The 57671-nt window shown below is 42.8% G+C and carries 50 protein-coding genes (2 of these 50 only partly in view); 19 read left to right on the forward strand and 31 right to left on the reverse strand.

The window, feature by feature from the left end; all coding sequences use genetic code 11:
- The 8 genes from NH399_RS12750 to gpmI all read right to left on the reverse strand — a co-directional run.
- Window positions 1-516, reverse strand: partial view of an Ig-like domain-containing protein gene (locus NH399_RS12750; protein WP_253040617.1) — the 5' end (the start) only. The gene continues 2202 nt to the left of window position 1, outside the view; 516 of the gene's 2718 nt are visible here — the first part of the coding sequence; the start codon lies at window positions 514-516; its stop codon lies off the left edge, out of view.
- 33 nt (window positions 517-549) lie between these two features.
- On the reverse strand, window positions 550-915 hold the full coding sequence (locus tag NH399_RS12755) for a hypothetical protein (RefSeq protein ID WP_253040618.1): 366 nt from the start codon (window positions 913-915) through the stop codon (window positions 550-552).
- A 267-nt stretch (window positions 916-1182) separates the two neighbouring features.
- Window positions 1183-1698, reverse strand: coding sequence for a hypothetical protein (locus tag NH399_RS12760; protein ID WP_253040619.1), 516 nt, complete (start codon window positions 1696-1698; stop codon window positions 1183-1185).
- 14 nt (window positions 1699-1712) lie between these two features.
- Window positions 1713-3350, reverse strand: a complete 1638-nt coding sequence (locus NH399_RS12765) for a hypothetical protein (RefSeq protein WP_253040620.1) — start codon at window positions 3348-3350, stop codon at window positions 1713-1715.
- 219 nt (window positions 3351-3569) lie between these two features.
- The gene (locus NH399_RS12770; RefSeq protein ID WP_253040621.1) at window positions 3570-4322 is read right to left on the reverse strand and encodes a divergent polysaccharide deacetylase family protein; all 753 of its coding nucleotides are present in this window, start codon (window positions 4320-4322) and stop codon (window positions 3570-3572) included.
- Between the two features lie 69 nt (window positions 4323-4391).
- Window positions 4392-5540: a S41 family peptidase gene (locus NH399_RS12775; RefSeq protein ID WP_253040622.1), complete on the reverse strand. Its 1149-nt coding sequence runs from the start codon at window positions 5538-5540 to the stop codon at window positions 4392-4394.
- Between the two features lie 94 nt (window positions 5541-5634).
- Entirely contained in the window at window positions 5635-6735 is a 1101-nt protein-coding gene (locus NH399_RS12780) for a murein hydrolase activator EnvC (protein ID WP_253040623.1), read from the reverse strand.
- A gap of 61 nt (window positions 6736-6796) precedes the next feature.
- A complete protein-coding gene (gene gpmI / locus NH399_RS12785; RefSeq protein ID WP_253040624.1) occupies window positions 6797-8332 on the reverse strand; it encodes a 2,3-bisphosphoglycerate-independent phosphoglycerate mutase in 1536 nt (511 codons plus the stop codon).
- 481 nt (window positions 8333-8813) lie between these two features.
- On the opposite strand from gpmI, the gene NH399_RS12790 reads away from it, so the two are divergent.
- The 3 genes from NH399_RS12790 to NH399_RS12800 all read left to right on the forward strand — a co-directional run bounded on the left by NH399_RS12790 (window position 8814) and on the right by NH399_RS12800 (window position 12358).
- Entirely contained in the window at window positions 8814-11015 is a 2202-nt protein-coding gene (locus NH399_RS12790) for a serine/threonine-protein kinase (RefSeq protein WP_253040625.1), read from the forward strand.
- Between the two features lie 2 nt (window positions 11016-11017).
- On the forward strand, window positions 11018-11791 hold the full coding sequence (locus tag NH399_RS12795) for a PP2C family serine/threonine-protein phosphatase (RefSeq protein ID WP_253040626.1): 774 nt from the start codon (window positions 11018-11020) through the stop codon (window positions 11789-11791).
- Between the two features lie 216 nt (window positions 11792-12007).
- Window positions 12008-12358 carry an FHA domain-containing protein gene (locus tag NH399_RS12800; protein ID WP_253040627.1) on the forward strand — a complete coding sequence of 117 codons (351 nt, stop codon included), beginning with the start codon at window positions 12008-12010 and terminating at the stop codon, window positions 12356-12358.
- Window positions 12359-12392: 34 nt separating this feature from the next.
- Here the strand turns inward: NH399_RS12800 and NH399_RS12805 are convergent, their stop codons facing one another.
- Complete coding sequence (locus NH399_RS12805) at window positions 12393-12926, reverse strand: PH domain-containing protein (RefSeq protein ID WP_253040628.1); 534 nt, start codon at window positions 12924-12926, stop codon at window positions 12393-12395.
- Window positions 12927-13110: 184 nt separating this feature from the next.
- On the opposite strand from NH399_RS12805, the gene NH399_RS12810 reads away from it, so the two are divergent.
- The 6 genes from NH399_RS12810 (at window position 13111) to NH399_RS25935 (ending at window position 23797) form a co-directional block, all read left to right on the forward strand.
- Window positions 13111-13716, forward strand: a complete 606-nt coding sequence (locus NH399_RS12810) for a hypothetical protein (protein ID WP_253040629.1) — start codon at window positions 13111-13113, stop codon at window positions 13714-13716.
- Between the two features lie 160 nt (window positions 13717-13876).
- A complete protein-coding gene (locus NH399_RS12815; RefSeq protein WP_253040630.1) occupies window positions 13877-14974 on the forward strand; it encodes an acyltransferase in 1098 nt (365 codons plus the stop codon).
- 216 nt (window positions 14975-15190) lie between these two features.
- Complete coding sequence (locus tag NH399_RS12820; RefSeq protein ID WP_253040631.1) at window positions 15191-15739, forward strand: rhomboid family intramembrane serine protease; 549 nt, start codon at window positions 15191-15193, stop codon at window positions 15737-15739.
- Between the two features lie 66 nt (window positions 15740-15805).
- Window positions 15806-16453, forward strand: coding sequence for an OB-fold-containig protein (locus NH399_RS12825; RefSeq protein WP_253040632.1), 648 nt, complete (start codon window positions 15806-15808; stop codon window positions 16451-16453).
- A 30-nt stretch (window positions 16454-16483) separates the two neighbouring features.
- Complete coding sequence (locus tag NH399_RS12830; RefSeq protein ID WP_253040633.1) at window positions 16484-18466, forward strand: flotillin family protein; 1983 nt, start codon at window positions 16484-16486, stop codon at window positions 18464-18466.
- 102 nt (window positions 18467-18568) lie between these two features.
- Complete coding sequence (locus NH399_RS25935; RefSeq protein WP_253040634.1) at window positions 18569-23797, forward strand: DNA repair ATPase; 5229 nt, start codon at window positions 18569-18571, stop codon at window positions 23795-23797.
- A gap of 41 nt (window positions 23798-23838) precedes the next feature.
- Here NH399_RS25935 and NH399_RS25545 read toward each other — a convergent pair whose 3' ends face one another.
- The 17 genes from NH399_RS25545 to gspC form a co-directional block, all read right to left on the reverse strand.
- Window positions 23839-23973: a hypothetical protein gene (locus NH399_RS25545; RefSeq protein WP_256489520.1), complete on the reverse strand. Its 135-nt coding sequence runs from the start codon at window positions 23971-23973 to the stop codon at window positions 23839-23841.
- Between the two features lie 264 nt (window positions 23974-24237).
- Window positions 24238-24795, reverse strand: a complete 558-nt coding sequence (locus tag NH399_RS12840; RefSeq protein WP_253040635.1) for an NADAR family protein — start codon at window positions 24793-24795, stop codon at window positions 24238-24240.
- Between the two features lie 111 nt (window positions 24796-24906).
- Window positions 24907-25716, reverse strand: a complete 810-nt coding sequence (gene cysQ, locus NH399_RS12845; protein WP_253040636.1) for a 3'(2'),5'-bisphosphate nucleotidase CysQ — start codon at window positions 25714-25716, stop codon at window positions 24907-24909.
- Between the two features lie 18 nt (window positions 25717-25734).
- Window positions 25735-26277, reverse strand: coding sequence for an ADP compounds hydrolase NudE (gene nudE / locus NH399_RS12850; RefSeq protein ID WP_253040637.1), 543 nt, complete (start codon window positions 26275-26277; stop codon window positions 25735-25737).
- 2 nt (window positions 26278-26279) lie between these two features.
- A complete protein-coding gene (gene yrfG / locus NH399_RS12855) occupies window positions 26280-26933 on the reverse strand; it encodes a GMP/IMP nucleotidase (RefSeq protein WP_253040638.1) in 654 nt (217 codons plus the stop codon).
- 4 nt (window positions 26934-26937) lie between these two features.
- Window positions 26938-27693 carry a type II secretion system protein N gene (locus NH399_RS12860; protein ID WP_253040640.1) on the reverse strand — a complete coding sequence of 252 codons (756 nt, stop codon included), beginning with the start codon at window positions 27691-27693 and terminating at the stop codon, window positions 26938-26940.
- 12 nt (window positions 27694-27705) lie between these two features.
- Window positions 27706-28176, reverse strand: a complete 471-nt coding sequence (gene gspM / locus NH399_RS12865) for a type II secretion system protein GspM (protein ID WP_253040642.1) — start codon at window positions 28174-28176, stop codon at window positions 27706-27708.
- Entirely contained in the window at window positions 28173-29444 is a 1272-nt protein-coding gene (gene gspL, locus NH399_RS12870) for a type II secretion system protein GspL (protein ID WP_253040644.1), read from the reverse strand. Before gspL ends, gspM begins: the two co-directional genes overlap by 4 nt.
- Window positions 29445-30494 (reverse strand): type II secretion system minor pseudopilin GspK, encoded by a 1050-nt coding sequence (gspK, locus tag NH399_RS12875; protein WP_253040646.1) that lies wholly within the window; start codon window positions 30492-30494, stop codon window positions 29445-29447. It lies immediately after the preceding gene.
- Entirely contained in the window at window positions 30491-31201 is a 711-nt protein-coding gene (gspJ, locus tag NH399_RS12880) for a type II secretion system minor pseudopilin GspJ (RefSeq protein WP_253040648.1), read from the reverse strand. Before gspJ ends, gspK begins: the two co-directional genes overlap by 4 nt.
- A complete protein-coding gene (gene gspI / locus NH399_RS12885) occupies window positions 31191-31574 on the reverse strand; it encodes a type II secretion system minor pseudopilin GspI (RefSeq protein WP_253040650.1) in 384 nt (127 codons plus the stop codon). The genes gspJ and gspI overlap by 11 nt, the downstream gene beginning before the upstream one ends.
- A complete protein-coding gene (locus tag NH399_RS12890) occupies window positions 31555-32160 on the reverse strand; it encodes a Tfp pilus assembly protein FimT/FimU (RefSeq protein WP_253040652.1) in 606 nt (201 codons plus the stop codon). The genes gspI and NH399_RS12890 overlap by 20 nt, the downstream gene beginning before the upstream one ends.
- Window positions 32157-32621: a type II secretion system major pseudopilin GspG gene (gspG, locus tag NH399_RS12895; RefSeq protein WP_253040654.1), complete on the reverse strand. Its 465-nt coding sequence runs from the start codon at window positions 32619-32621 to the stop codon at window positions 32157-32159. Before gspG ends, NH399_RS12890 begins: the two co-directional genes overlap by 4 nt.
- A 19-nt stretch (window positions 32622-32640) precedes the next feature.
- A complete protein-coding gene (gene gspF, locus NH399_RS12900; RefSeq protein WP_253040656.1) occupies window positions 32641-33873 on the reverse strand; it encodes a type II secretion system inner membrane protein GspF in 1233 nt (410 codons plus the stop codon).
- A complete protein-coding gene (gspE, locus tag NH399_RS12905; protein WP_305885096.1) occupies window positions 33873-35387 on the reverse strand; it encodes a type II secretion system ATPase GspE in 1515 nt (504 codons plus the stop codon). The genes gspF and gspE overlap by 1 nt, the downstream gene beginning before the upstream one ends.
- Window positions 35388-35481: 94 nt before the next feature.
- On the reverse strand, window positions 35482-37560 hold the full coding sequence (gene gspD / locus NH399_RS12910) for a type II secretion system secretin GspD (RefSeq protein WP_253040658.1): 2079 nt from the start codon (window positions 37558-37560) through the stop codon (window positions 35482-35484).
- Window positions 37561-37576: 16 nt separating this feature from the next.
- On the reverse strand, window positions 37577-38521 hold the full coding sequence (gspC, locus tag NH399_RS12915) for a type II secretion system protein GspC (protein WP_253040660.1): 945 nt from the start codon (window positions 38519-38521) through the stop codon (window positions 37577-37579).
- Between the two features lie 208 nt (window positions 38522-38729).
- Between gspC and NH399_RS12920 the strand changes: the two genes are divergently transcribed.
- From NH399_RS12920 to gcvP, 6 genes are all read left to right on the forward strand, one after another.
- Complete coding sequence (locus NH399_RS12920) at window positions 38730-39119, forward strand: RNA-binding S4 domain-containing protein (RefSeq protein WP_253040662.1); 390 nt, start codon at window positions 38730-38732, stop codon at window positions 39117-39119.
- Window positions 39119-39991, forward strand: coding sequence for an Hsp33 family molecular chaperone HslO (gene hslO, locus NH399_RS12925; protein ID WP_253040664.1), 873 nt, complete (start codon window positions 39119-39121; stop codon window positions 39989-39991). Before NH399_RS12920 ends, hslO begins: the two co-directional genes overlap by 1 nt.
- A gap of 177 nt (window positions 39992-40168) precedes the next feature.
- Complete coding sequence (gcvT, locus tag NH399_RS12930) at window positions 40169-41254, forward strand: glycine cleavage system aminomethyltransferase GcvT (RefSeq protein ID WP_253040666.1); 1086 nt, start codon at window positions 40169-40171, stop codon at window positions 41252-41254.
- Window positions 41255-41295: 41 nt separating this feature from the next.
- On the forward strand, window positions 41296-41685 hold the full coding sequence (gene gcvH / locus NH399_RS12935) for a glycine cleavage system protein GcvH (RefSeq protein ID WP_253040668.1): 390 nt from the start codon (window positions 41296-41298) through the stop codon (window positions 41683-41685).
- Window positions 41686-41895 carry a hypothetical protein gene (locus tag NH399_RS12940; RefSeq protein WP_253040670.1) on the forward strand — a complete coding sequence of 70 codons (210 nt, stop codon included), beginning with the start codon at window positions 41686-41688 and terminating at the stop codon, window positions 41893-41895.
- Between the two features lie 40 nt (window positions 41896-41935).
- A complete protein-coding gene (gene gcvP, locus NH399_RS12945) occupies window positions 41936-44830 on the forward strand; it encodes an aminomethyl-transferring glycine dehydrogenase (RefSeq protein ID WP_253040672.1) in 2895 nt (964 codons plus the stop codon).
- A gap of 57 nt (window positions 44831-44887) precedes the next feature.
- Here gcvP and tuf read toward each other — a convergent pair whose 3' ends face one another.
- From tuf to NH399_RS12960, 3 genes are all read right to left on the reverse strand, one after another.
- Window positions 44888-46081, reverse strand: coding sequence for an elongation factor Tu (gene tuf, locus NH399_RS12950; RefSeq protein WP_253040674.1), 1194 nt, complete (start codon window positions 46079-46081; stop codon window positions 44888-44890).
- Window positions 46082-47776: 1695 nt separating this feature from the next.
- A complete protein-coding gene (rtcA, locus tag NH399_RS12955; protein ID WP_253040676.1) occupies window positions 47777-48799 on the reverse strand; it encodes an RNA 3'-terminal phosphate cyclase in 1023 nt (340 codons plus the stop codon).
- A 9-nt stretch (window positions 48800-48808) separates the two neighbouring features.
- Entirely contained in the window at window positions 48809-50029 is a 1221-nt protein-coding gene (locus NH399_RS12960) for an RtcB family protein (RefSeq protein ID WP_253040678.1), read from the reverse strand.
- A 254-nt stretch (window positions 50030-50283) separates the two neighbouring features.
- Here NH399_RS12960 and rtcR point away from each other — a divergent pair, with 254 nt between their 5' ends.
- Window positions 50284-51870, forward strand: coding sequence for an RNA repair transcriptional activator RtcR (gene rtcR / locus NH399_RS12965; protein WP_253040680.1), 1587 nt, complete (start codon window positions 50284-50286; stop codon window positions 51868-51870).
- Window positions 51871-51900: 30 nt separating this feature from the next.
- Here rtcR and NH399_RS12970 read toward each other — a convergent pair whose 3' ends face one another.
- A complete protein-coding gene (locus tag NH399_RS12970) occupies window positions 51901-52299 on the reverse strand; it encodes a hypothetical protein (protein ID WP_253040682.1) in 399 nt (132 codons plus the stop codon).
- 137 nt (window positions 52300-52436) lie between these two features.
- On the opposite strand from NH399_RS12970, the gene NH399_RS12975 reads away from it, so the two are divergent.
- Complete coding sequence (locus NH399_RS12975) at window positions 52437-54476, forward strand: M14 family zinc carboxypeptidase (RefSeq protein ID WP_253040684.1); 2040 nt, start codon at window positions 52437-52439, stop codon at window positions 54474-54476.
- A gap of 52 nt (window positions 54477-54528) precedes the next feature.
- Here NH399_RS12975 and NH399_RS12980 read toward each other — a convergent pair whose 3' ends face one another.
- Window positions 54529-55968 carry an aminotransferase class I/II-fold pyridoxal phosphate-dependent enzyme gene (locus NH399_RS12980; protein ID WP_253040686.1) on the reverse strand — a complete coding sequence of 480 codons (1440 nt, stop codon included), beginning with the start codon at window positions 55966-55968 and terminating at the stop codon, window positions 54529-54531.
- 249 nt (window positions 55969-56217) lie between these two features.
- Between NH399_RS12980 and NH399_RS12985 the strand changes: the two genes are divergently transcribed.
- On the forward strand, window positions 56218-57132 hold the full coding sequence (locus NH399_RS12985) for a DMT family transporter (protein ID WP_253040688.1): 915 nt from the start codon (window positions 56218-56220) through the stop codon (window positions 57130-57132).
- A 173-nt stretch (window positions 57133-57305) separates the two neighbouring features.
- Window positions 57306-57671: the 5' portion of an FAD-binding oxidoreductase gene (locus NH399_RS12990; RefSeq protein WP_253040690.1), read on the forward strand. 108 nt of this gene lie beyond the right edge of the window; only the first 366 of its 474 coding nucleotides appear in the window; the start codon lies at window positions 57306-57308; its stop codon lies beyond the right edge, outside the window.

Raw genomic sequence — 57671 nt, forward strand, 5'->3', positions numbered from 1 at the left:
ATTCTGATTAACATAAACCAACTCACCAGTCGGTTGAGACTGAAGCTGTCCACTACCTTGAATGTGCTTCCACGCATTCTCCATTGCCTGCATGTCGGTGATGACTGATTTAGTTGCAGCAACAGGCTCTGTCACAGGGTGGATATTGTTATAGGCTTTATCGATTTGTCCGGTATTAAGATTAACCGAAACAATCATCTCAGCTTTATCAACGTTAATGCCGTTCAATGTTTGCTGATAGTGGTAGTGTTTTGCTGTTAAACTTTCTTTAACGGTGCGTAGTGTCAGGTTAGACAAATCAGCAGCAAAGTGAAAACGCTCGCTGTTTGCTTTGAGGTACTGCTCGACAGTGTCTTGAGCATTTTTTGAAGCGACAGGAGAGAACTTCTCGTTCAGCATCAATTTAGGTGAGTTTCGATGATCACTATGGTAACTCACTGTCTCAGCAAAACTTGCAATGGGGGCTAGCGCAGAGGCAACAATGACCGCAATCGCGCTTTTCTTAAATGTATTCATTATCGACAACTCACTTCTGTGTTTTGATAGATACTACTTGGATAAATTCATCAACTGATTCAGTTGTTTAACTTGCTCTAAGCGGTAAATGGTTGAATAAGTGTCTCCTGCCAAAGTAGCAAAGCCGCTGGCGGAATAAAGCCACTTTTCTACCTTATCACCGTCTTTAATTTCTACCTGATAATCAAAGTCAGGACGCTTTTTTGTGACAACGGATTGCTTTTCTGTCCAGATTTTATTGAGAAGAGCCAAAGACTCAGGCTTAGAAATAGTCACCAACTCTTGGTTATTTTTATCTAGAACAACAATAGCTTTGTTCGCAGCATCCTCTTTACATCCTGCTAAAAGCAAAAGACTGGCGGCGAAGAAAGCCAAGATAAAAACACGCAACTGCTGCATTATAAAATACCTTTAACTGGTTAATTTGTATGGTTAATAAGAATTAATACTAGAACAATATTCAACATATTCGCTATGAACTATTCACTGATTTTGACTAAATACCTGTAATCAGATCACACTACTGACTATCTCAGGCATCAATTGTCTAGCTAAGGCTTACCAGTGTAGACAATTAAACTGAATATCACATTAACTAAGAGGTTGAATTTTTGGGTACTTGAGGCCTTGGCTAGCCGATATCAGCTAGCCAGGGGGATATGGGAGCTACTTGCCGGAGTTCGACTTAAAAATAATGACTTTTCTCCCTTCCGGGGTCGTCGTTAGCTTACCTTCAGGCTGCAACTGCTGCTTTAGGTTAGCGTTACTTGTCGAAACGGGTACTGCAAATACCTTTGCCAGCTTTTCACCATTGAGCCATAGAGAAGCTTCTACCGTTAAATAGTGAACCCCTTCTGCTAATACGTTAGCCTGAACGGTTAACTCTTGGCTCAAGGTTGAGGTTTGCTTCTGCAATGAGTACTCAGCAGACTCTTGCAGTAAGAGCTTACCTACATCTTTAGACTTTACCGAAACCTTTAAGTTTTCAGCAGCTTGTGGAACCTTAAAACTCAAAGCCACTTGCGCAACCTCACCAATCTTGTGAGAGCGAGTCACTTCTTTGATGTTTATTTCGATAGGCGCCGATGGCTTACCGGGTGACGTAAACGTCTCAGTGCCCTTGGCGATAGCAGAGATGGAGAACATCAGCCCTAAAGCACTTAAATAAGAAATCAATTTCATGGTCATCTCCGAAATCAGTTAGTCGCCGTTGCGATAGTAAAATCAATGCAATTGTCTCGACCGCTTGCACCGCTATCCACGTTGTTAAAGTCCAGAACCTCTGCCAGATAATCACCACTGGTTAACGTCAGCGTCAGACGCTCCTCTCCTCGATTAACCAGACACCCTCTATCGTCTGTTGCTGAACAAGGATTAATTGCCTCGCCTGCACGAGAAATCAAGATATCGGGATCACCATCATTGGTCTGTGATATCGCTGTAAACTGATAATCGCCATCCGCAGCAACATTAAAGTAGGCAAAACGACGGGCACCAATCTTATTGAATTTTGACGAAGAAGCAGCGCCAATCTGATCGGTACTGCAAAGCACCTTGGTAGCACCACCCACTGTCATCTCAGTATAAATGGGCAATACAAAGGTCGTACCGCCACCGTCATTCGATTCGGTAGAACCATAAATATCCATGGAACTGCTCACAATGCTCTGCGCACCAACTAACGTATCAATAGCGGCAGAATCATTCGCATTGGCCTGTTTTAGATAAGTTATGAACGAGAAAATAGTGGTGAATGCATTGGTCGTTCGTTGATTACCAACCAGCACGTTATAGATAGGAGCAAAGCCCATACTCAGGCTGTCATCGCCTTCGTTGGTTGTGTCGTATAAATCGTACAAAATCGACTGAACACTGCCTTCACTAAACCAGCCAGGATTCGTGTTGTTGTTATTTTCTACGTCAAAACCAAATCCATTACCCTGAGCGACCCCAAATGAATCCTGATACAAAGAATCATCGGTGGCCATTCCTGCCCAGGCATTACCCCAGCCTTCGCCAAAAGCGACACGAGGATCTAAGCGATCGCCTCCACTATGAGCACCGCCAATAGAATCAGCGCGGGCAAACTTATCTTCAAAGTAATGGCCCCACTCATGAACAATCACATGACCATCATACTCATCAGTATCAGCATCCGATGCGCCTAACACATAGATGTTGCCATCGGAATAAAAAGAAGTACCAATTTGCCCAGCAGCCAGATCGCCAGAAAAAGGCACATTATCAACACTCCAGTTGATAAGCAGTGCTGGGAATGCGGCATCGGCATCCACTTCTAGAATCTTGTTGTAAGCAATGTAGATGCTATCCAATATAGCAAAGGGTGCCGCCGCTCTAGGTGCTGTGTAATCAGTACCGCCCCAACCCGACGCAGCATGGAGGTTCTGGGTCAGTGAATCCTGAGTGGTAAACTGCTCACCATCTAAGGCATAAGTGGCATTGCTATTGGTATTGTCGACAACAGAAAAGTCCCAGGAAGGCGTTCCGGTTTGGAGCATTTGCGACAACACACGTATTTTGCCAGTGGTAGACTGATTATCGAGCAACACTACCTGAAAACTGTAATTTCCAGAACCATCGGATGCTGTCGTTTCTACAACACTGTCTGATGCATCAAGTAATTGTACAACAGCGCCACGAATAGGACTTGCTGCTGTATTGTCATAATCCAACTGGAAACTCGCACCATGAGGCACATGGTCATAGGTCAAAGTCCCAGAGATAGTAATAACCTTAGCAATGTTATCGTCGCCACAACCGGCAATGAGTAACGCAACACTAAGCGCTAAAATCTTTTTTAATTTCATTATCATGTACTTATGCTCTTGAAAATAGAAACCAGCAATCCCCAAAAACCTTACCCATCTGATTTTTATCATGTAGACGCCCTTTGCCCAAGGACAATAAGGTAACAGTAAGGCCATCGCCTACTCTATTCGAATGAACAATCAGAACCAAGTAAATATTTTTTTAAATGTCGAAAACTCGATAAAAAATAATGTCAGCAAAGACTCAAATTACGTGAAGAGACACTAACCGCCGAAGAAGTCTGACAGCTTAACAACATCAAAATGCCGTAAAACATTGGGGAGCTCCTGCTCCAGTACTTCCAATGTTTCTGGGTATGGATGCCCAATAATGACGGCCACACCTTTATTTTGCGCAATATTCATGGCTTTCTTTAGCTGCGCTCGAATGGTGCTCTTTTTGGCAGAAACCGGATCCAGAAACACATCTCGAGCGATCGCAGGCACGCCATTGTGCAAAGCAATAGAAAAAGCCACAGACCCTGCGACGGTTCGACTATCAACAAAGTACAAATCACGCTGCCTGGCTTCTTCCATTAACCACTTCATGGGTTCTGACTGCTTTGTTAAGTGGCTGCCCATGTGATTATTAAAGCCCCTAACATGAGGCACACTGGCCAAATTCTCTTCGAAGATAGTCATGGCCTCCTGATAAGAATGACTCGATTTAAGCGCATCCTGACCAAGCAGGTCGTGTCTTGTTGTCGCTTCCATGGGTAGGTGCAACATCACATCATGTCCGCGTTCGTTAGCCATATTAGCCAACTTCCGGGCAAAAGGCGTATTAGGCAAAAAAGCAATATTAAGAGGAACAGGGAGATTAATAATTCGACGCCCTAAGCGATAGTTATCCCCCAGATCATCCATGATGATAATTAGGCGTGACTTCTTTAACGGAACAGGCTCACCCAACTCAAAAGCAAAGCCAGGAGATACCAATAGCAACAGCGATAGGGCAAGCGTATTTAATAGATTCATTTAATTAGATTTTGCGGACTTATTCTGCACTCAATACGCACTAGACTCCGCGACACACAAAGCCAAAACTCAAAGGTTACGCTGGCTATGCTTTACAAGCAACTCCAAGGCTTCATTTAATATGGAATCGTGATCGGCTTCACTTTGCTCAGCCATGGCCACATCAGGCAATATGCCTTTACCATGAATAGAACGACCTTTCGGAGTAAAGTAACGAGAGGTAGTCAATTTAATCGCCGCGTCATGACGAATCGGCAAAACCGATTGCACCACACCCTTACCATAAGACTCGCTACCTGCAATGATAGCTCTTCCATGATCCTGAAGTGCCCCTGCAACAATTTCGGAAGCCGATGCTGAGTTTTTGTTAATCAAAACAACCAGTGGGATGGACTCCAGCTCATCACCAGGATTCGCGTAAAAACGTTGCTTGCTATCGGGGTCACGACCATCGGTTACAACAATTAATCCTTGTTCCAACATCAGGTCCACTACATCCACTGCCGCCTTTAAAACGCCGCCGGGATTATCCCGTAAATCCAGTACTAAGCCTTTAAACCCAGGACGAATAGCATTGAGACGCAACTGTCTTGATAGTTCATAGCCAGTGTCACGCTGGAAAACAGATATTCTGGCGTGCCAATAACCAGGGCGAACCTCGTCCAGGGCGACACTTTTTACTTCGAGCTTTTCTCGCACCAGCGTAAAGTCGATAGGTTTTCCGGCGCGGCTAATGCGCAAATGAATGCTTTCTCCTGCTTTACCTCGCATTTGCTCGATGGCCCGATCGGCACCAACCAGTTTGACCTTAGCATGATTCACTTCGGTGATGACATCATTCACCATAATGCCTGCGCGTTGTGCAGGAGAGTCGTTTAATGTATTAACGATCTTAACTTGCTGATTTTCGTTAACAACTTCGACACCAAGCCCGTCATAAAATCCATCAGAAGATGACTGCAAATCCATTAATGCATTTTTATCAAGATAGTTCGAATAAGGGTCCAGTGATTGCAACATGCCACTGATAGCACCTTCGATAAGCGTTCTGTCGTCAATTTCGTCGACATAAGATTGCTTAATCTGCCAATAAGTTTCGGCAAATGCTCGAAGCTCTTTCAGCGGAATCTGCTCTTTTTCGGTTTTACCCGAGGCAAACAAAAAACCACTATAAACACAGCCCAATAACAGTAGGGTGAGCAGGCGAGAGCGAACCATCTTTAGCGCTCCTTTATAAGTGACCTATTTAAAACTATAGTCCACAGATCCTGACTACACCACATACTTATCCGTTACAGCGATACAGGAAATATTATCGACGAACCCAACGCAGTGGATTTTTTGCCTGTCCTTGATGGCGAATTTCAAAATACAATCCAGAAACGTTGTGTCCACCGCTTTGACCGACGGTCGCGATCAACTCTCCCGCTTCTACCCAGTCTCCAACTTCCTTAAACAATGATTGATTGTTTCCATACAAACTCATGTAGCCATCGCCATGATCGACAATGGTCATCAGCCCAAATCCTCGCAACCAGTCGGCAAAAACAACCTGGCCATGATAAACCGCAGCCACCTCTCGACCTTCTGGCGCAGTAATTTGAATACCATTACTTTTTAAGCCCTGGCTAGATTTTTGTCCGAAGCGTGTTGTCACCTTGCCTTTCACAGGCCAGCTTAAACGACCTTTAACAGACTTAAGGCCGGATAAACTTTGTTGCTGCAATATTTCTTCTAATGCTTTGCGCATTTGATTCAATAAAGACTCAAGCTCTACTTCGTTTTCACGCAATCTAGCTAAGCGTTTGCCTTGCGAAGAAATTGACGATGAAAGTTTTTTTACCGCAACCTGACGTTTCTTTTTTAATCCTAGTAAACGGCTTTTTTCTTCTTTTTGAGAAGCTTCCAATACGTTCAGTTCGGCCAGTCTTTTTTGAATATCTTGCTCAACAACAAGCAACTCACTGATCGTGTTGCCAAGTTGCATAATAGTTTTTGTACGAGCTTTATTTAAGTAATCATAATAAACCAACACACGCCCTAGCTTTTCTGGCTGCTGTTGATTCAATAACAGTTTGACATATTCTTGATGGCCATTAAGGTAAGCTGCACGCAACTGACGCATCAACAAAACTTGATGCTCATCTCGTTGCTTTCTTAATCGACGCTGTTTACTTTTTTGTTCAGTCAGCAGCTTGCGTTCTTTTTTTATCTGTCGCTGGGTAGAGCGTAGAATTTTTGCTGCTGAACTGATTTGTTGTTCACTCTTTTTTACAGACACCACAGCGGCATCATATTGCTTGCGCTTTTTCCCTAAACGCTTTTGCACAGACTGGATCTGTTTTTTTACTTGCTCTAACTCTTCACGTGTTTGCTTTTCTTCTGCGGCAAAAACAAAAGCAGGGCTTATCATTAAGATAAGCCCTAGCAAACTGAGTATTAGACGACGCCAATACAGCATAAATAACTTAAAGCTATTGCACAGACATAATGGGACGTCCGGTCATTTCTGCCGGAATTTCAAGTCCCATTAAGGAAAGAAGCGTTGGTGCAACATCAGCTAACACACCATCGTCCACTAACACTTCAGCATCCCGTCCAACAAAAACAAAAGGTACCGGATTGGAGCTGTGTGCCGTATGCGCCTGACCCGTTGATGGATCTGCCATTTTTTCGGCATTACCATGATCAGCCGTGATCAATGCTTCGCCACCAGCTTCTTGCAACGCCGAAACGATTTGTCCTAAACACTGATCAATCGCTTCAATGGCCTTAACCGTTGCATCAAAGTTACCCGTATGTCCGACCATATCGGGGTTAGCAAAATTTCCAATGATCACATCAAAAGATTGAGCCTTAATAGCTTCAACTAATTTCTCCGCCATTAAAGGGGCGTTCATTTCGGGTTGCAGATCATAAGTTGCCACTTGCGGCGAAGGAATCAGCTCTCTCTCTTCGCCAACAAAAGGTTGCTCTACTCCGCCGTTAAAGAAAAAGGTGACGTGGGCATATTTTTCTGTCTCAGCAATACGGAGTTGTTTTTTCCCCAGAGACTGCAAGTATTCGCCCAATACATTTTTATGCTTAAGAGGAGGAAACGCTGCTGGAGCAGGAATATCGGCAGCGTACTGAGTGAGCATCACAAACCCGCTAAGCTCAGGCGTTGCTTCGCGCGCAAAACCTGAAAAGTCAGACTCAACAAAGGAACGACTCAACTGGCGTGCACGATCCGCTCGGTAATTCATAAAAATAACCGCATCGCCTGACTCAATCGCTGGATGCTCACCGATAATGGTAGTCTTAACAAACTCGTCATTTTCATCCCGCTGATAGGCGGCTTCTAACGCGGTTAAAGTGTCATCATATTGATATTCGGCCTTACGCAGGGTCAACATATCGTAAGCAGCTTGAACACGTTCCCAGCGTTGATCTCTATCCATCGCATAGTAACGTCCAACCATAGAAATGATACCAGGAACGCCTAACTCTTCTGCTTTGTCCTGAAAACGAATCAAAGACGCTTTAGCACTTCGAGGAGGCATGTCTCGCCCATCGAGAAAAGCATGAACATAAACTTTTTTGGTGCCACGTTTTGCAGCCAATTCCATCATCGATAGAATATGTTCTTCGTGACTGTGCACACCGCCGGGAGACAACAACCCCATGATATGCACAGCCTTATCACTGCCTACCGCTTTATCAACAGCCCCTAAAATAGTTTCATTATCAAAAAAGTCGCCGTCTTCAATAGACTTGGTAATGCGTGTGTAGTCCTGATAAACCACTCGGCCTGCACCAAGGTTAAGGTGACCGACTTCAGAGTTGCCCATTTGTCCGTGAGGCAGTCCAACATCCAACCCAGAACCAGAAATTAATGTCTTAGGATAACTTGACCAAATTTTATCCCAATTAGGTGTATTCGCTGCCATAATCGCATTATGCGCCTCAGACTCACTGTAGCCCCAGCCATCCAATACCAGCAATACCATCGGTTTTGGTTGAAAACTCATTGAACTCCCACTTCTCTGTTGTCAAAATTACATCTGGTTGCCGATTATACATGAGAATAAGAAGAAATTGAGGGTTGCAAATGATTAAACCCTAACTTCCTCTACTTTACGATAAGCGGCAATGGTATATACCCAAAGTATTTCAAGGTGCAGGTAGGCGGCCAGCAAGCGAATCCCCTGAGCTTAGACACACTCAGTGATTGGTGTGAGTGCGCGCAGCGCTGCAACTTGAACATCAGCGCTGCACCTTGAAAGGCGACGGGCATAAAACGCCATGCACCAGCCCAATCCGAGACGTGTTACACTGAACTGATAGTGGTGAATATAACAACAAAATGCTGAATTTTCTTAATGCTCAAGCCCATTTTCGTTTACCAAAAAGGCAGCCAGCCTCTGGTAACGATGCGACTAATCAACTTGCTTACCGAATAGCTTTGTTCGTCACGGCTCGGTGCTTCGCCTTGTTAAAAGTTAGTGCTCAATGACCTCGACCCCATCTTCCAAGTTATCTCTATGGAGTAGTGGCTGGCTGATATTACTTATCAGTGGGTTTGCCCTGCTCACCTTCGCGCGCTTCACTCCTTGGTTACAGCCCTTACTCACAGACTGGAAAAACCTGACCTATAACCTTGTTAATTGGCCAACAACCATTCGCGCACCAATTACTTTAGTGACACTGGACGCATCACAGCTCAGCACAACGACAGAACAAGAGCTTGCCAATGTCCTCAAGCAACATCGACCTCATACGATAGTGTGGCCAAATAAGCACTACCACACTCTATTAGAAGAAACTCCATCATGGCCTCTTAAGCAATTTAATTTGACGGCACAGCCATCAGTAGAGCTGGAGGTAGACCCAACCTACAAGACTCATTGGTATCAAGAACTAACTTATCAATTGCCAGCCCCTACAACACAAAACGATGTGCAAAATCTTGAACTAATTCATCATAGTTCATCAAAACCTTTAGCAAGCCTCGAACTATTAGTCTGGGCTCAGCTCAAACAGCATTCAAACCTGCGCACTAATGACAATGCATCGACATTATTTCTAGACACTGGATATTTAGCTTTAAACGCTAATGGCAGCGTCTGGTTACCGGAGACACCCGTAGAGATAAAGCAGCAGTCTTTAGCGGACTACTTGCTTAATCCAACTAAACACAATGTTATTTTATTTGCTACAGCTCCTGCACAAGCAACCGATTTTGTGAGTAACATCACTCGCCTTTATCATCAACAACAGGTCACAGAATCTAACTATACCTGGGTAATACTGGCTTTGGGTTTAATAGTTGCATTATTGCTTTTTAATATGACCATCAGCAAAAAGCTCTGGGTTGCTTTAGGGTTTCTCATCACTCTCCTGGTCGCTCTCGGTGGGTGGCAATGGTTTGAGTTAGTACATTATAAACAATGGCTACCATTACCAGAATTACTGATAGCTTATTTGGGCGCTTTCTTTTTTGCCTTGATGGAAAAACGGCACCAGCGACCTTTCTTTTTACAAAAACAAGAACTTCAGGTTCTGCTCTTAGAAACTGCAGAAATGAAACTGCACTCCGGCCAGCTGGAACAAAGTTGGGAGCTACTTACTCGACTTCCCGACTCTGAAGCTAAACGTTCAAAAAGCTATGACTTAGCCCAACAATGTGAACGTAAGAGAGATTTTCATCAAGCGTTACTGATCTATCAAGATATCGAGAAATCACAAAAGAATTACAAAGATTGTCAGCAAAAAATAGAAAGTATCGAAGCTTTGCAGAAACAGGCACTTTCTATGTCGGCCTCGGCTTCGATGGATAAAACTCTGATTATGTCTAATGACGACCTGTTACCTCCTTCACTAGGTCGTTATCAAATCGAGCGAGTGCTGGGCAGTGGCGCGATGGGTGTTGTCTATGAAGGCATCGATCCTGCGATAAATCGTCAGGTAGCGATTAAAACTCTGGCCCTGAGTAATGAATTCAGTGGTGATGCCGAAGCCGAAGCAAGAGCGCGTTTTTTTAGAGAAGCAGAGACTGCTGGCAAACTCAAACACCCTAACATCGTTACCATTTATGATGTAGGTGAAGATCATGAGCTGTCTTATATTGCGATGGATTTTCTGACCGGGGCTCCACTGGATCAATACATTCAGTTCAATCGATTACTTCCGATCCCGTTAATTTATCAATTAATGATTCAAATTACCTCGGCTTTAGCTTATGCTCACCAAGAAGGCGTTGTTCATCGAGATATTAAACCCGCTAATATTGTTTATGATGATGAACAGCAAAAAGTCATAGTGACGGATTTTGGCATTGCCTGTCTTACTGATAACAGCAAAACCAAAACCGGAGCAATACTAGGTAGTCCTTATTACATGTCACCAGAGCAGGTGCGTGGAGAGAAAGTTGATGGCCGCAGCGATCAATTTAGCCTGGCCATTACTTTCTATCAGCTTTTAACGGGTGAGTTACCTTTTAACGGAGAATCGATTGCTACGGTAGCATTGCAGATCAGCAGTAAAAAACATGAACCGATAAGAAAACTCAGACCAGAATTACCAGCCAGCGCCAGTCGAATTATCAACAAGGCTCTGCAAAAAGACAAAACAAAACGTTATCAATCAATGGAAGAAATGCGCCAAACACTGATCAGCGCATTGAAACGAGACTTTAAAATGGATGCGACCTAATAATGAGCTATCAATGGACTATTGCAGGTGTTTCGGATACAGGAAAAAAAAGAAAAAATAACGAAGATTCGATTGGTTGGATAACATCACAAGATGATCAATATTTATGTGCTGTCGTCGCCGACGGAATGGGAGGCCATGCCGCTGGCGAAGTCGCAAGTTCCATTGCTCGAACTTTGTTCATAGATTTTTTTGACACCTTTTTGCAACACACTTTAAAAGAAACAGAAGACGAAGATTTTATTGGTAATGCACTACTAGAGTGCATTGAACGAATACACCAATCGATTCTCGAAAGAGGTGCTCGTAATCCGGCAGAGCAAGGCATGGGTACTACTCTGACCGGAATTATTGCTCGCCAACAAACGCTTTGGGTCATCAATATCGGAGATTCTCGCTGCTACACCATCAATAACAAAAATATTCAGCAACTCACAAAAGATCACAGCGTTTTACAAGAGTGGCTAGATAAACAGCAAAGCGAAGAAGGCCTTGATGCGCGATACCGAAACGTTCTAACACAAGCATTAGGAGCCAAGAAAACCATTAAGCCTGACTTGATAAAGCTAGAACTACAACCCAATACCACACTGCTTTTATGCAGCGATGGATTAACCGCCTGTCTTGATGATGTGCAAATAGAAAGAACCATAGGCAAAGCCAACGAGCTGAGTGAACAAACCCAACTGTTGTTGGATGAAAGCCTCGCTGCCGGCGCCCCAGACAACGTCTCTTTGATTCTTGCAGAGTGGGTAGATAGCTCTACCGAAAGTTGACGTGCCAAAACGTTAAAAATGACATTCTTTTAAACAGTTCACATACCTAAGCAGCTAATTGCAGATACTATAGTCACAGAAAAAAGGTGACAGGCTGCTGCCTTGACATCAAATGCCGTCCCACAAATAATGCCAACCATCCCATATTGGGAAGAATTGAAATAACTGCACAGGCTCAATCAACGGGCTTTGCATCGAGTAATACTGGAGAAGACTATGGCCTATCTGGCTCTTGTGGTAGATGATGTAGTGGTAAATAAGTTTGAGCTGAACGACGATGCAACGACTATCGGCCGTTCGCCGGACAATATGATCCAGATCGAAGAACAAACCGTTAGCTCATCTCATGCCATCGTCCATAAAACTAATGATCCTTACATGGAAAATGCAATACGATTTGTGCTCGAAGATCTCAAAAGCACCAATGCGACCAAAGTAAATGGCAATAAAATTTCGTTGCAGCAGCTGTTCCACAACGATTTGATTGAAGTTGGCTACAATCAGTTTCGTTTTGTAGATGAGACTCAACGAAACCTTGAAAGAACAGCTGTAATACTACAAGACTAGCTTGAAACCCTATCACAAGGATTTAGAGAAGCCGCTAGAGTGTCTTTTTATGCTCTAGCCGCTTCAAGATATCACGGATCTCACTGAGCAGCTCAGTCACCCCTTCTTCACCCGATGGAGCATCGTCAGCAGCGTTTAGATTTTCTATCAATATGTCTCGCTGTTTAAGAACACTGTCTCTAAATTCGTCGGTGCCAACAATACCAATCAAAGTGATTAAAGGCCCTTGCGACGATTGCCCGGCAGTTTCAACCGTAATTTGCTTTAACTTAAACATCCGCATAATGGGCCCTTCTACCAGACCAATATCCGTTATTTGATCCAGAGGGATATTTTTCTCTACTTTAACCCAAAGGCCCTTTTTGACTTTCAGAGACTTCTCGGTCAATACGCAGCTCATGTTATCTAAATAGCGTTGAGTGAGCAGGCTGCCGATCAACAGCCACAAAATAAGAAAGGGAATCCCAAAAAGTGTAATGGCCAGAATAACACTGACACTAAACAGCCAATATATTTTCACTTTGGGGTTAAAAGTTGCTTCTTTTAATACTTTGGGCGTCTTTGACATGACTTTGCCTATAACCAAATTCGAGTTTCAGTCTCCCGTTATAACATCCAATACCGATTCATAAATAGTCATTCAGCGAAGATTAAGATTATTTAAAAAAAGAATTGACATAATATGTCTCTTCGAGCTACATTATAGACATATTATGTCATTTAGCTCTCAGCGGCTAACAACAGGAGGCAACATGAGCCAGTCACCAAAAAAAGCACTGACAGGCAGCATAGAGAGGACGCTTCAAAGCGCGCTCTTTTCTCTAGAGCAACAGCGCTTATGCCATCAAGAGCTCCATGATGCCAAAGAGTACCTGGCCCAGGCAGAAGACGCGCTGATTGAGTTAATCGTACAACAAAAAGATTGCCGTCGACGCAAAGACAAAATTACGGAGTCCATTGCGTTCTACGAAAAAAGCCACGCGCAACTGGAGTCACAGAACCCTAGTCAACTGTTGGCAGACATTGAGCAACAACTTAACCATTTGCGCAATGAGCAACATGACCTAACCACTGAACTAAGGATGTTCTCTCAATATATCAATCAGTTGGAGACTCAAATTAAAGAAACTATGAGCCTGTTAAAACATAAGGATACGAATCTTTCATTGATGAAAGCGGCTCAAGCTGAGCAAGAAATGCGTGTTATAAGTGGGGAATACGACTTATCGGAAGAAGAGAAGGAACTCGAAAACAAACTGGTTAAGGCAGGGATCAAACGCTCACCTAATGCGCAAAGGGTATTGGAACGCATCAATCGCTCAGCTTCTCCTAGTGAGGAGCCTTTAGCTAAGGAATAGCCTCTAAAATAAGGCAAGGATGCCAGAAGCACCTCCATCAGCAAACTCTCTGCTATTTACTCCCGAGATTCATCGATTGTCGAACCTTCCATAAGCCGTTATTATATGCCCCCGTGCTCATGTGGCATGCTTTATCTCATGAATACTCAGGAAGCAATGAATGAATTGGATTGTTCAACAACTCGAAATTTCTCATGGTAATCACACCCCACTCCGTTCAATGGAAGGGCTTCGAGGTATCGCTGTTTTTTTAGTATTCATCGTCCACTACTGCGCATTGGTTGAACCATATATTCAACTTGAATCCTTTGCGGCAGAATCATTAGAGTGGCTTCACCGCCTGGGCAATACTGGTGTTGATTTATTTTTTGTCTTGAGTGGATTTCTTATTTATGGCTCTCTGATAAAGCGCCCAACGCAACCACTCCCCTATTTAAAGCGTCGAGTGGTCAGAATTTATCCAACTTTTATCGCTGTTTTTCTGATTTATCTGGCTCTCTCCTTTGCGTTACCTGCTCAAAGCAAGATTCCAGCAGAAACCAACGAAGCTATTGTTTTTATTCTGCAAAACTTTTTCTTACTACCGGGCATGTTTGATATCACCCCGATAATCACTGTCGCCTGGTCGCTCAGCTACGAATTTTTCTATTATCTATTTATTCCTTTATTGATATTTCTCATTCAGCTACGCCGCTGGACAGTCAACAGTCGACTGATATTCTGGATATTGAGCAGCATCATTGGTTTTGCATTATTCGAAATCTATGATGACAGCTTGCTACGTTTAATGATGTTTGTCTCTGGTATTATTCTGTATGAGCTTAAGAGCCACTATGCAGTACAACTGCCTCGCTACTCTGGTGTCATAGCACTGTTTGCTGGCGTCATCTTATATGCCTACAAGTTTGATTTAGGGTTGAAAGGTATTTACCCTGTTGTTGCGCTCTTCGTACTATTTTTGATTACTTGTCTGGAGCCATTCTGTCGCCCAGATAAGTCAGGCTCAGCTCGTCTATTTACGCTCGATCCTTTGCGCTGGCTGGGCAATATGAGTTACTCCTACTACCTCATTCATGGTCTCGCACTTAAAGCTAGCTTTATGGTCATTAACTATGTCATAGTGCCTCAAAATCAATTCAGCCATTTATTTTGGTGGTTGTGGTTACCTTGTTTTATTGTGACACTGGTTGTGTCATTCGGTTTGTTTATTATTGTTGAGAAACCATTATCTCTTAACGTCAACCCATCGAAAAAATAATGACCAGATATCAGGCTTGAAATATTTTGTAAGAAAATACTGAGTGCAAAGACTCATTTAAGAGAAGTAAGGCAAACGACAATTTTCACAGTGCTGCTTTTTCGCTTTATAAAAGGATTATGGAGCTAGCAGCTATAATTGAGGTGCTTGACCTCAATCAACAACCTATACTGATTCATACTAACAAATAAAGTTGGTCATAGAATGATTAAAAATATGAACCATTTCAAATGGTTACTAGGCTTTGTCGCTTTATTGTGGGCTATTGAGATAATCAACCAGGTGACTGGGGGTTCATTAAGAACCTATGGTCTTATTCCGCGTCATATCGACCGCTTATATGGAATATTTACCGCTCCCATTCTGCATGGTGGGCTTGCCCACTTATTAGGGAATACCATTCCACTATTAGTACTTGGTTTTCTCGTTAGTCAAACGCGCTCACTGCTATTTGTCAGTCTTTTTGTCGTTATCGCAGGTGGCCTTATGGTGTGGTTCTTTGGTCGAGCCAATATCCACATAGGCGCTTCTGGTTTGATTATGGGTTACTGGGGCTTTTTATTAAGCTACGGTTGGTTCACCCGATCAATTAGAGGTATTTTAATTAGTATTTTCACCCTGTTATTTTATGGCGGTTTGATATTTACTTTACTGGACTTCAGAGAACACATCAGTTTCGAAGGACACATTGCAGGTTTTATTAGTGGTGTCTTATGCGCTTGGACATTAACTAAGTTTATGAAACAAAAAACGAGCACTTACTGACAGCTGAGTGTTCGAATAGATTACATTGAAAAATATAAGAATAAGCAAAGGTAGAGGATAGATTTAATGGATTCATTTGTGGCAATTATCAGTAGCTTTCCAACAGCTATCTATACGACTATTATGCTCGTATTAGGTGGTTGCTGGTTACTGGTTGTACTCGGTATGTTCGATATGGACTTTCTCAGTGTAGACATCGATCTCGATGTTGATCTGGATGTTCAGCCTTCAGGGTTTACCGGAGTACTGTCGACTTTGGGGCTCACTGGCGTTCCCATACTGATCGTTATTACCATACTCTTCTTTTTTGCCTGGGCCTTATCTTATGTCGTAGCCAAATACCTACTCGTTTGGTTCGGCAGTGGTGTCATTTACACATCACTATCTATTGCCACTTTGGTGGGCAGCTTCTTACTATCTCTTCCCATTACGGCCTGGGCCATCCGCCCTTTAAGAAAACTATTTAGGAAGCTTTATGGTTCTTCAGGCGATAAAGATCTAATGGGCAAAGAGTGCAAGGTTCGATCTTTAAAAGTAACGCCAACCAGTGGTGAAGCTGAGTGCCAAACCGAAGGTGCCAGTTTGATTATTAAAGTAAGAGCCGATGATCATATCGAATTAAATAAGGGCGATACGGCGGTAATTATCGATTACGATGCGAGTAATAACACTTACCAGGTCATCACCCAATCAGAATTCTATTCAAATAATTAATTATTACTATTTAAAAGAGAAGGAAAAACAATGAGCGATATCTTAATCTGGGCAGGAATAGCAATAGCATTCTTGATTGCATTTCTACTATTCATTACGTCTGTCTACAGAAAAGTCTCACAAGGCTATGCATTAATTGTCAACAATATATCGAACAAACCCAAAGTAAGCTTTACAGGATCGGTTGTTATTCCGGTTTTCCATAAAGCTGAAATTATGAAGATTTCTTTGATTACCTTAGAAATCGACCGTCGTGCTAAAGATGGCTTGATTTGTAAAGACAATCTGCGAGCCGATATTACCGTTGCCTTCTACCTACGTGTAAACGAAACCCGTGACGACGTACTTAAAGTAGCTAAATCGATTGGTGTTGATCGTGCCTCAGATAAAGACGCCGTTAACGAGTTATTTAATGCCAAGTTTTCAGAAGCTTTGAAAACTGTTGGTAAACAAATGGACTTTTTAGAACTGTTCGAGAATCGAATTCAGTTTCGAGAGAACATCGTTCAGGTCATTGGTGACGACTTAAATGGTTATATCCTAGAAGATGTCGCAATTGACTATTTAGAGCAAACGCCTAAAGCGCAACTTGATCCAAACAACATTCTCGATTCGGAAGGTATCCGTAAAATTACCGAAATCACAGCCGAACAAAATATCCAGACCAATCGTTTCGAAAAAGACGAAGAACTGGCAATCACCAAAAAGAACGTAGAGACCAAAGAATCTATGTTAGAACTTCAACGCCAGGAAGCCGATGCAGAAGCACGCCAACAGCGAGAAGTTGCAACTATACAGGCAAGAGAAGAAGCCGAAACATTAAAGATTCAATCGGAAGAGCGCGAAAAATCAGAAGAAGCGCGTATTTCTGCCGATGAGAAGATCGCTATTCGCGAAGAGAACAAACTGCGTCAGGTTGAAGTTGCCGAGAAAAACCGCGAGCGCGCTGTAATCATCGAAGAAGAAAAAGTGATTAAAGCAAAAGAGCTCGAAGCCGTTAACCGTGAACGAGAAGTCGAACTTGAGCGCATCTCTAAAGAAAAAGCTTTGGAAGAAGAACGCAAACTCATTGCCAATACCATCAGTGAGCGTATCGCGGTAGAGAAGAAAGTTGCCGAAGAAGAAGAACGCATCAAAGAAGTTAAAGAAATCCAGGAAGCAGAACGTAGTAAGCAGGTAAAAATTCTTGAAGCAGAAGCGAAAGCAAACGAAGAACTTATCTACTCTGTGAAGCGTGCTGAAGCCGAGGAAGAATCAGCCAAATTCCGCGCCAAAGAAATCAATATGATGGCTCAAGCAGAGCTGGAAGCGGCTGCAAAGCAAGCAGAAGCAGCTAAAAAGCTGGCAGAAGGTAAACAAGCCGAAATCGCTGCAGACGGGCTAGCAGAAGCAAAAATCATCGAAGCCAAGGCCGATGCGATGGAGAAAGAGGGTTTAGCAAAAGCTCGTGTTATGGAAGCGGAAGCCGAAGCAAACGAAAAACAAGGGTTTGCCGAAGCTAAAGTTCTAGAAGAAAAACTGCAAGCAGAAGCCAAAGGTAACGAGCAGATTGGTTTAGCGGAAGCGAAAGCAAATCGAGAAAAAGGAATTGCTGACGCGGCAGTCATCGAGCAAAAAGGTATGGCTGAAGCCAGTATCATCAAACAAAAAGCCAGCTCAGAAGCTCAGGGTCTGATTGAAAAGTTCGAAGCCATGAACAATATGAGTGTTGAAGCAAGAGAGTTTGAAGAGTTCAAGATGAACCTGGATGCTCACTTAAAAGAGATTATGGCAAAGATTGATGCAAACAAGTCTGTGGCTAAAGACCAGGCAGAGGTTATCTCTACTGCTCTAGAAAACTCAAACATCGACATTGTAGGTGGTCAGGGCGACTACTTTGACAAGCTGGCAAAGGGCATGGGTATGGGCAATGCCGTAGATGGATTCCTTGATAAGAGTCCAGTAGTTCAAGCTATGTTAGAGAAGTTTCTAGGTGGTGCTCCCACTAAAAAAGAAACGGATAACGACGCATAACGTCATATAAAAACCTGGCAGCCTTTGCTTTTATTCAAAGGCTGCCTAATTTTTTTAGTGTGTGAATACCTACGCCTTATATCTATCTGAAAGGATTAGACAGTGACCGATAATACAGATTCAACGGCAAACTCATCTATTGAAAGCGCAGTCACCGAAGGTGGTGCTTACGAAGTAATACGTAATCGTCTAACAGAGCAAGGCGCTAAGCTTGATGCCGAAATCAAAGCGCTTAATCATTCTCGAGAAGAGGAATTTGGCAGTACCGACCTGCAAGTTCTCACTCGTCTTAGATTACGAACAGAAAACAATTGCGACGCCAGAGATCTGGTCTTGGTAGGCGATTACGTATTATTTGGTTATAACGTCTTTTTAGGTTTACGAAAAGAAACCAAGGTTGAAGATGTTTTCTCAGTGTACAAACTCGAGGCAAACGAAAACGACTTTGACCTTACTCCTGTTCCTATCAGCGAGACTTTTCTTTCAGACCAAAGTTTTGTAGGCGATTTTAGAGAACTTTATACTTATTATAAAAATACGTTTCTAACTCAACTGGTTGTCAAAGACAGCAAGCTTCTTGCGTCATTTCAGATTGGTGATCGCTTATCAGATATTCGAGTTTTTCGATGGGATTTATCAGGTGATGGTAAGCAGGTAACCTACATCGACAATCGTGGAGAAAGAGACATACAGCTTCCCTCGAGCCATGATTTTGAATGGACTGAATGCCAGCGGGAAGATGTAGAAGAAGGTCGTCATCCACATATCAACGTACTCGATACACTGTTTGTCGATACATTGCGCAGTGATCTGACAATTAAAGTCGAAAATAATACCAATGTAGGACAAGGTATCTACTCAGAGCCGGTAGAAGATGGCAACCAATCTCTGGATGATGCTGAATTCTTCTATGCTGAACTAGGTCAGTTAATTGTCCTGAAGATAAAACCTTATCGAGAAGAAGAATGGCGCTATCTGGTCTTTAACAAGACAACAGAGAAAGTAACCCGTATAGATAAAATCGGAGAGTCCTGTGTTCAGTTACCGGAAGATCACGGCTTGATCTTTCCTGATGGTTATTACCTGACAACAGGCGAGTATAAAACCTTTGATCAAGAGTATGATAACTTGCTCTTTAAACGCGTCATGCGTTCTCCTAATGGCGAGGATGTCCTGTTTATTTTCTATCAACCTGACACCAATATTGTCGCTCTCTATCCGTACAACTTAATTAATAAATCTTTGCAAAACCCAATATTTGGACACGGATATGGATTCTATCCTGATGGAAAAATGCTGGTGTTCTTTGCTCAAGAAGAAGCCACTCGAATTCATCCGATCCAAATTTGGCAAACGCCTTATGTTTCGGACGAGTTTGCCAGCAATCAACCTCAAAGCCAGAACTTCTTTGGAAAGATCGGCAACGCTGAACTTGTACGAGGCATCTCTGAACTCTTCTCCATTGTTAAGCTTATTAAAAACAAAGATCCATCAGCTAATCACTATCATGATTTAAGCAAGCGTAGCTCTAAAATATTTGATAACTACCATTGGCTGGTTTCTAGTGAACTGTCTTCAATTGAGAAACTATTAAAAGAAGTGACAGCGACGTCTGAGCTGGTTATCGATGAATACGAAAAAGTTGAATCTATTCGTAAACAATCTGAACTAGCTCTAAAAGAAGCCAGAAGTTCACAACAAGATATTCTTAGAAACATTACTCCTGATAGCTGGCACTCTCCAGAAGACTACGTTAATGCTCTTAATGAGTTAAAGCATCAAAGAGGTCATCTATTAACAATCAGAGAGTATCGTTATATTGATCTCAGTGTAATAGAGGAGCTAGAGAAAGAAGTTGATGAGTGTGAAGACGATTTAAACCAGAAAACTCTGGAGTTCTTATCTGGAGAGGAAGCTCTTAAAAATTACTACGTTAAGATTGATGAGTACGTTCAGCAAAGTGAAAAATGCGAAAGTGTTGTAGAGCTTACTCCTATTATCGATGCTATCGGCGAGATGGCCATGGGGCTGGATCTTTTATCCGAGCTGATGGGTACTTTAAAAGTGCCCGATGCGACCTTGCAAACTCGCATCATTGACTCGATATCAGAAGTTTACTCAAAGATAAATCAACAGAAAGCCACTCTTGAGCATAAAAAGAAGAGTTTTGGCTCAGAAGAAGCCAAAGCGCAATTTGCTGCACAATTTAAACTGTTAAACCAGAGTATTCAAAATGCACTGGGCCTTTCATCAACACCAGAAAAATGTGATGAGCAACTATCTCGGCTACTGGTACAGTTAGAGGAACTGGAAGGACAGTTCAGCGACTTTGATGAGTTTTTAACGGATATTCTTACCAAAAGAGATGAGATCTTTGAATCTTTCGAGTCTCACAAGCAGCAGCTTCTTGAGCAACAACAGCGCAAGTGTCAATCCGTCTACGATGCAGGAAGCAGGATACTACAAAGTATTCAACGTCGCGCACAAAGGTTCTCTGATCAAGATGATCTCAACTCTTTCTTTGCATCAGATGGACTGGTTCAGAAAATTAATCAGCTCTCTCAGCAACTAAGCGATTTAGATGATGCAGTAAAGTCCGACGATCTCAATGCAAAGTTAAAAGCCATTAAAGAACAGGCTATTCGCTCTCTCAGGGATAAGTCAGATATCTACGAAGATGGTGGAAAGGTCATCAAGTTAGGCAACCGGCATAAGTTCAGTGTTAATACTCAAGAGCTGGACATTACTATCATTCCTCGAGAAGATGATCTCTATATACATCTTACCGGTACTGATTTTTATGAAGCTTTGAATGACTCCGAGCTTAATTCGCTTCGCCCCTTTTGGAGCATGACGCTTCCTTCAGAAACGAACGAAGTCTATCGAGGCGAATATCTTGCCTTTAGCATTCTGGACTCAGCGCTTAATAATACCAACGAAATCACATGGCAAGAGCTGTTGCATGCAAGTTCCGACACATCTTTATTATCTGATCTTGTTAAACGCTTTGTCGCTCCACGCTACAAAGAGGGTTATGAAAAAGGTATTCATGATCAAGATGCTGTAAAAATTCTCACTCTTCTTGTGCCTAGCTATGAATCAGCAAAAGCTTTGCGATACACACCAATATCTCGTGCTGCAGCAGCCATTTACTGGGCTAACTACCAGCAAGCAGAAGCTCAGAAAGAGTGGCCCAGTAGAGCAAAGAATGCAACCAACATTGCAAAACTCTTTAGCAACAATGAGGCATTACTCACTCTACAAAAAGAAATTGCTCAGAGCTTAAGTGATTTCGTTCAAACAGAATCCATCGAATTAAATGACACTCAACTGCAACAATCAGCAGAGTATCTGATCACAGAGCTGGCAGACGCTCAGATCAGCTTTGCGAATACCAAATATGCTCAGCAACTGGTTGATGAATTTAAACTCAACCTGGACACTCATAATCTATGGCGTGATTACCAGGATACACTGCGTATGTTATCAGGCCAGATCGGTAAGCGTTGGCACTTAACAAAAGACTGGCTCACCGGCTTTGTAAAAAGTCAGGACAAAAAGGAGCTGGAAAACTTCATTCCAGAAGCAATCACTTTACTTAATGCAGAACGACGAATCTCACATCATATTGAGCAAGTCGATTTAAGTTTTACAATTGCCAATCTGTTGGGTCAGCATGTACGCATTAAGGAACAAAGTTTACCATTGGTTTTAGATGAGTTTTTATATCGCCTACGCCATCACAAGGAAGTAGTAGAGAAAGGCTACTACCAGTTCCATGAGGTCAGAAAAAATACCATCGAGCAGCAACGTCATCGATTGAGGTTAGAAGAGTACATCGCACGACCGCTCTCCTCTTTTGTGCGTAATCGTCTTATCAATGAAGCTTACCTTCCCATTATTGGCGACAATCTTGCCAAACAAATGGGTACAGTGGGTGACAATAAGCGTAGCGACTTGATGGGTTTATTATTGATGATATCGCCCCCAGGTTACGGTAAAACCACTTTGATGGAATATGCAGCCAATCGACTGGGCCTTATTTTCATGAAAATCAATTGTCCAACCATTGGCCACGATGTTGTCTCTCTTGATCCCAATCAAGCTTCGAATAGTGCAGCGAGGCAAGAACTGGAGAAGCTCAATTTGGCGCTTGAAATGGGCAACAATGTCATGCTCTATCTAGATGATATTCAGCATACCAATCCAGAATTTTTGCAGAAGTTTATCTCTCTCTGTGACGGTACTCGTAAAATTGAAGGTATCTGGAATGGCCACTCAAAAACTTATGATATGAGAGGCAAAAAATTCTGTGTCGTCATGGCAGGGAATCCTTATACAGAGTCAGGGGAAGCTTTTCAGATCCCAGACATGCTAGCGAACCGTGCCGATATTTATAACCTTGGTGATGTACTTTCTGGTAAGGAAGAAGTATTTGAATTAAGTTATGTAGAAAACTCGCTGACTTCAAATCCAGTACTTGCGCCTTTAGCCACTCGAGAAATGAGTGACGTTTATAAACTTATTGATATCGCCAAAGGAGGAGAAAGCGCATCGACAGATCTATCTCACTCTTATAGTGCGGCAGAGATAGGCGAGATCACTTCTGTTTTCCAAAAAATGTTTATGGTGCAGTCTATCGTATCGAAGGTTAACCGAGAGTATATTGCCTCTAGCGCTAAAGATGACAAGTATCGTACTGAGCCATCCTTCAAACTGCAGGGCTCTTATCGAAACATGAATAAAATGACAGAGAAAATTTCTGCCATTATGACCGAAGATGAATTACTCCAACTCGTTTCGGATCACTATCAAGGTGAAGCACAGTTGCTAACTAACGGTGCAGAGGAAAACCTGCTTAAGCTTGCTGAATTGCGTGGTAATATGACCGAAGAGGAGAATCAACGTTGGGATGCCATTAAAAAAGACTTCTTAAGAAATAAAGCGATGGGCGGTGATGATGCTGATACGGGAGCACAAATCGTTGCACAATTAAATGATCTCGTAAGTCAGTTTAGTGAGTTACGTAGTCACTTACCCGAGTCTAAATCAGAGACAGAAAAAGATGAAACTGCGGGAACAGGACAGCAGTTAGCTCTTATTGAACAGCTTATCAGCCAGCAAAAACCACCACAGGTAGAAGTTGTGAACCAACCAGTACCAGGAATTGATCAGCTCTTAAAAACGCTGGCAGATACCATGGAAAATAGCATTCATCCATTAATCAAGATTATGGATGGAAAACTGAGTATTGATTTAAAAACTCATGAAAAGATGAATGAGATCGAAAAGAAGTTAAAAACCCTTGGAGCTAATTTAAAGGATCAATAGATAGTATTGGCTCGATGATATCATCGAGCCATGATTTAGCCTTAGCGACGGACGCTAATAGAGCCACTGCTGAGAAAGTTATAAGTGGTCGTTGCTACAGAATACCATCCTACAGGCCCGCAAGAATGAGCATAAACTCGAATGTCCTGTTGTGCTGTGTATGCCGCTAAGATCATCGCATAGATCTTATCATATTCAGGATGACTGCTTGGCACATAGAACCTGTCAGCTACTGTACATTGAGCTGGATTCCCGAAGCTTCCATAAACCATTATGCCATTGCCTCTTTCAAGATCTATCTGAGTGGGCTTTGCCCAGCAAAGCTATATCCCCCTGCTGCAGCTAAAGATGAAAATGCCAAAGTAGCAGCCGCTAATAAATACTTCATAATTCATTCCCCATAAAATTCTAATGTTATTCCGATTTGTTGTGATATCTAGCTATATCTTTTTACTTAGTTGTTGTCTGACTTCCATTAGAGCAAAACCCAATAAATTCAGCCCACACCAGCTATTTGGATTTAGCGCTTTAGGATCATCAGCCGCCAAACCAATGCCCCAAATTCTATCCACCGGACTTGCTTCAACGAGTACTTTTTTACCAGTACCTAGCAAATACTCAGATAATGCTGGATTTTGGCTAAACTTTTCAAGATTCGCTTGCACGACAATATCAAAGCGGTGAGCAATCCATCGTTCATCTTCATACCCTCTAACCTGACGACCAAGTGCTTTGGCGTCGCCCGGGTTAGTTGCATGAATGATTTTGTCATAGTGCACCTGATCACCAAAGAGCTTGGCTTTCTCAGCCATCATAAAGTGCTCAGCAGTTTTAAAAGCAATACCTTTTACTTCGAAAGACGCTTCATACCACTGACTGAAACAACTTTGAGTGATCTTATTATCTTTCTGTTGATGTCCCCAAAAGAACAAATAATTAAATTTTTGATTCGCATTAACCTGAGCTTGAAGCTGCTCAATTGAACGTATCTCCATCATAGTTTCCTTATAGTAAATCAGTAAAATATGCGCCCACATATCCTTGACGGCGCAATGCATCTAAGCGCGAGCGATTGTAATCGATTTAGGTGTTAGACTCAAAGCTAAATATTATAAGCTCAGGAGTGACCGCCAATCCTCATTACCATCTCCCAACACAAGAAAATGAGGGTTTAGTAAACTCTCTTTTGTATTATATCTTAGCTCTTCAAAATCGGTACGAACTAGCTGTCCACCAGCCTCTTCAACAATGCAATGGGCTGCAGCAGTATCCCATTCGGAGGTAGGAGCCAGTCGAGGATAACAGTCAGCTAAACCCTCAGCGACCATACACATCTTTAAAGAGCTGCCTCGACTGGATAAATCATAGTGTGGAAGCTTCTGGCACAGAGCCTCAACTTTATCCAATCCGTGACGACGACTGGCAACAATAGTGTAGTGCTTTTCATCATTAACAAGGGGGACAGTACGAACTTGTATCCGTTGCTTCTCACCCTGTTCGATTTTATAAGCGCCTAACCCTTTCGCTGCCATATAGAATACATCAAAGACAGGCACATAAATGACGCTCAATACAGAACGACCATTTTCGACAAGAGCTATATTAGTCGTAAAATCATCGTTACGAGCAATAAACTCTTTGGTTCCATCAAGCGGATCTACTAACCAGAACCGCTCCCACTTCTGTCGCTCTGCAAAAGAAATATCGGTGCTCTCTTCTGACAGCACAGGAATCTCTGGCGTTAGCTTTTTTAGAGCACTTTCGATAACGTTATGTGAAGCCAGATCAGCTTCTGTCAGCGGTGAATCATCCGATTTCACTCGCACGCCAAAGTTATCATCCTGGTAAACATCAAGAATAGCCTGCCCAGCCGATTTTGAAATTACAACAACTTCATCAAGCAGTTTTGCGTAGTCCATCTTCTGATCCTATATTCGTTATTGGCGCAGATATTCGTTTGCCATATAAAGAGCGGCAATACTTCGCGCTTCAGTAAAGTCTTCTTGCTGTACCAATGTGCTTAGTTTCGCTAGCGGATAGGGAACGACTTCTATCGGCTCTGGCTCATCACCTTCTAGCTTTTGCTCATAAAGATCGCGCGCCAATATGACATGCATACGATGGCTAAGATACCCTGGAGCCAGGGATATTACCTTAAGCAAAGTCAGTTCTCTCGCTCCATACCCTGTTTCTTCCATTAGCTCGCGATTAGCTGCCTCAAGTACGGGCTCATCAGACTCAACAAGACCTTTTGGCAAAGCCAGTTCATAGTCATGAACGCCCGCCGCATACTCACGAATTAGCAATACTTCGTCTTTATCGTTGATAGCAACAACCATGACGGCACCAGAGCCACCCGCTTTCAGCCGTTCATAAACTCGCTTGGCGCCATTGGAAAACTCCAAATGCAACTCTTCAACACAAAATAATCTGGAGCGAGCGACTTCTTTGGTTTCTAATACTTTAGGTTTCTTGTGCATAACTACAACTTAATAATTTCACTGAACTGATGCAAAGCCACAAAGGGCTCCATTGATTTTTCGGGTTGTTGACTGTCTGGCTTCGCGATACCAAATAAATGTTGAATCCCATATTTGTGTGCAGACTCCAATACAGAAACACTATCATCTATAAACAATGTTCGTTGCTTATCAAAAGACAATTTCGTTCTTAAGTCATGCCAGAACTGTTGTTCCTCTTTGGGATAACCAAAATCATGGGAGGTAATTAACTGTTCGAAGTATTGAGTAAAGTCCGCATTGAGCAGTTTTACTTCTAAACTTTTAGGATGAGCATTGGTGACGAGGTAGACTTTTTTTTCTAAGCGATTTAATGCCTGAAGAAATTCAAGCGCTTGTGGTCTAAAGGTAATTTTCGTTTGAATATCATACTTAAGTGCGACAATATCTAACTTGAGTTTCTCAGTCCAAAAATCAAGACAGTACCAGTTTAATGTTCCGCGTAGTGAGTCAAAAAGAGACATCAAGTAACGCCTGGACTCATCTTGACTTATATTATTTTGCTCGGCATAAACTGAGGGTAAATGATGCAACCAAAAGTAATTATCGAAGTGAAGGTCAAGAATGGTACCGTCCATATCAAGCAGAACGGTATCTATTTTTTGCCAATCTAACATATCACTATCGCATATTCAGTGGTACCGTCATATCCAATTTACGGCGACCAGCTTCAGTATCTTTCTTCATAAAACTAACAGCCTGCCGTAGCATACCCTGTTGCTCTTCTTTAACAGAAATATCGAGCTTCGCCGACTTTGGCCAGTCCAGAGTGATGGTTCCTTTGGCATCTAACACATTACGAGTCTTAGCAATATTAGCAACGACCTGACCTTTATCATTGGTAGCTAAGTTCAATTTAAAGTGACCTAAATCAAGATTTTGGCCATTAGCATTCACTTTAGCTTTCGTCCAGTCTAAGGAACCCGTGACATCACTTAAACCCGTTTCTTGGGCGATAGATAAACTGTCAAAGTTAGCCTTGATGTTGCCATTCAGGCTAGCGCCCTGTAATGGCAACATTGGACTTAACTTAGCAGCCGATGCTACGATAGAAAAATCACTAACAGAAAAACTTTGATCAAACCCGGCCTTCCAGGAGCCATCAGCTTGAATAACTTTATCTTGAATATCTACACTACCGCCAATGCCGCCAGTAATAAGAACTAAAGGGTTAATCGTCCAGGAAACATCTTTAATACTCTGGCGTTGGATAGCGACTGATTCAGCATGTCCGCTCCATACGCTCCCTGTGATACCAGATAATCGAATGTCAGCATTCTCTGGCATAAAAGTTTGCACAACCCAACGCGCCGGTGTCGTTGCAACCAAGAAAAAGATAAAAAGTAGGAACAATCCCAAAAATCGTTTAACAGACATTACTTATTAACCTTATTGTCCAACTAATCTGACATTAGCGCGCACGATACCTACTTCAGACGTTTGGCTGATAGCGACATCAGAACTGCTGATACCATAAGTATTCTGCAAATTAGCTAACCACGAAATCATCTTGTCAAATGCAATACGATCAAACCAGACTTGTAGTTCGCCGTTTTTCTTTTCTTCGATTCGAGACAATGAAAAACCATTGCTGCGACTGGTTCGCGTAACAACATCTGATAACGAACGATAGCTCTGCTTACCTCTTGAATTGCCGCCAGCTTGTGGAGCAGCTTCCTGTAGCATCACGATCGCTTTGCGATTATCGCTTACATCAGATTCTAATTCATTCACAGCGTTATTAATCGGCATAAGAATGCCAAAAATAAGAATACCAACAACCGCTGCAATCGCTATTATCTTTGCAGCTAATTGGTCTCGCTCAGATAGCTGTTCATATTTTTCTAATAAAGCGTTCATGAACCGCTCCTAATAATCAACCTGGTAGAATAACGATTGCCTTGTTGAGATGTTGAAGAGTTATCCACTGCAAGACCACTTTGTTTTAACGTATCTTTAAATGCATTAAGCACTTGTAGATCCTGTGCTAATACATCCATTCTTAACTCGCCTTTCTTTGTTGAAAATGAAACACTCGTTGGCTTTATTTTCTCTAGTGAGTCTATATGGGTAGATACTTGATTAAGCAATTTTAAGAAGGAGCTATCACTGCCTTTTTTATTCTTTCCGCGTAATAGACGACGCGTTTGAGAAAGCAAACTACTGCTTCTCGCACGTTTCTTGAAAACTGTACGATAAAGTTTTTCACCCTGCTCTCTTAGAGCGGTATTTTCTTCAGAAAGGTGCCAGTAGCGAGACCCTTGGTACCCTAGATGAATGACTAAAGCAATCACCACAACCCATAAGTAACGGCCATACTTAGCCCACTGAATATTAGATTCTCTTTTGGGTTGGTACTCTTGTTGCAGCAGACTAATGGTCGTTTTATCATAATTTCGAACATAAAAATCTAAAATGTCCGCGGCATCGATAGGATTAGCAATAGCATTTTCTTTATGCTCCCAGTAGTCTTCTAACTCACCAGTATGAGACAGACGAATAACGTTAACATCAGCAGTTAACTCACTCATATCTTCGTCGTCATCATCCTCGCTGTCTTCTTCGCCACTTTGCGCCTTTTTATTTTGCTCCAATAGCAATGGCAGTAAATCTCTTTGACAGCTCCAACGGAAAGAAGATTGCTCATTGATCATGGCAACATTGTTATCGAGCAAAATTTCAATGGCATCGTCAGAAGATGGCAATAAAGAAAGCTCATGAACCAGAGCATCGACTCTGATATCACATTGTTCAAATCCTTCTAGCCAACGCTGCATATTTTGGTGAGAAGTCCAGAGCACCTTGATGTCACCGCTTTTTTGGCGTGCACCATAGGCAAAATGGATCTGCTCAACGCTATCTGCAAGCTGCTCCTCTAACATATAGGGAACCGCTTTCTGGATCTGTTTTAACTGCTTTACAGGTGTTGCGACTTCTCGTTGAATCACATCGTTTGCAGGTACGATAACAATCGTTTCACATTGTCGTGACTTTTCAGCCAACGCAACCAGATCAGCTCTTAACAATTGCCCTCGTTCTGCCCAAGACTCGTCAGAAGGATTCCATACCCCCCATTCGATGGCATCTTCCGTCCCTTGTTTTAATCGAATAAATAGACGGTTCTTCATTTAGTACTCTCCAAAATATCTGGTAACGACTTCAAAAGGAGCACCTTTTTTTGCTCCTCTTTGCAGCAGTGATCCCATCTTTAAGGTAGCCCCCTTATAGGTCACTTCCATACGCACCAAAAAATAATCGCTTTTAAAAGTAATGCGTTGTTTTCGCTTGCTGGAAACTTTCTTACTATTTTTAACTTGCTCCCAAAATGATGATTCATCAAAACCATCTTCTGGACGATTGGTCAAAATTTCTTGAGCATCGCTCTCAGATAAATCTCCACCGATGAGAGCCTTTAATAACGGAGCTTTTTCTGTAGAAATAGTATTCACATTTACCTGATTTAGCTCAGCACCAGGTAACACACAAACATAGTCTTTCACCGTTTTATAAGTATCGGCATTAAAACCTTTAATCACCATTAGCTCTGATTTGTTGGCCATCCAGTTGTTTGCCGTCCGATAAGGAAAATCATAACTGGTGTATTCCAGATCTTCCGCACCGTCTGGGCCATAAGGCTCAAAGTCGCTGTCAATCCAATCGATAACCGCTGCGGCTAAAGCTTCAGGTTGCACTTCGACATCCGTTAATATCGATTGCATCAAATCAACAAAAATAGCTTGAGCGGGATCTTTTTTTGAATCTTCAGCTCCTCGACTTCCGCCTTGTCGTGGGGATGGCTGCGGCGCTGGGGCAGGAGCACCTAAAGGGCGAACCTCTTGCGAACGAGAATGCAAGGTGTTTAAATTAAAACAGGCTGTTGCATCTTCAATAGTCGCCGATATTTTTCCGCCTTCGATTGGAAACTCTAATGGCGTAGTTGCCCAAGGTTGGTTGAGATGAACCTTATCGACCTCTTTTCCAAAGCCCTTAGTCATCCACTGTTTCGCAAGCTCTTCTCCACCAAGCGCCAACTGAAACACCTGATCTCTTGCCAAAGTGAGTTCTGTACGCCTTTGGCCATAACTGGTTAGTTCTATCAATTGAGTAGCGATGAATGTAGCCAGAGCCACAACTACCAAAACGATAATCAGGGTCGCGCCAGTATGATTTTTCTTCATCCTCTGCGCCCCCCTTCTTCTTTACCTCCAGAGCCAGAGCCGGAATTAAAACCACCTTGGCCTGATCCAGAATCTCTTGAGCCATCATCACGCTGCTTTTTAGGACCAGAAGGAATGATGTAGACTTGCTCCAGTAGCCCAAAGTCATTTAACTCAATTTTCATTTTTACTGCTTCGGGCACTTGATGCAGTGCCACTTGCTCATCTTGATCGATGGGCCAATCTTCATGCCATTGTTCATCGGAATAGTATTCAATGACCAAACTTTTTACATCACTTAATATGGGACGCTCAACTTTTTGGTCTTCAGACGCTATGTCTAGTGCTAACCATTGTTCTCGAACTAACGCATCATCGCTCACTCGGTAAGACAGGCGCTCCATTTCTGTTCTGGGTAACTGTGCAGGATTTAATTTTCCTTGCCGCGTCCAGCTTATGCGTGAAGCATCGCCGTCTTTTTCACCAATCATAACCGCTTTAGGATCGCCATTTTCATCACGCACGGTTCTAATTACCAGTTGTTGGAAATCAATGGCTATACGGTTCATGGCTCGTTGCAGCTCAGCCAAACGACGATCACTTTGTTTAGCGCTTTTTTGCGTAGCCAATGCAGAGTTAAGTACCGAGTAGGCAGACACAGCAATAAACGCTGTAATCGCAACAGCGATCAGCATTTCTAGTAATGTAAATCCTCGATTATCTGCCATCTGAAGGTTTACCTACAAAAGCGGTAATGGTTGTTAAAAAATATTCTTCGTCTGATTTGTTAGCTACAGAAATTTCTACACGTCGCAAATTAGCTTCTGTTGTCTTAGAGACTATTTGTCGCCACTTCCAATCATTGTTTAACATCTTAATATCGCCCCGAGTCGTACCTTCATTGGGCCACTCAGGCTGCAATCGCACTTCTGCCAGTCGCCTCATAGCGACATAGTGAGCAAAGGTTTTATCTTTCAAATAGACGTGATTGCGAAATGTCTGATTCACAGAACCACTCAAAGCAATGAGAGCAGTAGCTAGAATCGTCAGCGCAATTAACACCTCTAGTAAGGAAAAACCTTTATTCACTGAATAACGCATCGTCATTCACCTCAATTCTTAAATCCCCTGATAGCGGTCCTTCAATATCCATATCACCGATCATGGTGCCGCTGATTAAATAATACGTTGGCTCATCATCAGTCCAACCAAGAGCAACTTTAAAATCGTTCATCTCGCCCGACGACAAAATGTAAATTTGTGGAGGCTCTATCTTCGGCTCGTCGCCTTCAAAAATATCAACTTCCTCTTCAAAGATGTCGACATTGTCTTCGTCGTCTTCACCAAACAAAGTGTTGCCATCAACAACCAGTTTGACTTCGAGAAACTCAGGAAACTCGCGTTTAACAAAAAACTTATCACCTTCTAGCGGCAACCATTCTTCACCGTCATAAAGATAAAATTGATAAAACTCTTCATCAATACGAATACCAATATCAAGGGATCTCAGTAGAGATTCATCTTGAGCTTGTCGTAAAAGTGCATACAGTCGCTGCGATTGCTTTTCGAGTTCATCTTTTCGTTTATCACCAAAGACTTGAACAGAAAAGCTAACTAATAGCGCTCCGATAACGAGCGCTATTAGGATCTCTATTAAAGAAAAGCCAGCGGCATTTCTTCTGATCACTTATCTTTTTCCTTCATGGCTTCTAGAACTTCAGCAATGTTCCAGTTAGTCACATCGGTTTTTTGATCTTCACCGCCTTCTTCGTTATCTGCACCTAATGAGATAATTTCGTATTCGCCTTCACCAAACTCAGCTGGAGACAGATAAAGATAATCATTGTTCCATGGTGTCTTTTCGATACGTTTGATATAGCCCTTGCTAGGATAATTAGTAGGCTCAGGAGAACTGTCTGGTTTAGTCACCAGAGCTTCTAACCCTTGCTCAGATGTCGGGTAAAAACCATTGTCGTTATAAAAACGTTCTAATGCATTTTCAAAACTCTGAAAGTCAGACTTTAACTTAAGATATTTTGCTTCTGTTACATTGTCGCCAAAACTCTGCAAAACAATAGACCCTAATAAAGCCAAAATAACCAGAGCTATTAAGATTTCCATCAAGGAAAAACCACTTTGTTTTTTCACTGTATAATTCTCCAAAAATTTAACCTGACATTAATTCGTTCATCTGGAAGATGGGCAGTAAGATCGCCAGTACGATCGTCAAAACAAAACCACCCATAAATAAAATCATAATAGGGCCAATAGCCGTAGTAATCACACCCACTAAAGTTTCAAACTGCCGGTCTTGATTATCGGCTGCCTTTTCTAACATCCGATCCAATTCACCACTGCTTTCACCGCTAGCAATCATATGTAACATCATTGGAGGAAAGTAGCCCGACTGTGCCAAAGCTATCTTTAAACTAGTCCCTTCTCTGACCTTTAATGTCGCATCATGCACAGCTTCGCGTAGTTCAAGATTTGTCATTACCTCACCAGCAATTTTTAACGCCCCCAATAGAGGGACTGCGCTTGAATTTAATATAGAAAGCGTACGTGCAAAGCGGGCTGCATTAATACCTCGAGCAACTTTGCCAAACAGTGGCAACTTTAATATCAAGCGATGCCAGCTTTTTTTACGCCCTGAATTACGCAGCAGCAACTGCATTCCCATAATGGCTAAAACCAGCCCCACAAGAACAAACAATCCCCAGTTAATGACAAAGTCACTGGCAGCAATCATTATCTGCGTAATACCCGGTAGCTCACCACCCATGTCTCGATACTGCTCAACTATGCTAGGAACAACATAAGACAAAAGAAATGCAATAACACCAAAGCTCACAACAGCCAAAATCATTGGGTAAGCCAAAGCAGAAGAGACTTTGCTTCTTAACTCTTGTCGTTTTTGCGTGTAGTCAGCCAACCGGTCAAGCACTTCATCCAGGTGCCCCGACTTTTCGCCCGCAGCTACCATTGAGCAATAAAGATCATCAAATATCTTGGGATACTCTCGTAATGCATCCGCCAAAGAATGTCCTTCAACTACTCTCGAGCGAACCCCCATCATGATCGTTTTTTGCTTGGCTTTTTCACATTGCTCAGCAACCGCTTTAATGGCCTCTTCAATAGGGATTGCAGCATTAATTAAGGTAGCCAGTTGCTGAGTAATCAGTGCTAAATCGCTCGCACTCATGCGTCCTGTATTAGCACTGGAAAAGAAAGATTCTGATTTAGATTGCTTACGATGCTTTTCGGTAACCGCTTCAACGCTTAAAGGTACCATTCCTTTATCGCGTAGCGATTGACGAATTTGCTTAGGAGTATCGCCTTCAAGAATGCCTTTTTTTTGACGTCCTTTTTCGTTTAACGCAATGTATTCAAATGCAGCCATTAGTCTTCTCTGGTTACTCTTAAGACTTCTTCAATTGTCGTGGTGCCTTCTAGTACTCGGTTTCGACCATCTTCGCGAATAGAAGGACTGTATCGACGAGCGTATTTTTCGACTTCTTGCTCACTGGCACCGTTATGGATCATGGTGCGCATTTCGTCGTCTACTAATAGCAGTTCATACAACCCCTGACGTCCTCGATAACCTAGGTGACGACACTCTTCACAACCTTTTGCTCGATAAATAACAGGAGCCTCTGCAACATCAAATCCCATTAACTGGCATTCTTTAGCCGTTGCTTTGTCTTCTTCTTTACAGTCTGGGCATAACGTTCTTACCAGGCGCTGAGCAAGTACCCCCAAAATACTGGATGAAAGTAAGAAAGGTTCGACCCCCATATCAACCAAACGCGTAACAGCGCCAACGGCAGTATTAGTATGCAGCGTTGATAATACCAAGTGACCTGTTAAACTCGCTTGTACAGCAATTTGTGCCGTTTCGAGATCTCGGATCTCACCGACCATAACAACATCAGGATCTTGTCGAAGCATGGCTCGCAAACCACGAGCGAAGGTCATATCAACTTTAGAATTAACCTGGGTCTGGCCAACGCCATCAAGCAAATATTCCACAGGATCTTCAACGGTCAGAATATTACGCTGACGGCTGTTTAACATTGTCAGTCCAGCATAAAGCGTGGTGGTTTTACCTGACCCCGTTGGTCCTGTAACCAAGATAATGCCATGAGGTTTATGCAGAATATCACTAACCTGATGCATTAACTGAGTAGGCATTCCCAAATGCGAGAAGTCTAAACGTCCCGCTTGTTTATCTAACAAACGCAGTACGATGCGCTCACCATGACTGGAAGGCATGGTTGACACACGAACATCAACGGCACGATTGGCAATTTTTAACGCAATACGGCCGTCTTGAGGAATACGTTTTTCGGCAATGTCCAGCTTTGCCATTACTTTAATACGAGAAACCAATAAAGGCGCTAATTGACGGTTTGGAGAAAGCACCTCTCGTAACACACCATCAACACGAAAACGAACTTTGAGTTCTTTTTCGAAAGTCTCGATATGAATGTCCGAAGCACTTTCTTTAATGGCTTCGGTTAACAAGGCGTTGATCAATTTAATGATCGGGGCATCGTCTTCGTTTTCTAACAGATCTTCTGTTTCTGGAATTTCTTCGGCTAGACGGAACAAATCCATCTCATCGCCTAAGTCTTCCATTGCTTGCATGGCTTCGGCAGAGTCACCTTGATAGGTTTGTCCTAGAATACGCTCAAACTCTTCGTCACCAACGGTTTTCAAAGTAATCGGCTTTGAAATATGTCGGCAAACTTCGACGATGATCTCAGGATCAAAACCTTCCTTTGTGACAATTTCAGCTGGAGTTGCGTCGGGCTCAGCAACGACAACACCATGACGTCGAGAAAAGCCAAAGGGCAATCTCATGGAGCCAGCAGGCTCCGCAGACATAGCAGAATCAGGACTACTTTTGTCCATTGATTCTTCTATAAAGTTTTCTACACTGTCGTCAATCTGGAGATCATCAGAATCACTCATTAGGTCATCAGAATCACTCATTAGATCATCAGAATCACTCATCTTCCTGTTTCTCTTTTATTGACTCATCAAAACCAGGTGGTAACGCCAAAGCATCATCGAATTCAGGTAACAGAGGCGTTTCGCCTTCCATTAATGAAATACCTTTAGAACGCATGTCTAACTGACGCGCGCGAATATAATTGTATTTACTGGAACTCAACTCATGAATGCTTTTGTCATCACGTAAGATCTTAGGACGGATAAAGACCATAAGATTACGCTTAGTTTTGGTGGTTCTTTCAGAACGGAATAATTGTCCTAAGAATGGAATGTCACCTAGTAAAGGAACTTTTTGCGAGCTTTCCTGGATGTCTTCATCAATTAAACCACCCAGAACCACAAGACCGCCATCATCAACTTGAACCGTTGTATTAATTTCACGTTTATTGGTGATAATGTCTTGGCCTGTTGCACCCGCAATGGATGAAACTTCTTGTTCAATCTTAAGACGGACTGAAGAACCTTCGTTAATAAGAGGGGTAATTTTTAGTTTCACACCCACGTCTTTACGATCAGTGGTTGTGAAAGGATTAGAGTTGTTATTACCAAGTGCAGAACCTGTCACGATAGGAATTTCTTGACCGACACTGATGGTCGCTTCTTCGTTATCCAGTGTTGTAATGCTTGGTGTTGAAAGTACATTAGACTCTGTATCAGAACCAAGTGCTCTAATCAGTGCAGCCCACTGCAAATCACCATTAGAATCACTTTGCCCAAAACCAAATGCCATACCCTGAACAGCACCTAACACTTGTGCCAAAGCAGCACCATTATCGCCATTACGACGAACAGGATTCACCGTAGCGTTACCGTTACCATCAACTACCGTTTCTCCACCAGTTTCCTGCCCTTGTAAAGCAGCGACACCTGCACCCACATTAGTAATCGGCACACCCGTATTACCAAATTGAGTCAATCCCACAGGCGCTCCGCTACCAGAACCGCCAAATAACCATTGTACGCCGAGTTCTTTGGCACGATTATCTGAAATTTCTACAATCAGAGCTTCTACGTGAACTTGTGCACGGCGGATATCTAACTGACGGATAACGGCTTCAAACGAACGTAATAAATCTGGCTGAGCGGTAATAACAAGGGAGTTGGTATCTTCGTGAGCTTTGATGCTGTACTCTTTGCCAGAGCTTCGTCTTTTTTGCGCTTTAGCTTTACCATCTTCGGTATTAATGGTCTCACCCACACCTTCAAGCAGCTGCGCAACGTCCTGTGCTTTGGCATAATTTAAGTAAACAACTTTAGTATTACCGGCATCATCGTTTTTAGTATCCAAACGAACGATTAGCGCTCTTAAACGTAAACGGTCTTGTTTCTCTGCGCTTAATAAAATGCTATTAGTACGCTCATCAGCGACAAAACGAGGCTTAGATGCACTTACATCTTTTTGCTGCCCCTGCTTTTGTAACGTTTCAAGAATACGAACAACTTCTGATGCAGCGGCATGTTTCAATTCAATGACTTCGATTTCTTCGTTACTTTCGTAATCGATTTGCTTGATGACTTTTACGATGCGTTCAACGTTAGCGCGAGTATCGTGAATCAATAAAACGTTGGTTGCACGAATCTGTCCCAAATGCATTTTTTGTGGAATAAGCTGACGTAAAACAGGTACCAGTTGAGTTACTTCGACATTTTCGACTTTAACGACTCGAGTGACTTGTTGATCAGAAGGAATGCCTTTTTCTCGTCCGGTAAAAACAATACTGGCATCCGCTTTGGCTTCTTGATCAGATATCACCTTAATCACATCGCCATCTTCAACCGCACCAAAACCATGAAGCTTCAAAACGCTTAAGAACACACCCCAGATTTCACTTTCATCAAGTGGCTTTTGAGACAGTACGGTGACTTTTTGATTCTTAACTCGCTGCCCAACAATAATGGTTTTGCCAGTCAAACGGCTCACACTCTCAATAAAAACCCGAATATCGGTGTCTTTTAAATTAATCGTCGCTTTTTCAGCGTGTACGGGAATCATTAAAGCGCACAACCCCAATGCGACCCAGTGTCGAGCAGCGCTCAAAAATCCTGATTTTTCCCTGCTTTTAAAACTCATAGGTTTACCTGTTTTCTTACTTATCATCGTTTAGTCGAATTGAAATATCCTGCGCCTGACCGTTTCGGAGTACTGTCAGGTGAATTTCTCCAGCAGTCATTAATGACTGCTGGAGACTTAATAATTGCGAAGGATCGTTTAAAGGAGCGCCATTGACGCTGGTAATAACATCATTGCGACGCAGTTTCATATCGTAAAATAAGCGGCGCTCTTTTCCGGGAGAGATTCTTACCCCTTGAATAATGCCGTTGTCCATAACAGGCTCCCAACGCACCATATCTTTTAAAGAGACAGGATCATCACGGAGCTTTTGACGCAAATCGTTAAGTTGTTTACGAACCCGAGGATTATCAACCACACTCACCTGCTTCTCTGGACCACCGCGATTAGCATCTACGCGAACCAACCGGCCTGTCGTTCGACTAGGAACGGCGCTCACGACGCTCTTAGCTTTATTCAGCTCCAGAGCTTCAAGATTGCCATTATTTGACAAAATCACTTTCTCTCGGTGAACTTTGTGCAATTTTACGCCACGAGCGTTCTTAACCTGATCACCGATAAAGTACACATGTTGCTTACCGTCAGCCCCTTCAATAATTGCATTAGCTTTATCGTCAGACTCAGCTGCATAAATGCCACGCAATTTTAAATTAAGATCAGTTTTGCCGACGACTTCTTGCACCTTAGGCTCTTCTTTAACCACAGGTGCCGCTGTCGCATCACCAAAGAGATGCTTGCTGACCACATTATTAACAGACAACCGTGCACCCACTCCTCGTTGAGGCGATACAACGGGCGCCGGAGCGGCCACTTTATAATCTGCTGAATAGCCTTCAACCCATAGCCACGTTAATTTTGCAGCGGCGTAAAGACTGTAAACGGTCAACACGATGCTTGCTACTACAAGCCAGGGCTGTGGTTTGCCGATTTTTTGTATTATTTGTTGTACTAACGGCTGCATACCGCAATGTATCCTTCAAAAACCTTAGTCATAATGACCTCTGTATCCAGAGGGCGATAAAGCATAACAAAAAATGCTCGTTAACTCGCCTCCCACCGCGTAACTATTACCAATTACTCCGCTAAATCATGCAATAAGTCACATATTATGAAAATACGGCTCTGCGAGTTAAAATAGAGCTTTGTACCATATCTTAGTGTATTTAACGATGACAATTGACGAAAAGGTTCGTCTTGATAAATGGTTATGGGCTGCACGCTTCTTTAAAACACGATCGCTCGCACGTGATGCCATAGAAGGTGGAAAGGTCCATTACGAAGGCAAACGTATCAAACCGGGCAAAATAGTTCAAACCGGTGCCACTTTAAATATCCGTCAAGGTGTTGAAGAGAAGGTGGTGACGGTTTTGGCAATTTCAAGTAAGCGAGGCCCCGCAACAGTCGCTCAAACCCTTTATCAAGAGACTGCTGAAAGTATAGCTCAGCGCGAGAAAGCCCGTGAGCAGCGTCAGGCAGAAGGTGTTATTCATCATCCTAGGCCCGACAAAAAACAGCGTCGTCAAATTCATCGTTTTATTCGAAAACAGGGATCATCCTGATGAACCAAACTAATCTCAGCCTTAGATTTTTATTTGAAGATCTTGCCGTTAGAGGCCAAATCGTCCAATTATCGACAACACTCACTGATATGCTGAAGCATCATCAATACCCCGAGTCCGCTCAAAAGCAGTTGATCGAGGCGACTTTGGCAACGGCTTTGCTCACAGAGACCATTAAGTTTGAAGGGAAATTAAGCCTGCAAGCTCAATCTTCTGGTCCTCTTTCTTTATTCCTGGTCCAATCCACTCACGATCAGAAGTTCCGTGGTGTGGTGCGCTGTGAAGATGACACACCTATCACTGACGATCTTAAGCAACTCATGCCCGGTGCACAGATGGCAATCACCATCGAGCCGTCTTCTGGTAGCCGCTACCAAGGCATAGTGCCCATGCATCAACACACGCTGGCGGGTTGCCTTGAAGACTACTTTAAGCAATCAGAGCAATTGCCCACTCAAATCTACCTCTTCACAGATGGGGTATCGGCTGGAACAGGTCTACTACTACAGGCCATGCCAGACGCCGACAATGAAGCCGATTTTGAGCATGTTAGCTACCTAGCGCAAACCCTCAAGGCAGAAGAAGCTTTATCGTTAGATATGGAAACCATCCTGCACCGACTCTACCATCAGGATAAGATTCGAGTATTCGAACCTCAACCTGTGACCTACGAGTGCGGTTGCAGTAGAGAGCGCAGTCTTTATTCGCTGACAGTGATGTCTAAAGAAGAGCTGTTAGAGATCATCAAAGAAGAAGGCAAATTGACCACTGCCTGCGAATTTTGCAACAGTCAGTATGAGTTCGATGTTATTGATGTAGAACAAGTTTTTGCTAATGCAGGACATGATCAAAGCGACTCAACACGGCATTAATGGATCCGTTGCCCAATCATTAACGAACAAGATTTGGGCAACTTAACTTATTGATACTAAGGCTACCTAATAATATTTCGGCCGTCATAACAAAATCCGATTTCTAATTGCGCTTTCCGCAGGTATAATTCGCGCTCAAAAATCACACACCTATGTTTGAAACAGGAAAACACGTCAATGACTCAAACGACTCCGTTTCACCAATTGCACATTGATGCTGGCGCCCGCATGGTAGACTTTGGCGGCTGGGATATGCCTCTAAACTACGGCTCACAAGTAGAAGAACATCATACCGTAAGACAAGATGCAGGTATGTTTGACGTATCTCACATGACAATTGTCGACGTAACTGGCAAACAGGCAAAAGAATATTTGCGCTTTTTGCTAGCCAATGATGTTGCAAAACTCACTCAGTCAGGAAAAGCCCTTTATAGCGGCATGTTGAACGAAGCAGGTGGTGTGGTAGATGATTTGATTGTTTACTACATTAATGACGAGTTTTATCGCGTAGTGGTTAACGCTTCAACTCGCGATAAAGACTTAGCCTGGATGGAAAAACAAGGCGCAGACTTTGAGATTTCGCTACAAGAACGCACTGACTTTGCCATGCTGGCAATCCAGGGCCCTAATGCCATAGAAAAAACCCAAGCTGTATTCAGCGAAGCTCAACAACAGGCAACGGCAGGTATGGGTGTATTTTTTGCGGTAGATTGTGAAGGCTTCTTTATCGCTCGTACTGGTTACACTGGCGAAGATGGCTACGAAATCATGATTCCACTCGACAAGGTTGAGAGCTTTTGGAATGCCTTAATGGCAGCAGGAGTTAAGCCTTGTGGTCTAGGCGCCCGTGACACTTTGCGTCTGGAAGCAGGCATGAACCTGTATGGCTCAGATATGGATGAAGAAGTATCGCCATTAGAGGCCAACATGGGCTGGACAATCTCCTGGGAGCCTGCAGAGCGCAACTTTGTTGGCCGTAAAGCCCTGGAGCAGCAAAAAGCCGAGGGTGTTCAGAACAAACTGGTAGGTCTTGTACTTGAAGGTAAAGGTGTCCTCCGCGCCCACCAGAAAGTCGTTGTAGAAGGTATTGGTGAAGGTGAGACAACCAGTGGAACCATGTCCCCTACCCTAAAGAAAAGCATTGCTTTTGCACGAGTTCCTAAAGCGACAGGAGAGTCTGTAACCGTTGAGATTCGCGGAAAACAAATCCCAGCTCGTGTTGTTAAAGCCTGCTTTGTTCGCAAGGGCGAGCCTTTAGTATAAAATAAGAGACATCAAATTAGAGAATTAAGAGGTTTAATCCAATGAGCGATATACCAAGTGAATTAAAATACGCTTCCAGTCACGAATGGGCGCGTGTAGAAGATGACGGCAGCGTAACTATCGGTATTACCGATCATGCTCAAAACTTATTGGGCGATGTCGTTTATGTTGAACTTCCAGAGTTAGAAGCCGAAGTAGCATCCAGCGACGAAATCGCGGTTGTTGAGTCAGTAAAAGCGGCTTCCGATATCTATGCTCCTATCTCGGGTACCATTCTAGCTGTTAACGAAAATCTAGAAGAACGCCCTGAGTTAGTCAACGAAGATCCTTATGGCGATGGCTGGATGTTCCGTTTAGAGCCATCAGCTATTGACGAAATGGACAACCTGCTTGATGCAGAATCTTATGGCAATGAGGTTGCAGACGACTAATTGTCGACACTCAGCCAAACCAATACAAGCCTCGACAGCACTCCTGTTGGGGCTTTGTTTTTTAATAGTGGCAGCATTATTACTCCATCGTTATCGATATTACGTAATAAATACGACCACGACATGAAGTTTACTCATTCAGGTATGAATTTATTTCAACTGAATGAGTTATCAAAGCATTACTTAATTGTCTGGATAGCACCGTTTTGATAATCGGCATTATCCTCTGTTAATTTCATTGGGAAAGTATATGAACCAAGTCAACCAATCATCATTATCACAATTGGAAAACCATGATGAGTTTATCCGTCGTCACATTGGGCCTGATGAGTCAGAAACTCAGGCGATGTTAACTGAGCTAGGATTGAGTTCTCTTGATGAATTGGTAGAACAGACGGTTCCCAAGAAAATCCAACTGGAATGCGCATTAAACCTGCCTAACATTCGCAGCGAACAAGAAGCACTGGATTATCTGGCAAGCTTAGGACAACAGAATAAAGTCTTTAAATCTTACATCGGAATGGGCTATTACGATGTAAAAACACCGACGGTTATTTTACGTAATGTTTTAGAAAATCCAGGTTGGTATACCGCTTATACTCCCTACCAGCCAGAAGTTGCACAAGGCAGATTAGAAGCCATCATCAACTTCCAGCAATTGACAATCGATTTAACGGGATTAGATCTAGCAAGCGCTTCGCTGCTTGATGAAGCAACCGCAGCAGCAGAAGCCATGGCACTTGCTAAGCGAGTTTCAAAAAACAAAAAGTCGAATTTGTTTTTTATCGACGAAGCAACTTTCCCACAAACGATTGATGTAATGAAAACCCGAGCAGAGTACTTTGGTTTTGAAATCGTGATGGGGCCTGCTGAGGAAGCAGCTAATCACGATGTATTTGGTGCTTTGCTCCAATATCCAGATCGCACGGGTGACATCAAAAATATCGAGCCCATTATTCAGCAACTACATGATAAAAAAGCCATCGTTTCTGTTGCCGCCGATATCATGAGCCTTGTATTACTCAAGTCACCTGGCGAACTAGGTGCTGATGTTGTACTCGGTAGTGCTCAACGATTTGGTGTGCCTATGGGCTTTGGTGGACCACATGCTGCTTTCTTTGCGACAAGAGAACAATATAAGCGCGCCTTACCTGGTCGAATCATCGGAGTCTCTAAAGATACTCGCGGCTCTCAGGCTTTACGCATGGCAATGCAAACTCGCGAACAACATATTCGCCGAGAAAAAGCGACTTCTAATATTTGTACTGCGCAAGTATTACTGGCTAACATTGCTTCCTTCTATGCGGTTTACCACGGTCCAGAAGGACTGCGCCGTATCGCGACACGTATTCAGCGTTTAACCTCATTGCTTGCCTCTGCATTACAGGCAGAAGGCGTTACTATCAAGAATAAATCATGGTTTGATACGCTTACTTTCACTTGTAATGAAGACCGCGATGCCATTATTTCGCGAGCTCAACAAGCAGAATTGAATTTAAGAGTCGATGAAAGCGGGTGTCTTGGAGTTTCTCTGGACGAAACAACCACTCGTGCAGATATCGAAGTTTTATGGCAGGTTATTACTGGTAAAACAGAATCACTAGAAATCGATTCACTCGATAGCAAAGTTGTTAGCGGATCATTCGGTGCTATTCCAGCGGATCTGGTTCGTACCAGCGACATTCTGACTCACGAAGTTTTCAATAGTTACCACTCAGAAACAGAAATGTTGCGCTATCTGAAACGCTTGGAAAACAAAGACCTTTCGTTAACGCACTCAATGATTGCATTAGGCTCTTGTACCATGAAGCTGAATGCAACTTCCGAAATGATTCCAGTCACCTGGCCAGAATTTGCCGACATGCACCCATTTGCTCCTCTCGATCAAACCAAAGGTTATGATCAAATGATCGGCGAACTGGAAGAATGGTTGATTGAAATTACTGGCTATGATGCGCTTGCCATGCAACCTAACTCCGGCGCTCAAGGTGAATACGCAGGATTACTGGCTATCATGAAATACCATGAAAGCCGTGGCGATGCCCATAGAAATATTTGTTTGATCCCAAGCTCTGCTCATGGCACGAATCCGGCCAGCGCACAGATGGCCAATATGAAAGTCGTCATTGTTGATTGCGACGAGAAGGGTAATGTTGATATAGACGACTTGCGAGAAAAAGCAGAAGCAGCTTCTGATAATCTTGCCGCAATCATGATCACTTATCCTTCGACACACGGTGTTTATGAAGAAGGCGTTCGTGAAATTTGTGATATCGTTCACCAACACGGCGGTCAGGTTTATATGGATGGTGCCAACATGAATGCTCAGTTGGGCATTACAGCACCGGGTTATATTGGTTCAGATGTTTCTCACTTGAATCTACACAAAACCTTCTGTATTCCTCACGGTGGCGGTGGCCCAGGCATGGGACCAATTGGTGTAAAAGAACACCTTAAACCTTTCTTACCCAACCACAGTGTACGAACCATTGAAGGCGTTGGTGACAATGGAGCGGTATCAGCAGCACCTTATGGTAGTGCAATGATTTTGCCTATTTCATGGATGTATATTGCAATGATGGGTGCCAAGGGACTACGTCAGGCAACGGAAATGGCACTGCTGAATGCAAACTACTTAACCAAGCATTTGAGCGAGCACTATCCTGTTCTTTATAAAGGACGTAATGATCGTGTTGCTCATGAGTGCATCATTGATTTGCGCCCATTAAAAGCAGAAACCGGTATTACCGAAGTTGATATTGCTAAGCGTTTAATGGACTTTGGCTTCCATGCACCCACCATGTCTTTCCCAGTCGCTGGAACCTTAATGATCGAGCCAACAGAAAGTGAATCTAAAGCGGAGTTAGATCGATTTATTGCCGCAATGATTGCTATCAAAGAAGAGGTAAACAAAGTCGCTTCTGGTGATATGGACAAAGAACACAACCCACTAAAATTTGCTCCTCATACTCAAGCCGATGTTGCAAACTGGGATCGCAGCTACTCAATTGCAGAAGCATGCTTCCCGTTAGACGATCAGCTTAGCAGTAAGTTCTGGCCTATAGTCAATCGTATTGATGATGTGTTTGGTGATAGAAACCTTATTTGTAGCTGTCCTTCTCCTGATCTTTATCGAGAAGAATAATCGCTAGATTTTAAGCACAAAAAAGGCTGTCGAATATCGACAGCCTTTTTTGTTTGGTTAATCTAAAACCTCGGTGATGATCCCGGCACCAACCGTTTTACCTCCTTCTCGGATAGCAAAACGAACACCAGTCTCCATGCCAACGGGTTTCAATAGCTCAACCTCGATCAAACATTGATCACCTGGATGAATCATTCCTGTATCATTCAGCACTTTAATATGCCCAGTCACATCCGTTGTTCCGAAGAAAAACTGGGGGCTATATCCGTCACTGAATCCAGTATGACGTCCACCTTCTTCTTTGGTAAGAACAAAGATTTGAGCCTGCGCCTTTTGTTGAGGAACAATAACGCCAGGAGCCGTAATCACCTGCCCACGACATACGTCATCTCGTTTAATACCACGAAGCAATAGACCAACGTTCATTCCGGCTCGAACTTCATCAACATCTTTGCGAAAAGCCTGAGTGCCAGTGACAACAATGGCATCATTCTTATCTTTATTTAGACCAACAATTTCGATAGCGTCACCCGCCTTCAAAGAGCCTCGCTCTACTCGTCCAGTTACCACAGTTCCTCGGCCAGCAATGGTAAAAACATCTTCAACTGGCATCATAAACGGGCTATCAAAATCTCGAGAAGGATCAGGAATAGCACTGTCTAACTGAGCAACCAACTCCTTGATACACTCAGTCTGAGGTGCATCGAAATTGCCTGCTTGAATGGCCGTCATGGCTTGCAACGCACTACCAAAAACAAAAGGCACATTTTCATATCCCTGAGAGGCAAGTTGATCTTCGAGATCCATTTGCACGAGCGATGCCATTTCGTCTCGCTCAGCATCGGATAACATGTCCATTTTATTCACAAAGACGACGATATGTTCTACATTAACCTGTCGCGCCAAAAGAATATGTTCAATGGTTTGCTTTGCAGCACCTTCTGTACCATCAACTAATAGAATTGCTCCATCCATTTGTGCAGCGCCCGTGATCATATTCTTGATATAGTCAGCGTGCCCAGGACAATCAATGTGCGCGTAGTGGCGAGTTTCAGACTCATACTCAACATGTGATGTATTAATCGTGATACCCCGCTCTTTCTCTTCTTTCGCGTTGTCAATTTGATCAAACGAAAGTGCATCTCCACCGATAATCGCGGCTTGAAGTTGTGTCAAAGCTGCCGTTAATGTCGTTTTTCCATGATCCACATGTCCAATGGTTCCAACATTTAGGTGCAATTTATTAGTCATTTTTAATCCCTCTATAAGAGTGTTATCCAAATAAAAGCCCCACACAGAATCATTCCGTTGTGGGGCTGTGTGTTATGTTTAATCAGGCCCATCCCAATTAAACCTGTTCAGTGCTTTGATTAATAAAATAATCATTGTTCATTCTCCAGCCTGTTCGAGTACTTCAACAAACCACCCAACTTTCTCCATCCCCAGCCATTTTCCTTTGTCACTCCGTAACCCTTTGCTTACCTTTGTCACTCCGTAACCCTTTGCTTTCCCTTGTCACTCCGTAACCCTTTGCTTTCCCTTGTCACTCCGTAACCCTTTACTTTCCCTTGTCACTCCGTAACCCTTTGCTTTCCCTTGTCACTCCGTAACCCTTTGCTTTCCTTTGTCACTCCGTAACTTTTACTTTCCCTTGTCACTCCGTAACCTCTTACTTTCCTTTGTCACTCCGTAACCTCTTACTTTCCCTTGTCACTCCGTAACCTCTTACTTTCCCTTGTCACTCCGTAACCTCTTACTTTCCCTTGTCACTCCGTAATCTCTTACTTTCCTTTGTCACTCCGTAATCTCTTACTTTCCTTTGTCACTCCGTAATCTCTTACTTTCCTTTGTCACTCCGTAATCTCTTACTTTCCTTTGTCACTCCATAACTTTTACTTTCCCTTGTCACTCCGTAACTTTTACTTTCCTTTGTCACTCCGTAACCTTTTACTTTCCTTTGTCACTCCATGACGTACTAGTTTCCTTTATCAAACTCACGAATAAGTGATAGCAATTCTGAACACCCAATTTTTAAAGAACGTTGCCATCATAAGTGGCATAAAAAAACCCGAGGGCTTACGCCTCTCGGGTTTTATAAATCCTAAGAGGCTTTCACCTCTCTGTATAACAGGAGGTCAAGAATCCAAAACTTTATCTTCTACTGAACTTTCGTTTTTCAGGCTCACAGCACAAGGTAGCAAACGTGATGTTGCTAGTATTGAGCAGTTATGTGTAAAGCCATTAATAAACACTATCTTCAGCCTTATTAAGTTATTGATTAATAATATTGCCTAAATCCAAGGATTTAAGCTCCTGCCTGCAACGAGATAAAAGTCATTATCCAGTTATCAGTTTAATTTATTAGGCTAAGCACTTAGCTAGTTTTAAGCTGGCTTGCCTGCGATGTTTTTTATTCTATAAAGAATTTGTTTTCCCTGTCAAACACATTATCTTGTTTTTCACTTTAAAATCAATAAGTTATGCAAACTTTAAAGCATATAGAAGCCTCCCGCCTAATAAGGAGGATAACACTTAGGTTGTTACGAAAAACTCGACTCAAGAGGCTAATATCGAACTTCAAGCTGGCCTCTTTTGTGCTCTCTATACAATCTCATCATCAGTGCTGCTTCTTATAACCATATATTTCAGACATAAAAAAACCCGGAGCTAATTGCTTCCGGGTTTTATAAAAACTTTGTTTTTATCTTATCCGGAAGCCACACTTCCGAATAAGGAAGTGCTTTATCTATCTGCTACGTATGATTTACGTTCAAACGAAATAATAGACACGAGCAGATCTCCGCAGACGCCTTGTGGCGTTACTGCTTCTTTTAATCGACTTGTATGCTGATTGCTTATTAGCATCTTGCTCATACCTTAATGTTAAGTTCAAATTTAGAACGTCATTTTATATAAACTCACAGCTAACCGCAATCACCATTCCGATTATTTTTTATCAACATAAATTTTCCAGCAGTCTTCATCAAGCTTATCCGTTTTAAATTCAATACCTGTCATCAATTTGATAACGTCCATATTGGTTTGAGTATGCATAGACAATTTACGCGTTGTAAAAGCTCCAACACCTGCCATGGCCATGGGCAGTAATAGCTGATCAGCTAAATACTCATCGACGGCTGCACCCGACCGAATAAACCGTTTCATTTTCCCTGCCGCACGCTTTGCAATGTTTTCTGCTTTCACTCCAACTTGCCCAACTTCTTCATAAACGATGTGGTATCCATCTTGTTTTAAGTGCAATAACAATGCGTTACCGCATCCGGGGCCATCTTCTATATGTTTATTAAAAGTCGATGGATTCCAATTTAGATATCGACATGCAGTGTCAAACTCTCGTGTTAAAATATTCTCTGGTAATTGGCTTAATACACCAGACAATTCATAATCACTCTCATCCGCTGTCTCCAGTAAATTTAACTCACGTAACTGCTTAACAGGTTTCATCTTAAGAGACCAATATCCACCACCCGCAGGATTAAACCCTAATTTTTCAACATGGACTTCATAGCTAAGCCCTAAACGCTTCATGAGCGGTAAGAACGATGACCGCAAAAAATCTAAGGAAGGAGACATACCATTATGAGTGCCTCCTTCGAAAGTTATATCTGACTCTTCATCAGCCATCATCAAGATAGGCAGAACCGTTTGGCAAACTAACGTAGTACTACCAGCACTGCCAATTTTAAAATGATACTGCCCTCCTTTTATCTTGCCTGGCTTAAAGCGGACGAATGAACTTCTTAGCTCAGCCCCTTCAACCTCAGCATCACAAATTTCGGCTGCAGCCAGCACACAAGTCAGGTGCTGGCGCAGTAATCCAGGTTTATGACGTCCAGCTCTGATATTAAAAATTTCGATATTCTGGCCAGTCATTGCAGCAAGACTTAGAGAACTCCTTAAAATTTGCCCTCCTCCTTCGCCTTGTGCTCCGTTAATTCTAATTGTCATTTTTCTTTCTTATCCCTTCACACAAACAATTTGCTTCAAAGTCGCTACCACTTCAACCAAATCGCTTTGTGCTTCCATAACTTTATCAATATCTTTGTAAGCCTGAGGGATCTCATCGATAACCCCAGCATCCTTTCGACACTCAACGCCTTCAGTCGCAGCAATCTGATCTTCAATCGTGAATAATTTTTTCGCTTTTGTTCTCGACATCACTCTTCCTGCACCATGAGAACAACTATTAAATGACTCAGGGTTTCCCAGTCCTCGAACAATGTATGATCGTGCACCCATGCTTCCAGGAATAATTCCTAGCTCACCTTTTTCGGCTCGCACAGCTCCTTTTCTTGTAACATAGCAATCCAAGCCGAAATGATGCTCACGGGAAATATAATTATGGTGGCAATTGACAGCCATTTCGTCCGTAACAAAATCAAAGCCAAGCTCTCGTCGAAATGCATTGATCGCATTGGCCATCATGACTTCACGGTTTTTCCGCGCGTAATCCTGAGCCCATTCAACCGCTTCAACATAATCATCAAAGTAATCACTCCCTTCCTTCAAATAGGCTAGATCTTTATCTGGTAAATGAACGTTATTTCTCTCGGCATCTTTCTTTGCCAGTTCGATGAAATAGTTACCGATTCGATTTCCTACACCTCGGCTTCCTGAGTGCAACATGATCCAGACATTGTCTTCTTCGTCCAGACACAACTCGAGGAAGTGATTCCCTGTCCCCATAGTTCCTAGATGATTAATATGATTACTTTTCGCAATTTTTGGATGCTTTGCTGTAATCGCATCGAAACGAGGCTTTAACTCTTGCCATTGCAGCCCCACCAACTCAGGGATGTTATGCCAGGCTCCTCGATCTCGACCTTTTGTTCTTCCATGAGGAACCGCCGCTTCAAAAGCATGGCGAATCCCACTCAAGTTATCGGGTAGTTGGTGAGCCTTTAAACTCGTTTTAGTAGCCACCATCCCACACCCAAGGTCAACTCCCACCGCCGCAGGGATAACAGCATTCACTGATGGGATAACACTTCCGATGGTTGCTCCTTTTCCCATGTGAACATCGGGCATAACAGCAATATGTGAGTGAATAAAGTCCAACTCTGCAATATTGTTCAACTGTTGTTGGGCTTGTTCCTCAAAAGGAACGCCTTGAACCCAAGCTTTAATAGGCGCTTTTCCTTCGTGCTCAATAATCTGAAAATTCGCTTCCTGACACATTCTATATACCTCTAACTATTAACTTTACGTCAACGACTCAACAAAATTTTAGTCAATTGAATCGTTTAAATTCATCAAAAACTAATAATAGTAATATCAAGTTCGATGCCAACTTTTCAATAAAAGGCCAAAATAACAGATAACCAATTGATTTTATTAACATAAAAAGAGACTTCCATTAAAGAGCGCAACACTAGCAATTTAACAAACAAAAAACTAAAATATCTAAATAGATATACAATTATCCAAAAGTCATGAAAACAATAGCTATCAGTATACTGGGTACTCAGTTAGATTATGCCGGAAAGAACACACGTCGTTGGTCAAAGTGGCGTCCGAATGTTGGGTTATGCAGCCAACCCGATTTGATCATTGATGAGCTTCATCTGCTGCACGAAAAACGCAGCCAGAAACTTGCCGACACCATAGAAGAAGATATTCATTCTGTTTCTCCAGAAACGAGTGTCACTCATCAACTTATAGAGTTTCAGAATCCCTGGGATTTTGAAGAAGTCTACTCAAAGTTGTTCGACTTTTGCCGCTCAATAAACTTCGACACAGATAAGAACAACTACCTGTTTCATATTACTACGGGTACTCATGTCGCCCAGATCTGTGCATTCCTGTTAACAGAGAGCCGACATTTTCCTGGTCGTCTCATTCAAACCAGCCCAGCAGGCAATGACAAGGTCAGCGGCACACACCAAATAATCGATCTGGACCTATCACGCTATGATCATATCGCTTCTCGTTTTCGAGAACAGAGGTTGGAAGGAGAAGATTTCCTTAAAGGAGGGATAGCGACCAAGAATAGAAACTTTAATCAGCTCATTACGCAAGTCGAAAAAGTAGCGATTCGATCACAAGCACCGATTCTCTTCACTGGCCCAACAGGTGCAGGAAAGTCTCAACTCGCATCAAGGGTTTATGAATTAAAAAAGCGTCGAGAGATGGTATCTGGCCCCTTCGTTTCGGTGAACTGTGCGACACTTCGTGGCGACAATGCAATGGCCGCACTATTTGGACACACCAAAGGCGCTTTTACTGGCGCACAAAGATCTAGAGAGGGTTTTCTGAAAAGCGCCGATCAGGGCGTCCTTTTTCTTGATGAAATTGGAGAGCTCGGTCTGGATGAGCAAGCAATGCTATTACATGCTCTAGAAAATAAAAGCTTCTATCCCGTTGGCAGCGACAAAGAAATAAATAGTGACTTTCAGTTGATAGCAGGAACCAATAGAAATCTCTTTGAAGACAGCGTCAATGGACGTTTTAGAGAAGACTTACTAGCAAGGATCAATTTATGGACCTATCAATTACCGGCTTTAAAAGAACGGCGAGAAGATATTGAACCCAATATCGACTATGAGTTACGACAATATGTAGAAAAGTACGCCACCAATGTCGACTTTAATAAAGAAGCTCGAGACAAGTTTTTAGCTTTTGCTCTGTCCCCTTCATCTCAATGGAAGGGGAACTTCCGTGATCTCAACGCTGCCATTATTCGCATGGCAACACTTGCAGAAGGCGCTCGAATCACTTTAAGAGAAGTTAAGGAAGAAATAGAGCGGCTATCACAGCAATGGTCTAGTGGCCAGACAACGACGGTCGAAAATGTAATAAGCCAGATATTGAGCTCCGAACAAATAGCAGATCTGGATTCGTTTGACCAAAACCAGCTTAATTATGTTTTAAACTGCTGTCGGCAACATCCCTCGATGGCGGCTGCAGGACGGGAACTCTTTAATGTTAGCAGGACGTTAAAAAAGCAATCCAATGACTCTTCAAGACTGCAAAAATATCTGGCGAAATTTTCTATTAGTTGGGCTGATATTAATAAATAGTAAACATCCCATCAATGTGGCGATGGGAGTTTATTCGTAAGAATAAAACCAATTGGTTTTGTTGCACTCTGGAGAACACTGAACGAGTAAATAATCATGATGACCACGCCAATAATAAACGGCCAGATTATTTCTCCATTCATCGGGCTCTCCCATTAGCTCAGTAAGGCGAGTTCTGGATATGGATGATTGATTAATATAGTCAGCAAGTTGACTCATTAATTCATGCTTTTTCCCTTTCCACTTGTCAAGCTCATCACGCCACTGGCCACCATTATAGTGCCCTTTCGCAGACTTTAACTCACGATACTCGCTGGCAATGGACTGTACATTAGAAGGAAAAATATCAGTGTTTAGGCATCCTGCTACCGTCAGGACAGCAGCAAAACACACGCTTGTTTTTTTGATAAAAGTAACGAATTGTTTCATGAAAGATACAAAAAGAATATACAAACTGGATATTGGCAATTTTACGGAATAATTAAGTGTGTGTAATGTGAATTATTCACCGACAATAGTAAGTCAAGCTGTTAGTCTCACAGTATGTCATCATAGAGTATCTGTTCATGAAAAAAATATTACCTATAGCCATAACGTTAGCTCTTTCAATGAGTTCCAATGCTGAAGATTCGAAAGATTGGATACAGCAAGAAACATCGAGCAGACAAAACATTGTTAAAATTTACACTTCTAGCATCGATGAATTTAACAAAGCATCCATCAGCTTACATGCAGACTTACTGGAATCAGATCCCAATAAAAAATTTATCATTGCAGATATTTCTGATCTGACACTGTCTAAACTAGAAACCTTAGGTCTGCACATCGAACCCGCCACCCAGTGGCTCAAAAAAAGAGATGCTTACCTCAAAGCTAAGCGTTTAGATGTAACTTCTCACAACAAACCTGGTATTGCAGGTTTCGAATGTTATGCAACCGTAGAAGAAACATTTCAGCAGGCACAGCAACTTACCAATGATCATAGCCATCTTGCTGAGTGGATTGATATAGGAAACTCCTGGCAAAAATCTCAAGGCGTAGGCGGTTATGACTTGATGGTATTAAAACTTACCAATAAAAATATTACCGGAAATAAACCTAAGTTATTTATTCACAGCTCAATGCACGCGCGTGAGTATGCACCTGCGGCCCTTAATCTCGACTTCGCAAAAGATCTACTCCAAAAGTATGATAACAATGCCGATGCCACCTGGCTTCTCGATCATCATGAGATCCACCTGTTATTACAGACTAATCCGGATGGTCGAAAACAAGCAGAACGTGGAGCCTCCTGGCGCAAGAATACCAATGATGCCCATTGCCCAGGTGGCCTAACAGGCGTTGATTTAAATCGAAACTTTACTTACTACTGGAACGTGACGCCCAATGGTTCCAGCGGTGATGCTTGTAGTAATACTTATCGTGGACCGAGTGCTGGCTCTGAGCCAGAAACTAAAGCAGTAGAGAACTATGTCCGTTCATTGTTCCCCGATCGTAGAGGCCCCAATCAAAATGATGCCGCACCTGACGACACTCAAGGAATGCACATTGATCTGCACAGCTACAGTGAATTAGTTCTTTGGCCTTACGGACATACCTCAACAGCATCGCCGAATGGTGAAGCTTTTCGAACCATGGGTAGAAAGCTAGCTTACTTTAATAAGTACGAGCCAATGCAAAGTGTTGGTTTATATCCTACCGATGGTACCAGCGATGATGTTAGTTATGGTGAACTTGGCGTACCAGCAATCACCTTTGAACTTGGCAACGCTTTCTTTGAACCTTGTTCCAGTTATCAAAATGATGTCAGACCCAAGAATTTACCTGCGCTTTATTATGCAGCCAAAATTTTACGCGCACCTTATAAATTACCAGCAGGACCAGATATCTATTCTATCAGTGTCAACAACAATGGCGTTCACCCTCAAATTGTTGCCGGGACAACGATGAGTATCTCTCTCATGGCTGATGACACACGATACTATAGTGGTCGTAACAACCCTGATGAACCACGACATCGAATTGAAGAAGCCGAAGTCTATGTTGATACACCTCCTTGGGCCAGCGGAGCAAAAGCTATTGCACTTCAAGCTGAAGATGGCAGCTTAAGTCATCCGCGAGAAAAAATGGTCGCGCAGATGGAAACAACCAATCTAAGCCTTGGCCGCCATACACTCTTTTTTAGAGCAAAAGACAGTGCTGGTAACTGGGGCGCAGTAAGTGCGATCTTTGTGACGATAGGCAGTAATAATAGCCCTAATGCAGCTTTCACAGAACAATGCACAAACTTAAGTTGTTCTTTTAATGCATCATCCAGTACCGATGATGGAACCATCAATAGCTATCAATGGAAACTGGGTGACGGAACAACCTTAGATGGTCAGACAGTCAGCCACACCTTTGCCAGCGCTAACACATATTCTGTCGAGCTCACAGTGACCGATGATCTGGGAGCCACTGATGTGATAACCAAACAAATCACAGTACAGTCAGGCAATAACAATGGCGGGAACAACTCTGGTAGCACCAATAGTGGCGGTGGAGGCGGCTCGCTGGGCTGGTCTGCTGGTTTGCTCTTGTTGCTGGCATTCCGGCGCAAAAAGTAATTATATCTGTCGCCTTTCAGGTGCAGTAGTGAATCAGGCTCAATGAATAGATTCATTGAGCCTTTTTTAATTGCTCTTTAGCTAACTGACCAAGAACAGCAATGGCTTCTTCTAAACGTTCATTCCAGGGCAAACCATAACTTAGTCGAGTACAGTGATTAAACTTGCAAGTAGGAGAAAAAATAGCACCTGGTGCTATGCTGATTTTGTTTTTTAGAGCCAGATGAAATAATTCTGCGGTATCACTTCCATCAGGTAATTGCACCCATACCACGGCTCCACCTTTAGGATCCGAGACGCGAGTATTTTCTGGAAAGTGTTGTTGAACCTGCGCAATCATCCTCTCTTTGTTACACAATAAAACCTGCCGCAACCGATGCATGTTTCGATCATAGTCACCACTGGCAATAAACTCAGACAAGGTCCATTGATTTAATAGCGATGATGAGCAAGACAAAGCTCTTTTAAGTCGTTTAACTTCTGGGGCGTATTTTCCTGCCAGGATCCAGCCAATACGATAACCGGGAGCCGCTGTTTTTGAAAAAGATGCACAGGTAAGAACCAGACCTTTTTCAGAAAAGCACTGCGCAGGCATTCCTCTTTGTGCCGTAAAATATAGATCGCCATAAACATCGTCTTCAATCAAAGGCACATCATGTTCTTCTAAAATATTCACCAAACGTTTGCGACGACAATCTGGCATGTATGAACCCACAGGATTATTGATCGAACTAGAAAATACACACGCTTTAATATTTTGAGTTTTTAACGCTTGCTCAAGATCATCAAGCCAAATTCCATCATCACTGCACACAGGAATTTCGAGAGCCATCATTCCGAGACTTTCGATCAATTCGAGAATGCCGAAGTAACACGGTGATTCAACAGCAATGACATCCCCTTTCTGTGCGACACATTGAAGTGCAATAGCAATCGCCTCTTGAGCACCATTGGTGATCGTTATTTCTTCTGGCGCGACTTGAAGACCAAAATCCAAATAACGCATTGCCAGCTGACGCTTGAGTGGTGCGAAACCATCCATAGGGCCATAGGACATCACTTTTGCGCCACCAGTGCTCATGACTCGGCGCATGGTTCTAGCCAGTCCTTTATCAGATGGATGAGCCATTACAGGATTAGCTAATCCCAACGGGATACAGTCTGGTCGATGAACACCTTCATAAACCTGTTCGATCAAGGATTGCTTACGCACCAACACAGGTTTACTTGTCATACTATGCCGAGTAGGTCGAGCACTCTCAGCTTGCAACGCTTTTAAGTAATAGCCTGACTTGGGCCTTGCTTCTACCAGCCCTTGTCTTTCCAGCTCAATATAAGCCTGCTTGACGGTAGGTACACTCACTTCAAGTTTTGCACTCAGGTTTCGTAGCGATGGGAGTTTATCTCCAGGGCGCAATGTGCCATTCAACTTCATATCCCTTATCAGATTAATAACTTGCTGATATAAGAAGCTTTCCTGATCTTTACTCACGGCCATCACCACAATCACATCTCCCAGAGCTTTATTGACATGCCTTATGACCACACCCAATCTGTATAGGTCACATTTCATAATTTCTGTATATGTTAAGTATACACAGAACAGATATAGTAACAACCGCTCTCCTAAATTCAGAGCAGTTGTGAGTTGGCCCCTGGATCTATTTTTTTCCAGGGGCCCTTTTTCTCAGTCTACTGATAGAACCGAAACATTAGGTTATTCACCAGGAGCTATAAAGTTATGAAAAGCACCGCTTTATACATATTGACCGTATTAATCTGGGGATCGACCTGGCTTGCCATTGAGTTTCAACTAGGAGAAGTCGCTGTAGAAGCATCGCTGATTTATCGGTTTGCTCTATCTGCGCTGATTATGTGGGCTTACTGCTGGTGGAAAAAACTGCCGATGACGTTTTCGGCGCGAGATCATGGCTATATTGTCTTATTGGCAGCCATGAATTTTAGTCTCAACTATCTGATTCTGTACTGGGCTCAGACATACCTGAGTTCAGCCATGACTTCCATTGCCTTTTCGACGATGTTGCTTATGAACATCATCAATACTCGTTTGTTTTTTGGTAAACCGATTGCGGGACGCATCTACCTGGGCGCCATCATGGGTGTCATGGGGATCGTGGTTTTGTTTTGGCCAGATTTACAAGACTTCAACTTACAAAATGACAGCATACAGGGATTATTACTCGTATTGACCGGAACTCTGGTTGCGTCACTCGGTAACATGGTCAGTGTAAGAAACTCTAATCATGAGCTTCCTATCTTACAGGTCAATGCCTGGGGAATGTTTTATGGCACCTTAATAATGCTGGTTATTGTTTTATTTAAAGGCACACCTTTAACGATTACTTCCACACCCTCTTATTGGATTTCGTTGTTGTATCTGTCTATTTTTGGCTCGGTCATTGCCTTTGCCTGCTACTTTTTACTGCTTAAAGACATAGGCCCAGAAAAAGCATCCTACAGCATCGTGTTGTTTCCACTGGTAGCCGTTGTACTCAGTTCCTTGTTTGAAGACTTCCGTTGGGAATACACCACCATTGCAGGTTTCTCACTCGTCATTCTTGGAAATGTCATTGTATTAACCCCAATGCACAAATTAGCACGTCTATTAAAACCAAAGGCGCTAAAACGCGCTTAGTGACTTTTTCTAGTTTCCTTCAGTCTGAGAATGCCATGGACGGCAAACAAGTAAATCCTATGGAGCTGGACAACTTAAGTTGCCAGATGCAGTCAACCTCGCAGGGCTTCTCTTAACTCCTTGATTCAGGTATAAGTGGTTCTTTGCGATCTTCTTAGTAGCTTTTTCACCCAATGAAAATTTATCACCTGTCTTGTTTAATGCTGTTTCCTCTCATGGTTAAAAGCGCAGAGTTGGCTCCCTTTACCACTGATGGATGTAGTGCATTCCCAGACGGCACTTTAAAAGAAAATCAATTATGGCTCGGTTGTTGTATTGCTCACGACCGAGATTATTGGGCGGGAGGTACAAAAGAAGAACGTAAACAATCGGATAAAAGACTCGAACAATGCGTAAGTCAGCTAGGTAAAGAAAAGCTCAGTAAAATTATGTATATGGGTGTTCGTTTGGGCGGAACTCCATTTTTACCCACCAGTTTTCGCTGGGGTTATGGTTGGAGTGAGTCACGGGGCTACAAACCCTTAACCGAAACAGAGCAA

The sequence above is a fragment of the Pleionea sp. CnH1-48 genome (assembly GCF_024124665.1).
In the GTDB taxonomy this organism is placed as follows: Bacteria; Pseudomonadota; Gammaproteobacteria; order Enterobacterales; family Kangiellaceae; genus JAMXSB01.

What these genes read in the sequence shown, in the direction of transcription:
- NH399_RS12755 (WP_253040618.1), bottom strand. Translation starts at nt 915, where the DNA reads ATGCAGCAGTTGCGTGTTTTTATCTTGGCTTTCTTCGCCGCCAGTCTT.
- NH399_RS12760 (WP_253040619.1), bottom strand. Translation starts at nt 1,698, where the DNA reads ATGAAATTGATTTCTTATTTAAGTGCTTTAGGGCTGATGTTCTCCATC.
- NH399_RS12765 (WP_253040620.1), bottom strand. Translation starts at nt 3,350, where the DNA reads ATGATAATGAAATTAAAAAAGATTTTAGCGCTTAGTGTTGCGTTACTC.
- NH399_RS12770 (WP_253040621.1), bottom strand. Translation starts at nt 4,322, where the DNA reads ATGAATCTATTAAATACGCTTGCCCTATCGCTGTTGCTATTGGTATCT.
- NH399_RS12775 (WP_253040622.1), bottom strand. Translation starts at nt 5,540, where the DNA reads ATGGTTCGCTCTCGCCTGCTCACCCTACTGTTATTGGGCTGTGTTTAT.
- NH399_RS12780 (WP_253040623.1), bottom strand. Translation starts at nt 6,735, where the DNA reads ATGATAAGCCCTGCTTTTGTTTTTGCCGCAGAAGAAAAGCAAACACGT.
- gpmI (WP_253040624.1), bottom strand. Translation starts at nt 8,332, where the DNA reads ATGAGTTTTCAACCAAAACCGATGGTATTGCTGGTATTGGATGGCTGG.
- NH399_RS12790 (WP_253040625.1), top strand. Translation starts at nt 8,814, where the DNA reads ATGACCTCGACCCCATCTTCCAAGTTATCTCTATGGAGTAGTGGCTGG.
- NH399_RS12795 (WP_253040626.1), top strand. Translation starts at nt 11,018, where the DNA reads ATGAGCTATCAATGGACTATTGCAGGTGTTTCGGATACAGGAAAAAAA.
- NH399_RS12800 (WP_253040627.1), top strand. Translation starts at nt 12,008, where the DNA reads ATGGCCTATCTGGCTCTTGTGGTAGATGATGTAGTGGTAAATAAGTTT.
- NH399_RS12805 (WP_253040628.1), bottom strand. Translation starts at nt 12,926, where the DNA reads ATGTCAAAGACGCCCAAAGTATTAAAAGAAGCAACTTTTAACCCCAAA.
- NH399_RS12810 (WP_253040629.1), top strand. Translation starts at nt 13,111, where the DNA reads ATGAGCCAGTCACCAAAAAAAGCACTGACAGGCAGCATAGAGAGGACG.
- NH399_RS12815 (WP_253040630.1), top strand. Translation starts at nt 13,877, where the DNA reads ATGAATTGGATTGTTCAACAACTCGAAATTTCTCATGGTAATCACACC.
- NH399_RS12820 (WP_253040631.1), top strand. Translation starts at nt 15,191, where the DNA reads ATGAACCATTTCAAATGGTTACTAGGCTTTGTCGCTTTATTGTGGGCT.
- NH399_RS12825 (WP_253040632.1), top strand. Translation starts at nt 15,806, where the DNA reads ATGGATTCATTTGTGGCAATTATCAGTAGCTTTCCAACAGCTATCTAT.
- NH399_RS12830 (WP_253040633.1), top strand. Translation starts at nt 16,484, where the DNA reads ATGAGCGATATCTTAATCTGGGCAGGAATAGCAATAGCATTCTTGATT.
- NH399_RS25545 (WP_256489520.1), bottom strand. Translation starts at nt 23,973, where the DNA reads ATGATCTTAGCGGCATACACAGCACAACAGGACATTCGAGTTTATGCT.
- NH399_RS12840 (WP_253040635.1), bottom strand. Translation starts at nt 24,795, where the DNA reads ATGATGGAGATACGTTCAATTGAGCAGCTTCAAGCTCAGGTTAATGCG.
- cysQ (WP_253040636.1), bottom strand. Translation starts at nt 25,716, where the DNA reads ATGGACTACGCAAAACTGCTTGATGAAGTTGTTGTAATTTCAAAATCG.
- nudE (WP_253040637.1), bottom strand. Translation starts at nt 26,277, where the DNA reads ATGCACAAGAAACCTAAAGTATTAGAAACCAAAGAAGTCGCTCGCTCC.
- yrfG (WP_253040638.1), bottom strand. Translation starts at nt 26,933, where the DNA reads ATGTTAGATTGGCAAAAAATAGATACCGTTCTGCTTGATATGGACGGT.
- NH399_RS12860 (WP_253040640.1), bottom strand. Translation starts at nt 27,693, where the DNA reads ATGTCTGTTAAACGATTTTTGGGATTGTTCCTACTTTTTATCTTTTTC.
- gspM (WP_253040642.1), bottom strand. Translation starts at nt 28,176, where the DNA reads ATGAACGCTTTATTAGAAAAATATGAACAGCTATCTGAGCGAGACCAA.
- gspL (WP_253040644.1), bottom strand. Translation starts at nt 29,444, where the DNA reads ATGAAGAACCGTCTATTTATTCGATTAAAACAAGGGACGGAAGATGCC.
- gspK (WP_253040646.1), bottom strand. Translation starts at nt 30,494, where the DNA reads ATGAAGAAAAATCATACTGGCGCGACCCTGATTATCGTTTTGGTAGTT.
- gspJ (WP_253040648.1), bottom strand. Translation starts at nt 31,201, where the DNA reads ATGGCAGATAATCGAGGATTTACATTACTAGAAATGCTGATCGCTGTT.
- gspI (WP_253040650.1), bottom strand. Translation starts at nt 31,574, where the DNA reads ATGCGTTATTCAGTGAATAAAGGTTTTTCCTTACTAGAGGTGTTAATT.
- gspF (WP_253040656.1), bottom strand. Translation starts at nt 33,873, where the DNA reads ATGGCTGCATTTGAATACATTGCGTTAAACGAAAAAGGACGTCAAAAA.
- gspE (WP_305885096.1), bottom strand. Translation starts at nt 35,387, where the DNA reads ATGGACAAAAGTAGTCCTGATTCTGCTATGTCTGCGGAGCCTGCTGGC.
- gspD (WP_253040658.1), bottom strand. Translation starts at nt 37,560, where the DNA reads ATGAGTTTTAAAAGCAGGGAAAAATCAGGATTTTTGAGCGCTGCTCGA.
- gspC (WP_253040660.1), bottom strand. Translation starts at nt 38,521, where the DNA reads ATGCAGCCGTTAGTACAACAAATAATACAAAAAATCGGCAAACCACAG.
- NH399_RS12920 (WP_253040662.1), top strand. Translation starts at nt 38,730, where the DNA reads ATGACAATTGACGAAAAGGTTCGTCTTGATAAATGGTTATGGGCTGCA.
- hslO (WP_253040664.1), top strand. Translation starts at nt 39,119, where the DNA reads ATGAACCAAACTAATCTCAGCCTTAGATTTTTATTTGAAGATCTTGCC.
- gcvT (WP_253040666.1), top strand. Translation starts at nt 40,169, where the DNA reads ATGACTCAAACGACTCCGTTTCACCAATTGCACATTGATGCTGGCGCC.
- gcvH (WP_253040668.1), top strand. Translation starts at nt 41,296, where the DNA reads ATGAGCGATATACCAAGTGAATTAAAATACGCTTCCAGTCACGAATGG.
- gcvP (WP_253040672.1), top strand. Translation starts at nt 41,936, where the DNA reads ATGAACCAAGTCAACCAATCATCATTATCACAATTGGAAAACCATGAT.
- tuf (WP_253040674.1), bottom strand. Translation starts at nt 46,081, where the DNA reads ATGACTAATAAATTGCACCTAAATGTTGGAACCATTGGACATGTGGAT.
- rtcA (WP_253040676.1), bottom strand. Translation starts at nt 48,799, where the DNA reads ATGACAATTAGAATTAACGGAGCACAAGGCGAAGGAGGAGGGCAAATT.
- NH399_RS12960 (WP_253040678.1), bottom strand. Translation starts at nt 50,029, where the DNA reads ATGTGTCAGGAAGCGAATTTTCAGATTATTGAGCACGAAGGAAAAGCG.
- rtcR (WP_253040680.1), top strand. Translation starts at nt 50,284, where the DNA reads ATGAAAACAATAGCTATCAGTATACTGGGTACTCAGTTAGATTATGCC.
- NH399_RS12970 (WP_253040682.1), bottom strand. Translation starts at nt 52,299, where the DNA reads ATGAAACAATTCGTTACTTTTATCAAAAAAACAAGCGTGTGTTTTGCT.
- NH399_RS12975 (WP_253040684.1), top strand. Translation starts at nt 52,437, where the DNA reads ATGAAAAAAATATTACCTATAGCCATAACGTTAGCTCTTTCAATGAGT.
- NH399_RS12985 (WP_253040688.1), top strand. Translation starts at nt 56,218, where the DNA reads ATGAAAAGCACCGCTTTATACATATTGACCGTATTAATCTGGGGATCG.